The 57,671-nt window shown below is 54.2% G+C and carries 50 protein-coding genes (2 of these 50 cut by a window edge); 24 read left to right on the top strand and 26 right to left on the bottom strand.

Going from position 1 to position 57,671, the window contains the following annotated elements; translation table 11 throughout:
• A protein-coding gene (locus FEAC_RS01750) for an ABC transporter ATP-binding protein (protein WP_052565220.1) crosses the window boundary here: on the top strand, positions 1–1,024 show its 3' portion. Its footprint begins 1,016 nt before the window's first position; 1,024 of the gene's 2,040 nt are visible here — the last part of the coding sequence; its start codon lies off the left edge, out of view; it ends in the stop codon at positions 1,022–1,024.
• A 1,010-nt stretch (positions 1,025–2,034) separates the two neighbouring features.
• Here the strand turns inward: FEAC_RS01750 and FEAC_RS01745 are convergent.
• The 4 genes from FEAC_RS01745 to FEAC_RS01730 all read right to left on the bottom strand — a co-directional run bounded on the left by FEAC_RS01745 (position 2,035) and on the right by FEAC_RS01730 (position 7,565).
• The gene (locus FEAC_RS01745) at positions 2,035–3,627 is read right to left on the bottom strand and encodes an LCP family protein (protein WP_035388412.1); all 1,593 of its coding nucleotides are present in this window, start codon (positions 3,625–3,627) and stop codon (positions 2,035–2,037) included.
• Positions 3,628–3,685: 58 nt separating this feature from the next.
• Positions 3,686–4,636 carry an ABC transporter permease gene (locus tag FEAC_RS01740; RefSeq protein WP_082055609.1) on the bottom strand — a complete coding sequence of 317 codons (951 nt, stop codon included), beginning with the start codon at positions 4,634–4,636 and terminating at the stop codon, positions 3,686–3,688.
• A gap of 21 nt (positions 4,637–4,657) precedes the next feature.
• On the bottom strand, positions 4,658–5,602 hold the full coding sequence (locus tag FEAC_RS01735; RefSeq protein WP_035388409.1) for an ABC transporter permease: 945 nt from the start codon (positions 5,600–5,602) through the stop codon (positions 4,658–4,660).
• Positions 5,603–5,705: 103 nt separating this feature from the next.
• Entirely contained in the window at positions 5,706–7,565 is a 1,860-nt protein-coding gene (locus FEAC_RS01730) for an ABC transporter substrate-binding protein (RefSeq protein WP_081900953.1), read from the bottom strand.
• 255 nt (positions 7,566–7,820) lie between these two features.
• Here FEAC_RS01730 and FEAC_RS01725 point away from each other — a divergent pair, with 255 nt between their 5' ends.
• Positions 7,821–8,999 carry an MFS transporter gene (locus FEAC_RS01725; protein ID WP_052565217.1) on the top strand — a complete coding sequence of 393 codons (1,179 nt, stop codon included), beginning with the start codon at positions 7,821–7,823 and terminating at the stop codon, positions 8,997–8,999.
• Between the two features lie 40 nt (positions 9,000–9,039).
• On the opposite strand, the gene FEAC_RS01720 is transcribed toward FEAC_RS01725, so the two are convergent.
• Complete coding sequence (locus FEAC_RS01720) at positions 9,040–9,666, bottom strand: phosphatase PAP2 family protein (protein WP_152623017.1); 627 nt, start codon at positions 9,664–9,666, stop codon at positions 9,040–9,042.
• Between the two features lie 342 nt (positions 9,667–10,008).
• Entirely contained in the window at positions 10,009–10,785 is a 777-nt protein-coding gene (locus FEAC_RS01715; protein WP_035388405.1) for an enoyl-CoA hydratase-related protein, read from the bottom strand.
• Between the two features lie 154 nt (positions 10,786–10,939).
• On the opposite strand from FEAC_RS01715, the gene FEAC_RS01710 reads away from it, so the two are divergent.
• The 6 genes from FEAC_RS01710 to FEAC_RS01685 are packed head-to-tail and all read left to right on the top strand — an operon-like array spanning position 10,940 to position 17,351.
• A complete protein-coding gene (locus tag FEAC_RS01710; protein ID WP_152623016.1) occupies positions 10,940–11,740 on the top strand; it encodes a TlyA family RNA methyltransferase in 801 nt (266 codons plus the stop codon).
• 12 nt (positions 11,741–11,752) lie between these two features.
• Entirely contained in the window at positions 11,753–12,640 is an 888-nt protein-coding gene (locus FEAC_RS01705; RefSeq protein ID WP_052565213.1) for an NAD(+)/NADH kinase, read from the top strand.
• Positions 12,633–14,216, top strand: a complete 1,584-nt coding sequence (locus FEAC_RS01700; RefSeq protein ID WP_035388403.1) for a DNA repair protein RecN — start codon at positions 12,633–12,635, stop codon at positions 14,214–14,216. Before FEAC_RS01705 ends, FEAC_RS01700 begins: the two co-directional genes overlap by 8 nt.
• 19 nt (positions 14,217–14,235) lie before the next feature.
• Positions 14,236–15,843 (top strand): CTP synthase, encoded by a 1,608-nt coding sequence (locus tag FEAC_RS01695; RefSeq protein WP_035388401.1) that lies wholly within the window; start codon positions 14,236–14,238, stop codon positions 15,841–15,843.
• A 1-nt stretch (position 15,844) separates the two neighbouring features.
• Positions 15,845–16,438, top strand: coding sequence for an NUDIX hydrolase (locus tag FEAC_RS01690; RefSeq protein ID WP_052565210.1), 594 nt, complete (start codon positions 15,845–15,847; stop codon positions 16,436–16,438).
• Entirely contained in the window at positions 16,422–17,351 is a 930-nt protein-coding gene (locus FEAC_RS01685) for a tyrosine recombinase (RefSeq protein ID WP_052565209.1), read from the top strand. Before FEAC_RS01690 ends, FEAC_RS01685 begins: the two co-directional genes overlap by 17 nt.
• Before the next feature lie 40 nt (positions 17,352–17,391).
• Here the strand turns inward: FEAC_RS01685 and FEAC_RS01680 are convergent, their stop codons facing one another.
• Positions 17,392–18,465: a cytochrome c oxidase assembly protein gene (locus tag FEAC_RS01680; protein ID WP_035388399.1), complete on the bottom strand. Its 1,074-nt coding sequence runs from the start codon at positions 18,463–18,465 to the stop codon at positions 17,392–17,394.
• A 169-nt stretch (positions 18,466–18,634) separates the two neighbouring features.
• On the opposite strand from FEAC_RS01680, the gene FEAC_RS01675 reads away from it, so the two are divergent.
• The 3 genes from FEAC_RS01675 (at position 18,635) to FEAC_RS01665 (ending at position 20,376) form a co-directional block, all read left to right on the top strand.
• The gene (locus FEAC_RS01675; RefSeq protein WP_052565207.1) at positions 18,635–19,387 is read left to right on the top strand and encodes a cytochrome c biogenesis CcdA family protein; all 753 of its coding nucleotides are present in this window, start codon (positions 18,635–18,637) and stop codon (positions 19,385–19,387) included.
• Positions 19,388–19,543: 156 nt separating this feature from the next.
• Entirely contained in the window at positions 19,544–20,047 is a 504-nt protein-coding gene (locus tag FEAC_RS01670; protein ID WP_035388484.1) for a bifunctional nuclease family protein, read from the top strand.
• 140 nt (positions 20,048–20,187) lie between these two features.
• Positions 20,188–20,376, top strand: coding sequence for a hypothetical protein (locus FEAC_RS01665; protein WP_152623015.1), 189 nt, complete (start codon positions 20,188–20,190; stop codon positions 20,374–20,376).
• Here the strand turns inward: FEAC_RS01665 and ftsR are convergent.
• The 5 genes from ftsR to FEAC_RS01640 all read right to left on the bottom strand — a co-directional run bounded on the left by ftsR (position 20,361) and on the right by FEAC_RS01640 (position 25,528).
• Positions 20,361–21,059, bottom strand: a complete 699-nt coding sequence (ftsR, locus tag FEAC_RS01660) for a transcriptional regulator FtsR (protein ID WP_052565205.1) — start codon at positions 21,057–21,059, stop codon at positions 20,361–20,363. The two genes, FEAC_RS01665 and ftsR, sit on opposite strands and share 16 nt — an antisense overlap.
• Before the next feature lie 62 nt (positions 21,060–21,121).
• Positions 21,122–21,601 carry an FHA domain-containing protein gene (locus FEAC_RS16165; RefSeq protein ID WP_035388397.1) on the bottom strand — a complete coding sequence of 160 codons (480 nt, stop codon included), beginning with the start codon at positions 21,599–21,601 and terminating at the stop codon, positions 21,122–21,124.
• Between the two features lie 3 nt (positions 21,602–21,604).
• On the bottom strand, positions 21,605–21,985 hold the full coding sequence (gene gcvH, locus FEAC_RS01650) for a glycine cleavage system protein GcvH (protein WP_035388480.1): 381 nt from the start codon (positions 21,983–21,985) through the stop codon (positions 21,605–21,607).
• Between the two features lie 395 nt (positions 21,986–22,380).
• Complete coding sequence (locus FEAC_RS01645) at positions 22,381–24,897, bottom strand: sugar phosphate nucleotidyltransferase (RefSeq protein WP_035388395.1); 2,517 nt, start codon at positions 24,895–24,897, stop codon at positions 22,381–22,383.
• Positions 24,898–24,937: 40 nt separating this feature from the next.
• Positions 24,938–25,528 carry a CDP-alcohol phosphatidyltransferase family protein gene (locus FEAC_RS01640; RefSeq protein ID WP_052565203.1) on the bottom strand — a complete coding sequence of 197 codons (591 nt, stop codon included), beginning with the start codon at positions 25,526–25,528 and terminating at the stop codon, positions 24,938–24,940.
• Positions 25,529–25,590: 62 nt separating this feature from the next.
• On the opposite strand from FEAC_RS01640, the gene FEAC_RS01635 reads away from it, so the two are divergent.
• From FEAC_RS01635 to gcvPB, 4 genes are all read left to right on the top strand, one after another.
• The gene (locus FEAC_RS01635) at positions 25,591–26,043 is read left to right on the top strand and encodes a hypothetical protein (RefSeq protein ID WP_052565200.1); all 453 of its coding nucleotides are present in this window, start codon (positions 25,591–25,593) and stop codon (positions 26,041–26,043) included.
• Positions 26,044–26,072: 29 nt separating this feature from the next.
• Positions 26,073–27,113, top strand: coding sequence for a glycine cleavage system aminomethyltransferase GcvT (gene gcvT / locus FEAC_RS01630; protein ID WP_052565196.1), 1,041 nt, complete (start codon positions 26,073–26,075; stop codon positions 27,111–27,113).
• A 108-nt stretch (positions 27,114–27,221) separates the two neighbouring features.
• Entirely contained in the window at positions 27,222–28,553 is a 1,332-nt protein-coding gene (gene gcvPA, locus FEAC_RS01625; RefSeq protein ID WP_052565194.1) for an aminomethyl-transferring glycine dehydrogenase subunit GcvPA, read from the top strand.
• A 50-nt stretch (positions 28,554–28,603) separates the two neighbouring features.
• A complete protein-coding gene (gcvPB, locus tag FEAC_RS01620) occupies positions 28,604–30,064 on the top strand; it encodes an aminomethyl-transferring glycine dehydrogenase subunit GcvPB (RefSeq protein WP_035388474.1) in 1,461 nt (486 codons plus the stop codon).
• Here gcvPB and FEAC_RS01615 read toward each other — a convergent pair.
• Positions 30,042–30,539, bottom strand: coding sequence for a phosphate-starvation-inducible PsiE family protein (locus FEAC_RS01615; RefSeq protein ID WP_052574646.1), 498 nt, complete (start codon positions 30,537–30,539; stop codon positions 30,042–30,044). The two genes, gcvPB and FEAC_RS01615, sit on opposite strands and share 23 nt — an antisense overlap.
• A 47-nt stretch (positions 30,540–30,586) precedes the next feature.
• Here FEAC_RS01615 and FEAC_RS01610 point away from each other — a divergent pair, with 47 nt between their 5' ends.
• The 3 genes from FEAC_RS01610 (at position 30,587) to pyk (ending at position 33,856) form a co-directional block, all read left to right on the top strand.
• Complete coding sequence (locus tag FEAC_RS01610; protein ID WP_035388389.1) at positions 30,587–31,501, top strand: DMT family transporter; 915 nt, start codon at positions 30,587–30,589, stop codon at positions 31,499–31,501.
• A gap of 83 nt (positions 31,502–31,584) precedes the next feature.
• Positions 31,585–32,103, top strand: a complete 519-nt coding sequence (locus tag FEAC_RS01605; protein WP_035388387.1) for a hypothetical protein — start codon at positions 31,585–31,587, stop codon at positions 32,101–32,103.
• 277 nt (positions 32,104–32,380) lie between these two features.
• A complete protein-coding gene (pyk, locus tag FEAC_RS01600) occupies positions 32,381–33,856 on the top strand; it encodes a pyruvate kinase (RefSeq protein WP_052565187.1) in 1,476 nt (491 codons plus the stop codon).
• A gap of 49 nt (positions 33,857–33,905) precedes the next feature.
• Here pyk and FEAC_RS01595 read toward each other — a convergent pair whose 3' ends face one another.
• From FEAC_RS01595 to FEAC_RS14430, 7 genes are all read right to left on the bottom strand, one after another.
• Positions 33,906–34,409 (bottom strand): hypothetical protein, encoded by a 504-nt coding sequence (locus FEAC_RS01595; RefSeq protein ID WP_035388385.1) that lies wholly within the window; start codon positions 34,407–34,409, stop codon positions 33,906–33,908.
• Positions 34,399–35,667: a DUF58 domain-containing protein gene (locus tag FEAC_RS01590; RefSeq protein ID WP_035388384.1), complete on the bottom strand. Its 1,269-nt coding sequence runs from the start codon at positions 35,665–35,667 to the stop codon at positions 34,399–34,401. Before FEAC_RS01590 ends, FEAC_RS01595 begins: the two co-directional genes overlap by 11 nt.
• Positions 35,667–36,644 carry an AAA family ATPase gene (locus tag FEAC_RS01585; RefSeq protein WP_201773813.1) on the bottom strand — a complete coding sequence of 326 codons (978 nt, stop codon included), beginning with the start codon at positions 36,642–36,644 and terminating at the stop codon, positions 35,667–35,669. The genes FEAC_RS01590 and FEAC_RS01585 overlap by 1 nt, the downstream gene beginning before the upstream one ends.
• Positions 36,629–37,084 carry a hypothetical protein gene (locus FEAC_RS01580; RefSeq protein WP_035388383.1) on the bottom strand — a complete coding sequence of 152 codons (456 nt, stop codon included), beginning with the start codon at positions 37,082–37,084 and terminating at the stop codon, positions 36,629–36,631. The genes FEAC_RS01585 and FEAC_RS01580 overlap by 16 nt, the downstream gene beginning before the upstream one ends.
• Complete coding sequence (locus FEAC_RS01575) at positions 37,077–37,967, bottom strand: DUF4129 domain-containing protein (protein ID WP_052565184.1); 891 nt, start codon at positions 37,965–37,967, stop codon at positions 37,077–37,079. Before FEAC_RS01575 ends, FEAC_RS01580 begins: the two co-directional genes overlap by 8 nt.
• Positions 37,968–37,975: 8 nt before the next feature.
• Entirely contained in the window at positions 37,976–38,182 is a 207-nt protein-coding gene (locus FEAC_RS01570; protein ID WP_035388381.1) for a hypothetical protein, read from the bottom strand.
• A gap of 93 nt (positions 38,183–38,275) precedes the next feature.
• Complete coding sequence (locus FEAC_RS14430) at positions 38,276–38,914, bottom strand: DUF4232 domain-containing protein (protein ID WP_035388380.1); 639 nt, start codon at positions 38,912–38,914, stop codon at positions 38,276–38,278.
• Positions 38,915–39,647: 733 nt separating this feature from the next.
• Between FEAC_RS14430 and FEAC_RS01555 the strand changes: the two genes are divergently transcribed.
• Together FEAC_RS01555 and FEAC_RS01550 are read left to right on the top strand one after the other, a co-directional pair.
• Positions 39,648–40,391, top strand: coding sequence for a YwaF family protein (locus FEAC_RS01555; protein ID WP_035388379.1), 744 nt, complete (start codon positions 39,648–39,650; stop codon positions 40,389–40,391).
• Positions 40,392–40,529: 138 nt separating this feature from the next.
• The gene (locus FEAC_RS01550; RefSeq protein ID WP_035388378.1) at positions 40,530–40,712 is read left to right on the top strand and encodes a hypothetical protein; all 183 of its coding nucleotides are present in this window, start codon (positions 40,530–40,532) and stop codon (positions 40,710–40,712) included.
• Between the two features lie 1,055 nt (positions 40,713–41,767).
• Here the strand turns inward: FEAC_RS01550 and FEAC_RS01540 are convergent.
• The 3 genes from FEAC_RS01540 to FEAC_RS01530 all read right to left on the bottom strand — a co-directional run bounded on the left by FEAC_RS01540 (position 41,768) and on the right by FEAC_RS01530 (position 46,932).
• Positions 41,768–42,760 (bottom strand): COX15/CtaA family protein, encoded by a 993-nt coding sequence (locus tag FEAC_RS01540; RefSeq protein WP_081900943.1) that lies wholly within the window; start codon positions 42,758–42,760, stop codon positions 41,768–41,770.
• Between the two features lie 511 nt (positions 42,761–43,271).
• Positions 43,272–44,591 (bottom strand): M23 family metallopeptidase, encoded by a 1,320-nt coding sequence (locus FEAC_RS01535; protein WP_035388375.1) that lies wholly within the window; start codon positions 44,589–44,591, stop codon positions 43,272–43,274.
• 1,363 nt (positions 44,592–45,954) lie between these two features.
• The gene (locus tag FEAC_RS01530) at positions 45,955–46,932 is read right to left on the bottom strand and encodes a TolB-like translocation protein (protein ID WP_160290305.1); all 978 of its coding nucleotides are present in this window, start codon (positions 46,930–46,932) and stop codon (positions 45,955–45,957) included.
• Positions 46,933–47,277: 345 nt separating this feature from the next.
• Here FEAC_RS01530 and FEAC_RS16235 point away from each other — a divergent pair, with 345 nt between their 5' ends.
• Complete coding sequence (locus tag FEAC_RS16235; RefSeq protein WP_081900952.1) at positions 47,278–47,517, top strand: transposase; 240 nt, start codon at positions 47,278–47,280, stop codon at positions 47,515–47,517.
• 2 nt (positions 47,518–47,519) lie between these two features.
• On the opposite strand, the gene FEAC_RS01525 is transcribed toward FEAC_RS16235, so the two are convergent.
• From FEAC_RS01525 to FEAC_RS01515, 3 genes are all read right to left on the bottom strand, one after another.
• Positions 47,520–48,002, bottom strand: coding sequence for a hypothetical protein (locus tag FEAC_RS01525; RefSeq protein ID WP_035388366.1), 483 nt, complete (start codon positions 48,000–48,002; stop codon positions 47,520–47,522).
• The gene (locus FEAC_RS01520; RefSeq protein ID WP_035388365.1) at positions 48,002–49,372 is read right to left on the bottom strand and encodes a site-specific integrase; all 1,371 of its coding nucleotides are present in this window, start codon (positions 49,370–49,372) and stop codon (positions 48,002–48,004) included. The genes FEAC_RS01525 and FEAC_RS01520 overlap by 1 nt, the downstream gene beginning before the upstream one ends.
• Before the next feature lie 176 nt (positions 49,373–49,548).
• Entirely contained in the window at positions 49,549–52,299 is a 2,751-nt protein-coding gene (locus tag FEAC_RS01515) for a vitamin B12-dependent ribonucleotide reductase (RefSeq protein WP_081900942.1), read from the bottom strand.
• A 334-nt stretch (positions 52,300–52,633) separates the two neighbouring features.
• On the opposite strand from FEAC_RS01515, the gene FEAC_RS01510 reads away from it, so the two are divergent.
• The 3 genes from FEAC_RS01510 to FEAC_RS01500 form a co-directional block, all read left to right on the top strand.
• Positions 52,634–53,437, top strand: a complete 804-nt coding sequence (locus tag FEAC_RS01510; protein WP_035388363.1) for a glycosyltransferase family 2 protein — start codon at positions 52,634–52,636, stop codon at positions 53,435–53,437.
• Entirely contained in the window at positions 53,434–56,058 is a 2,625-nt protein-coding gene (locus FEAC_RS01505) for a glycosyltransferase family protein (protein WP_035388362.1), read from the top strand. Before FEAC_RS01510 ends, FEAC_RS01505 begins: the two co-directional genes overlap by 4 nt.
• A gap of 235 nt (positions 56,059–56,293) precedes the next feature.
• Positions 56,294–57,671, top strand: the 5' portion of a protein-coding gene (locus tag FEAC_RS01500) for a 4Fe-4S dicluster domain-containing protein (protein ID WP_081900951.1). Its footprint extends 155 nt past the window's final position; 1,378 of the gene's 1,533 nt are visible here — the first part of the coding sequence; the start codon lies at positions 56,294–56,296; the stop codon falls past the right edge of the window.

Raw genomic sequence — 57,671 nt, 5'->3', positions numbered from 1 at the left:
TAAGACAGGCCGTGAAGCGATCATCGAACTCGACCATGTTGTCAAGGAGTACCCTGTCACAAAAGGCGCACTGGTGCAACGGAAGATTGGCACGGTAAAAGCGGTGACCGATGTCTCCTTTTCGGTCTACCGAGGCGAGACTTTCGGCATCGTAGGTGAGTCTGGTTGTGGCAAGACAACAACCGGTTCCATGATCGTTGGGCTGGAGGATGTGACTGATGGTGACATCCGTTTCAAGGGCAAGTCGATCATCAAGGACGGAGGCCACTATCTAAAGTCAGTCCGTCGTGATCTCCAACTAATGTTCCAAGACCCGTACGCGTCTTTGGATCCACGAATGCGTGTGAAGGATATCCTCTCAGAGCCACTCACCATTCATCGTATGGGAACTCAGCGCGAACGTGATGTCACCGTAGCTCGCCTGCTTCGAGAGGTTGGACTCTCGCCTACGGCAGCCGACCGCTATCCTCATGAGTTCTCTGGTGGGCAGCGACAGCGCATCGGATTAGCACGAGCGCTCGCGCTCCAACCCGACGTCATCGTCGCCGATGAGCCGGTATCGGCGCTTGACGTGTCGATTCGCTCTCAGGTACTAAATCTGATGAAGGATCTTCAGGCAGAACATGATCTTACCTACATCATTATCTCCCATGATTTGTCTGTCGTTAGATTTATGGCAGACCGCATCGCTGTGATGTATCTCGGAAAGCTTGTCGAGATAGGTACTGAAGCCGATATTTTCCAACGGGCAAAACACCCTTACACGCATATGTTGCTAGATGTCGTGCCCGAGGCTAACCCAGAGGTTGAGCTTGCCAAGGAACATGGTACCGTCCGAGGTGAGATACCTTCTGCGATTACACCACCTTCCGGTTGTCGCTTTCGAACCCGGTGTGCCTATGCGCAGGATCGCTGTGCCGAGGAACTGCCAGATTACACCAAGTTTGGTGACGAGCACTATGCAGCCTGTTTCTTCCCAATGGCAAACGCCCCGCGGTTCGCAGAGGCTGAGGCTGTAAGCTAACGGGCTGCCAGACCGCGTCGCGACCTCCGACGGCAGTCGAATGTGCGTTTTACCTTGCAAATACTCAGATCTAGCTATCGCAGTTGAATGAACATGGACGGCGAGTCGCTCCGATGAGGAGGGCTCAGGTAACCTCGTTATTCTTGGGTCTACTCAGCTTGCCCCCGAGAAGTCTTTGAGATCTTCTACCAGTTCACTATGCCTACCGGCGCGACACCAGGCTCCGGTGATCCTGGCTCGTCCCTTCGCCGCTATTCTGAGTCTTGGCCATGCACTAGACGGTTTGTCAATGGGAAGAGCGTCGAGATCCGGTCTAAGTCACATCGACCGCTGTTATCCCTTCAGGTTGTTCTCGTTCCAGACAGAGACAGGGTAGTGGAGAAGAGAGAGCTCACGAACCATGAACTTGCTTGTCAAGGGATAGATCGAGGGTCTCCGTAACCTTCCCATTGTCACGTTAAGGACGCAGTAAAACGATGAATTGCTAGTGACAGAGTCTGTCCGCAGTGGTCTCCAGCCTCGACTAACAGCCAAGCCAAGTGTCTAACCTGGGAGCTTGCAGAACCCAAGGATTTCACTCCTGACACGGATCTGATACAAACATATCGACATCGCTGATAGAACTCCCTCAAACAAACTCTCGCCGCCAACTTGGGTTGATTCATCGCTAGAGACGTTATTTGCAGCCTAACGTAGTGTCATAGCTGTTATCATCGCACGCCCGACCTATTACCACGGGCCCCCAGAGGCGTTCCGGCGGATCTGAAAGGCAGGGTAATCAAGTAGCCAGCTCGACAATCCCTTCGATTAACCACTCGCAACTAAACTGACAAACCAATACTAGAACAGTTCAAATCTGCGGAGGGTTACGCGCTCACAACCGAATTGGGCGGAAGTTCCCATTAACGATATCCTACAAACACTGCATGCATGGCAGATGATCAAAAGAGCATTGACAACTGTGCGATCCTCTTGTAAATCTCGGGGGGTTCATCTCTGAGTTGGTAACCTCAACTCTTCGCAGGACACGCCTTCGGATCCCACCAGCTCGCAGGCTGTGAGGCATTCCAGAGATTTGTGTTGGCGAGTTGAGTGACACTCTGCAGGTTGCTGCTCCCCGAAGTCGAGGAGGATGAGGAGCTATTACTTGAAGTCGAGGAGGAAGAGGAAGAGGAACTGGAACTCGGTGGGGGCGTGACAGCCACGGTTGAGCCTGTGGTAACTACGACGTCAGCGGATTGGTTGCTTGGGCCCTGTGCCACGATCGCCTGTCCAGTCAACGATGAAAGCACCTTTTCCCCCATCGCTAAGTCACCGGGACGGTAGGAGACCACTGCCTCCGAGTCACTACCCGCATAGGTGGCATTGCCAATGGAGGCGATCTTGTACCCGAGTGTGTGAAGTGCTGAAGCGGTCTGTGCCGCTTCATTGGTTACACCGGAACCGTTCAGCACTGAGACCGTCACAGAGCTCGGCTTGACTGCTTGATAGTTGGTGGCGCTTGACCCCAGGAACTTAGAGATCTGGGTAAGATCGTTGGGCTGATAGGGGAGCACGATAGATCCTGGAGCTTGGTAATTGGAGGGATTGGCAAGGTCGTGGAAGCTTCCATTTGGAATAATTACCGGAAGCGTAGCTGTTGGAATAGCTCCTGGATTGACATGAGAATATGTGAGTGCCAGTGACACTAGGTCGCTCAAAGTAAAACCTTGATCTACCTTAAGGGCCGGGAGAATGGAGCCTAATAGCGCATTGGCGTTGATCGGATTTGAAAGTGCAGATGCCTTGATCTCCGATGCGAGCACGCGTAGAAAGATGTGTGTCCTCTGTATTCGACCGAGGTCACCAGTTCCGTCGTATTGCCACTTCCCGGTTGTCGGATCATAGTAGTAGAGGTGACGAGCGCGTACCAGGGCAAGCGCTTGCGTTCCGTTCAGATGCTGACATCCAGCTTTTGTAATGTTGAGTCCAGAGTAATGGTCTTTGAGAGCAGTTGGAAAATCGATTGTTATACCGCCGAGCGTATTTACCACCTTCTCGAAGGTGTAAAAGTTGAGTTCGACATAGTGGCTAATAGGAATCCCCAAGTCCTGTTGAATAGCCTTTACTAGCATCGTTGGGCCGAACTTGAGGTGCAGATAGGAGTCCTCGGCCGAGTTGAGTGTATCGTCTATACGTAATTCAAGGCCGTTGCCACCTGGCATCGGCAACCAAAGATCGCGTGGTAGCGAGAGCAGGTAGGCCGAATGAGTTGCAGGATCCAGGTGGAGCACCATGGTCACATCGCTACGTCCACCGCCGACCTGTGAACAGGTACCAAAGTGCGAATTTTGCTTCTTATAGAAGCTCGAATACTTCTGGAGAGTACAACGACTATTGTTGCCAACCAAGAGAATGTTCTCCGGCTTGCCACCAGCGGCCTGAACCGTAAGCCCATTGACATTTACACGGCCGATCTGGTTGAAGCGGTAGTGAACGTATAGGTATCCACCAACTCCGAGAATTAGGATCAGAGCCAACAGTCCGGCAAGTACGGTAACGAGTCTACGCCGACGGCGTAACTTGGCAGATCTGACAACCTTCTTTTGATGCTGATGAGTCACAATGCGAACAGGCTAGTAGACATCGTGAGCTTGGACGCAGCGCAGATCTCAGCGCTCCTTAACGCCGTTGCAGACGAACTTCGAGGGCATCACGCATAGCGTCACCGATGAAGTTGAAGGACAACACTGTGAGTACGATCAGGATACCTGCTGGATAGATAAGCCACCAATATCCGTCGTAGATATAGTTAACACCACCAGAGAGCATCGATCCCCAGTCTGCAGCCGGTGGAGCGAGTCCAAAGCCGAGAAATCCCAACGTGGCTAACAAAAGGATGGAGTTGGCGACTGTGAATGTAGCCTGCACCACTACCACGCCAATGGTGTTCGGGATGATATGGCGTACGATGGTTCGAAGTCGCCCACCGCCCATTATCTTCACCGCCCGGACATATTCTCGCGTGCGGAGGCTAAGGGTCTCACCTCGCACCAGGCGCGCTGCTGTTAGCCAGGAGACGATGGATATGGTGATAATAAGCAATAGCACCGTCGGGTGATATATCGTCTCTAGGTACAACAGGATAAAGATCGTAGGGATGGCGAGCATGACGTCGACGATTCGCATGAGAATCGTGTCGACCGCACCGCCGAAGAAGCCAGAGATCGCCCCCCAGAGAGTGCCGATAATGGTAGCGACGAGTGCCGAAATTATACCGATGATCAAGCTATCCTGGCCACCAGTCATTAGCCGGCCAAGTACATCACGACCACTCGGATCGGTTCCAAGCGGATGTCCTGGGCCAGGGGGTAAATTGATGTTATAGGTCGCCACCGTGGTATCGGAATGATAGAACAGTGGCCCTGCGAAGCTGAAGAGCAAGAGGAGCACCAAGATAGTGACCCCCAAGATGCCGAGCTTGTTATCAAAGAAGGAGCGTACAATCAGTCGCCAGGCAGAACCTGATCCACTGACTTCACCTCCCTCTGGCGTAGTTGGCAGATTGGGACCTGCGAAGGGTGCTGCAAATTCGCGCTCGATCTCAGGGTTGAGGTCTTCAGTGATTGACATGTTGCGAAACGTCCTTCCTGTTTAGTAACGTACGCGCGGATCGAGGGCTGCGTATGCGATGTCAGCGAGCAAGTTCCCAAGGACTGTAAAGACCGCGACGATGAGTGTTATCCCCAAAGCTGTTGGATAGTCCTGGCTGGTAAGGGCGGTGATATAGTCCGATCCAATGCCAGGGAAGTTGAAGAGGAACTCGGTGATAAGGCCAGCAGTGAGTACCGCTGGTAGCGTTAACCCAATCAAGGTGACGATTGGGATTAGAGAGTTGCGCAGCATGTGCTTAAAAAGCACCACTCGCTCCGAGAGCCCTTTGGCACGAGCAGTTCTAATGAAATCCTGGGCCAAGGATTCGATGGCAGAAGAACGCATAAACCGCGAGTAACCGGCGAAGTTGACGAGCGCAAGCGTGGCGATCGGCAGTATAAGACCGGTAGGTTGAGCCAAAATCTGTCCAACCGTGGAGCCTTGTGGTGCCTCCGCCGGAAGGAGATGAAAGTACTCGGAGAAGAGAAGGATTAAAAGCTCTCCAAGGAAGAACGTGGGCATTGCATAGAGGACGAACGACAGCCCGGTAACCGCCTGATCAGATGCTTTATTTCGCCGAACTGCCTGGAAAATTCCGATAGGAATTGCGACAACTATAGAGATTAGAAGGGCCACACCAACGAGAAGAAAGGACTTTGGTGCATCGCGCTTCAGGATCGAACCCACGGACTCATTGAGTTTGTAAGAGGTTCCAAGTGTGTGCTGCCAGATGACCTCGTAAAGATAGTGCCATAGTTGGAAGTAGAAAGGTTTGTTCAGATAGTTCTGCACGATAAAAGCATGCACCACCGCCGGCGATGCATGGACGCCAACAATGGCTCGTGCTGGATTCGGCAGTAGCGACTGCAGAATGAACATGATAACCAATACGCCCAACAGGACGATGATCGACTGGATTATTCGACGGATGGTGTAACCAACCATAGCTTCCCCTCTAGCGGCAATTAGTATCGGTAATGCAATGACGACCCTTGTTCCCGGCATAATTGCTGGAGAACAGGGTCGTCATAGTAGATGTTGCAGTTAATTACTTAGTAAAGTACCAGGTCTCAGGTGTGAGATTCAGGTACGGGTTCTGGGTAACTCCACCAAGCTTGCTCGAGATCAACGAGATCGAGTTGTCAGGTGAAGGCTGATAGATAACCGGCAGCTGCTTTACCATGTAGTTCTGGTAAGCATTGAGCGCAGCCTGAGGATTGGAGGACGTATGGGTCGCCGCAATCAAGCTGTTAGCCGTAGAACTCGAGTAGCTTCCGAAGTTCGAACCCGAACCGGCGCCAAAGAGTTCACCACCTGATGGATAGTTGTCCGGGCTGTACTCCCAGCCACCGGCCCAGTTCTCCATCTCCCACTTGCAAGACGCCTGTGAGGATGTACACGGGGCTGCGTTGGTTATCACGGTATTAAAGCTGGCAGAACTCAAGGTGATGTTGATGCCCGCCTGCTTGGCCGCTGAGGCATAGGCATCCATCTCCTGGGTAACCGAGGTATTGCCATTGGCGTACTGAAGGTTGAGGTTGAGCGCCAGACCCCTTGATACACCCGCACCACAGTTAGTTGCACCGGTTCCTGGACTCTCACAGGTCATGACCCCGTTGACCAACTTGAACCCGTGGGAGGTAAGAAGGTTCTTGGCAGCCGTGACCGAGTAGGGGTATGGGTTTGTCTTCGAGTTCGCATCAGCAAACGGGTTCGCTGGTGCCAACGGTACTGGCGAATAACTCGGTACCGCATAACCCTTCAAGAAGCTGGTGATCCAAGCAGGCTGGTCAACGAGGTGCTGGAGAGCCTGGCGGAAGTAGAGTTGCTTGAACAGAGGCCCATAGGTCGGGTTGTTGTAGTTCTCTACCCAGTAGTCAAAGCCAAGGTCGATCCAAGGATTAACCTTGTAGCCAATCGACTCTACGTAGGACTTCTGCGAGAGGTCGGTGACCGGCAGATAGCCATAGGTGATCGCGTTATTGCCAGCGCGAAGGACGTTGAACTCAGCCGAAGTCGAGGTGAACGGCAGCTCAACAAACTGAGAGAGCGATGGCTTGACCGGACCTGAATAGCTGGCATTTGGAACAAAGACAGCTTTACCAGCGGTAGTGAAGCTCTTCAGTTTCCATGGACCATCTACCACCGACCAGATCGGGCTCGTCGCATAGGTTGAGAGGTCACCCGCCTGTGCGTTCAGGAACTTATAGACAGACACGGCACCAGCTGTGGTGGTGTCTGGTAGATTCGCAGCCGTCGGGCTTGGTGCTGGCTGGCTCAGCGAGGTACGATCCCATGCGATTGGCAGAGGGGTGATCTGACTCAACTCGTTATAGGTGAACCAGGTTGGGCTGTAGGACTTATTCAGCTGGAAGACCACAGTCGAGGCGTTCGGTGCCGAATAGGAGACGACGTTGTCCGGGAAGGCACCAGGAACATAGGCTGCCCAGGCGGACTTGTTCGCCTTGAGTAGATTCATCCAGAAGATGACATCGCGCGAGGTTACCGACTCACCATTAGACCACTTGTACTTCTTTAGAGTAATCGTAACCGTCTTGTTGTTATTTGAATAGACCGGAGTATTGGCCAACGACAGGCTCGTGTTGAGCTCAGCCTTGTTGCCAACACCAAAGAAGTAGAGCGGACGATACATCAAGATCTGGAACCGAGCTAGGTTGTCAACCGAAAAGTTGGTGCTTGGTGTCAGCGGGAAGATGTAGTTTGGGCTAGCCCCCGGGCCTTCGGCGAAGTAGGCCGTTCCACCCTTGACCTTAGTGGTCGCGGTCGATGTGCTTGTGCTGCTTGACTTCGTAGTGGACGAACTCGAGCCACAGGCTGCAAGCAACATTGCTGCCGCAGCGGTGGTCCCTATAATTGCGGCGGTCCTCCGCCTTGACGTTTTCTTCATTGGTTCCCCAATTCCTCCCATGTATCTCGTTCCCTTGCACTACTTCGTGCAGGGGTCGAAGTTATGTTACGCTATCTGTGCATGAAATACGCCACTCATACCCGGGGTTCTTTGAGATTTCACACAAAACTTTTGCATTTTGGTCATCCTAAGAGATTGATTATGCAATCTTTCTGCTGATTTTCATACTAATGTATAAATACGGAAGGCATGAACTTAAGCAAATCTTAAGCAATTTTTCAGAAAAGGCAAAGTTTGAGATTCGATCGAAGGGACCGTGGTGCGGTAACGCTCGCACTATCGATAGCCGCAACCACTATCACGACGCTGCCAGTGTTCCTCACTGGCGCACTGGCGGTTGTCATCCGGCGCCATCTTGGATTGAGCTCTAGCGAGCTCGGTCTCTTGGTCGCCGGGTTCTTCGCTGCGGCAGTTCCAAGTTCTTTATTTATCGCACCTAGGGTGGCTGGAATCGGAGCTGAGCGCATTATGCGGCTATCTGGGGTTGCGGCAACGTTAGCACTTGTCGCCATCGCGAGCGTAGGCGGGTCGTTCACGGTAATTCTCGTTGCGCTAATCGTGGGAGGGGTTGCCAATGGAGCAATGCAACCGGCGGTGAATCTCTACTTGACGAGCCGTGTTCACTTGGCGCGCCAAGGGTTCGCCTTTGGTGTGAAGCAGGCGGCTATTCCGGTCTCTACTCTGCTAGCCGGCATGTCGGTTCCACTTGTTGCGCTCGCGTTTGGTTGGAGATACGCATATGTTGGCGCTGCGGGCATCGCCCTTGTAGTCACGCTGTTGCTCCCAAAATACCGGCAAGTAGATGCGACTGCCGGGCCACGATCTGTGAAGACAACCGTGGTACTAAAGCCGCTGATCTTTTTAGCAGTCGGTATTGGGCTCGGGGCCGGAGCCGCAAACGGTCTTGGAGCCTTCTTCATCAGCTCCACCGTTCATATCGGGGTAGCCGCCGGAACGGCGGGCTATATGGCGTCGATTGGTAGTTTGGCCTCCCTTATCACTCGAGTAGCTTCGGGCTATTTTGCCGATCGACGCAGCGGTAACCATTTTGTTGTAGTCGCCATCATGCTATCGCTTGGTGCGCTTGGTTACATTCTTCTAAGCTTCGGGTTTAGGCCACTCATTGTGGTCGCCGCAGTGCTCGCCTACGCCGCAGGATGGGGATGGAACGGTGTCTTCAACTATGCCGTTGCTCTTACTCACCCGGAGGCGACGGGGCACGCCACCGGGATCACACAAGCTGGAGCGTTCGCCGGATCGGTCTTTGGACCTCTGGCATTTGGCCTTATCGTCGATCACCTAGGGTATCCGAGCGCTTGGCGGTTTGCAGCGATCTTGGTCATCTTCGCCGCCTTAGCCGTCATGAGAGGACGATCGTTGCTCCTGCGAGAGATAGCTCAACGTGAAGGCTGACCGGAGTGATCTGCTCTTAGTGAGTCCTTAGTTAAAGGTATCACCGAAGCATCGGCGTGAGGCCAATAATAAGTTCCGTCAGTTGATGCTGCCTCCGACGGAGGATATCGGCCTTGACAACATATCCGATGCCAGCGCCTACGAGGGCGCCAGCTCCTACATCTGTGGGCCAGTGCACGCCCGAATAGATCCTTGAACCCAGGACACCCAAGGTAAGCGGGCGAAATATAGATGACAATCCAGCAGGTTTGGAGCCTAGCCCGACGACAAAGGCGGTAGCGCCTGCGGAGTGAGTAGAGGGGAATGAGTGAGATGGCCGGTGGTCAATTAGACCGGTGATAGACACATCCGAGACCGCGAATGGGCGGGTGCGTGGTACTAGCTGAGAGACAACTCTGGCGGTCAATACAGCCGTGCCTCCAGCGATTACCGAACGCACAATCATAGAGCGACTCTCCACGTCATCTGGATCGAGCGCGTACCATGCTCCGATAAATCCCAACGCGTAGAGATGTGGCGCGTAGTTGGCCAGATAGGTGGCCAACTGATCGAGAGGTGGCCAGCTGTCGTGGCTATTGGCCATCATCGCGATGATTTTTAGGTCTAGATCAGTGAGCCTCTGACGTAGGCTTCGGTATCTGGCTGGGGTGTTCATCACGACAACCACGATAATCAGCTATTAGTCAATACTGAACCTGGACCGCGTCTGAGTCAGGAGCGCCTTCAACTCCAGGAAGATCAGCGATCGATGCACTCAAAAATAGAAGCTCGCCAGGCTTGCGATGCCGTTTTACACACTGTATATTTAGATTTCGACCGATACGGCGTCGATGAACACAGAGGTGCACTCGCCAGGGCTTGACTATAGAGAACGATCGATGAACACGGGACCGGTTGCTATCTACTCGCCGTGGATCGCGACTCGACAATCACACTTATCGTCGCATTCGGTAGTGGGGGCGAGCCTTATAGGTATTACAAGCCAGCAGGCCCAGCGATGTAGAGCCAGCTAGTGGTCTGTCCACTCCGGAGCCCGTTTTTCCAGGAAAGCCGCCATCCCTTCTTGAGCATCGTGGGTCTGCGAGGCACCCGCCATGGCGGCAATCGCAACCGAGTACGCATCGGCAATCGGAAGATCCAACTGGTTATAGAGGGAGTGCTTCCCAAGTGCCTTGGAGTAGCGCGAACCGCGCGTTGCGCGTTCAAGCAGGTCCATAGTCGCCTCATCTAGTTGATCTTGCTCTACCACTCGATTAATCAAACCCCAAGAGAGCGCGGTAAAAGCGTCGATGGTGTCACCCGTCATGGCCATCTCTGCTGCGCGTTTGCGCCCGATTGAATGGCCGATGGCAACCATAGGAGTGTGGCAAAACCATCCACCCTTACCACCTGGTGCTGCAAAGCCTGCGCTGGATGAAGCCACGGCTAAGTCGCAGCTGGCAACTAGCTGAGCCCCAGCCGCGGTCGCGAGCCCATTGACACGGGCTATCACCGGTTGCGCTAGGTCGGCGATCGTGAGCATGAGGCGGGTGCAGGTATGAAGTAGTCGATCCATGTAGGCATAGTCCTGTCCTGCCATCTCGGAGAAGTCGTGGCCCGCGGAGAAAACAGGTCCATTCGCCGCCAGGATTATGCCTCGGACCTCCGACTTGCCGGCCTCAGTGAACGCATCTAACAGCTCCTCCATGTGTGCTAGCGAGAGTGCGTTCCTCTTAGCTGGTCTGTCCATAGTGATGACCGTAAAATCACGGTCGCTATGAACCTGAACGTATCTATATGATGCCATATGAGAGCCCCCCTTTCTGGCTAATCTACTCGATTCGAACGTAGATCTGCGGCTGAATAACTCCACTCGATTGTCGGTTACACTCGGACTATGGACGATCGCCTCAACCAGTCACGAGGGCGTTGTCGGCGACTCATTCCAGGAGCTGAGTCTCGTGGCTAGACAACGCCTAGATATCGCCATGCAAAAGCGGGGCCTAGTGCGATCTCGAGCTCAAGCTGAACTCCTGATTGATGATCAACAAGTGCTCGTAAACGGTTCTTTGGCCGTCAAGCCCGCACGTCTCGTTGCCAACACCGATGCGATCGAGCTCCTAAGAACGCGAGACTGGCGCCCGCGCGGCTATGACAAACTCGATGGAGCGCTGAGCGACTGCGACATCAGACCAGCAGACATGACCTGCCTCGATGTCGGATCCTCCACAGGGGGCTTTGTTAAAGCTCTGCTCGATAGGGGCGCAAGATCCGTGATCGCCGTCGATGTTGGTACTGGACAGCTCGACGCGCAACTACGCAAGGATGCTCGTGTCTCCGTCCACGAGCAGACTGATATTCGAGGGTTCCTATGGCCACTCTCAAATCCACCCGATCTGGTGACGGTCGATGTCTCCTTCATCTCGGTGACTAAAATTGCGACAAGTTTGCGGTTACTTTCAGGGGCGGAGACGCAACTCTTGCTTCTCATCAAGCCGCAGTTCGAGGTGGATCGAGAGGTGGCATCTAGACACAGAGGGGTGATTCGAGACGCTGACCTCCATGCAGGCGTGTTAGAGGCTGTTCTCGACGACCTTGCAGACCATGGACTCTTTCCTCAACAGCTAGTGCGATCGAGGAGAAAGGGGTCGAAGGGCAATCAGGAATTTTTTGTCCATCTTTTCCCAGCTTCTCGATATTCAATCTCTAAACAAGATTCATCTTACAAGCGTCTTATCGCCGATGTGCTGGGAACGAACTAGGCTCTCGTTGTAATGATGACCTTGGGATTTGTGCTACACCCCGCCCATTCCGAGAGTACCACTCTCTTCCTCGAGGCAAAGAGTTATCTGGAGGCCAATGGTTGCCAGAGTGTTCAACTCCTGGCGGAGGAGAAATCGACCTCTATTTGGACTGGCGAGCACCACTGGCAGGCGGGCCCCGACGACCCCGTCGTTGATGCGGTCGTCTGCCTCGGGGGCGACGGAACGATGCTGCGCGCGATGGCATCTGCACATCGCCAAGGCGTTCCTGCACTCGGGGTCAACCTGGGCCAGCTAGGTTACCTTACCGAAGTCGAACCTGCCGATATGATCACAGCTCTTGGTTCCATCCTCGCCGGGGAGTTCAGCGTTGAGGAACGGCTAGCGCTTGTGGCTCGATTTCAGGTGGGAGATGGGATTCAGAGCGTCATCGCATTCAACGAAGTCGTGGTGGAGCGGCAAGTCTCTGGACATGTGATACGTGGAGATGTGAGTCTGGGTGGTCAACGTTTTCTGCGCTACGAGGCTGACGGTCTCATCATCGCAACACCGACGGGGTCTACTGCCTACAATCTGTCGGCACGCGGCCCGATTGTTGCTCCACAATTACAGGCCATCATATTGACTCCACTATCTCCCCACATGCTCTTTGACCGTTCGCTTGTACTTGCTATTGACCAGGAAGTTGGCTTTCATCTTGATCGTGGGCCCAACGCATCTGTGATGGTAGATGGTCAGGTGGTCCATTCATTGATGCCGCCGGACTCAGTCACGATTAGCGCACACCCCAAACCTGTGCGTCTTATCCGAGTTGCTGACGTACCCTTCTACGACATCGTTAAACGAAAGTTCCGACTAAACGAACCTCAGAGTAGCGCTGGAGAGACCTACGGTGCTTGAATCGCTGATCGTCGAGAATCTGGGTGTGATTGAATATGCCGAACTAGAGTTTCAGACTGGATTGGTGGTAATCACGGGCGAGACAGGGGCAGGTAAAACCCTACTGACAACCGCGCTCGGCCTTCTCCTTGGTGCACGCGGCTCCCCGGAACTGATCGGCCCCCACGGCGACAGAGCACGGGTAGCAGCTCAACTTGACCCAGACGGCACACAGGTGCTGCTACGCCGAGAACTTACCAACACAGGCAGAAATCAGGTGCGTATAGACAGAGAGGCGGTAACGCTTGCTGAACTCAGTGAGCGAACCGCCCACGAGGTTGAGATCTTTGGGCAGCATCTTGCGGCCACGCTCACTCAGCCGTCGGCGCAGCTTCTCATCCTAGATAAATTCGGCTCAATCGACGATAGCCTGCTTCGTGAGTTGCGGGCAGAGGCCACAAGGCTTGAGGCGGAGCTCGCCGAGTTACGCACCCGTGGCAACGACCGCATGCGTCGGCTCGAGTTCGTCAACTACGAACTTGGAGTACTCCGCGATGCCAAGCTTGAGGATCCGGAGGAGGATGAGAAAATTGAGGAACGGATTGCACGCCTTGCATTGACGCGTGATCGTCAGCAGTTCTTATCCGCCCTCCACGATCTACTTGTCGGAGAGGCCGGGATTACCGATGAGGTCGGCAAACTCAACTCACAGGCCAAGGAGCTTATGCCAGAGTTCAGCAACCGACTTGTGGCGCTGATGGATGAACTCGATGACCTGGCCCATGACAGTCGGATTGCGTTGGAGAACGAGTTCGAGGATCCGCAAGCGCTGGCTGAACTCGAAGACAGACTTGGTGTATTGGTGGCGATGAAGCGACGTTTTGGTGGCACTCTCCACGACGTGCTACAGACACAGTCCAGCCTTGAGCTAGAACGTTCTGACTTAGAGGATTCCGAAAGTTCCGAGGCCGAAATCATAGCCAAACTCACCTCCTTGGCTCCACAGATTGAGGTGGCGCTTCATGACCTTCGCAGCGCACGCCATCGAGCCGCAGAGGACTTAGTTGGTAAGGTTGAGGCGATGCTGACCGAGGTGGCCCTCGTCGGTGCTCAGTGCAGGATTACTTTTGATGATCCCGACCGTATAGTTCCAACTTTCCTCTTTACCGCGAACCCCGGTATTCCTCCTATGCCGCTTGGGAAGGTGGCATCGGGCGGTGAACTTTCGCGTCTGATGCTTGCTATCGCTAGGGTGGCAGGAGCATCAACTCCGACGCTTATCTTCGACGAGATCGATGCTGGCATCGGCGGTTCCACAGGGCTACGCATAGCTGAGGTTCTCCGCTCTATGGCGGGCCGTCATCAAGTGCTGGTAGTGACACACCTAGCTCAGATTGCCGCAGCTGCAGATCAGCATGTCGTGGTCACAAAATCGACCACAACCGATCAGGTTGCTACATCACTCCAGGTTGTGACCGGGTCCGAACGCGTGCGCGAGATCGCCCGCATGCTCTCGGGCCACGCTGACTCGCCCCAAGCTCAAGAACATGCGAAAGATCTAATCGCACGATTCGCCGACCGAAGTGACGTATACTGAATCGGAAGGGAGCGCGGGGTTGACTAAGCATATTTTTGTCACGGGCGGCGTTGCAAGCTCGTTAGGGAAGGGCATTACTGCATCGTCGATCGGTCGCCTTTTGAAGGCACGGGGACTTCGAGTCACGATGCAAAAGCTTGACCCCTACATCAACGTTGATCCTGGCACTATGAACCCATTCGAGCATGGAGAAGTTTTCGTCACTGCAGACGGAGCGGAGACCGACCTCGATCTAGGTCATTATGAGCGTTTTGTCGATATTCAACTTCGTCGAGGGTCCTCCGTCACAACTGGCGCAATCTACAAAACGGTGATTGAGCGAGAGCGCCACGGTGATTATCTAGGCAAGACGGTACAGGTTATCCCGCACATCACCGACGAGATCAAAACCCGTATCCGAGCACTCGCCACCGACGATACCGATGTGGTGATAACCGAGATCGGTGGCACCGTCGGCGACATAGAAATTTTGCCATTTCTCGAGGCGATTCGACAGCTCCGCAACGAGATCGGACGCGACCATGCTTGTTTCGTTCATCTAACTTTGGTACCGCATATCGGCCCGTCGCAGGAGGAAAAGACAAAGCCGACCCAGCATTCGGTCGCCGAACTACGCTCTCGCGGAATCCAGCCAGACATTATCGTGTGCCGCTCCGATCGACCGATGTCCGCTTCGGTTAGACAGAAGATCTCCATGTTTTGCGATGTTCCCGAGCGCGGCGTCGTAACCGCCATAGATACCGATAACTTGCTCGCCGTCCCCTTAGTCTTGCACGACCAAGAACTCGATGACTATCTTGTCGAGTTACTTCGCCTAGGCGGCCCCGAGGAACCTGAGCTTGGAGAGTGGAGAGATCTCGCGCGCCGGGCGGCGTCCCCACTCCGCGAGGTGCGAATCGGTATCATCGGTAAATACGTTGACCATGCTGACGCCTATCTCTCCGTGGTTGAGGCACTTCGCCACGGTGGTCTTCATCATGACGCGAAAGTGGCAATTGAATGGATCTCAGCCGAAGAGGTAACGCCGATGATGGCGGATTCATTTTTTGATGGTATCGATGGAGTCGTGATTCCCGGTGGCTTTGGTGCTCGTGGCATCGATGGAAAGATCAGCGCAGCGATGGTCACGCGAGAGCGCGGCATTCCCTGCCTCGGTATTTGCCTTGGTCTCCAGGTGATGGTAGTGGACATCGCTCGTCACCTTGGTGATATGACCGATGCCCACTCGACCGAGTTTGACAGTGATACCAGTTTTCCAGTGATTGATCTCATGGACGATCAACGCGAACTCACCGATCTCGGCGGCACTATGCGCCTAGGAACTTATCCAGCAAGGCTGGAGGCGGGCTCGCTAGTGCACGAGCTATACAACTCAGAGGTGGTCTACGAGCGCCATCGTCACCGATTTGAGGTCAACCAACGCTTCCATGGCCGCTTGCGTAACGCTGGTCTAAGCCTCTCTGGCTTCTCACCCGATGGACGTCTGGTGGAGTTCATCGAACTATCGGGACACCCGTTCTGGGTGGGAACCCAAGCACACCCGGAGTTCCAATCCCGGCCCAATCGACCGCACCCATTGTTTCTAGGGCTCGTAGGGTCGGCTCTAGAGTTTGCCAAGGAGCATTGATATGACCTTCGCCAAGATCGGCGAGCGCACCTTGGCGACCAACGGGTTTCTTACCATGCGCGAGAAGTCGTTCCGAGTAAACGGGGTCGACTATCGGAGGACAGTCGTCGAGCACCCTGGTGCAGTTGTCATCGTTCCGCTGCTCACGAATGGCCGTGTAGTGGTGGTCAGGCAGTTTCGACCATCCGTAGAACGGCACCTTATCGAACTGCCAGCTGGCAAGTGTGACGTCCCAGGTGAGGAGCTCCTCACCACCGCTGAACGCGAACTCCAGGAGGAGTGCGGACTCAAGGCCGATAGACTAGAACTTGTCGGTTCTTTTCTGAACTCTCCCGGCTTTACTAATGAGACCACACACGTGGTTATTGCGCTTGGGTTATCAGATGCGCCTCTTGCGCCACAGTCCGTAGAGGAAGAGGACATGCAGATTCGGGCGCTAAGCATCGGTGCCCTCGGTGAGTTCTCAGCACTTCAAGAGCTCGATGATGGCAAATCCATCGTTGGGATCACTTTGAGCAAACTCTATCTGCTCCAGCACGGGCTTGACCCATCGAACTATCCTGAGTCAGCAAACGTCGGTGAACGCTTCAGTTGAGGCAGAGGAAGATCTACCCGGAAGCTCACTGATAGACGAGTACCTGGTTTTTCTCGCCGTAATGCAGGAGCGAAGTGAGCTTACAATCTTGGCCTACCGAGGAGATCTCTTACGACTGCTCGGCTATCTACTCAGCCATGAGACCTCGATCCTTGGCGCTAATCGTCAAGATCTTGCGGCCTTCCTCGCCGACTATAAGTGCACGACCTCAGCCAGGAGTGCCGCCCGGGCAGCCTCAGCTGCTCGTGGGCTCTACAGCTATCTAATAGCCAGCGGTCAGATGGTTTATGATCCGATGGAAGGACTTCGACTCCACACCGAGATCGCATCCCTCCCTAAAGCTCTTTCGGTCGCAGAGACAGTGACACTCCTCGAAGCTACCGTGCCCACGGATCCACTAGCGAGCCGCGACAGGGCGATGTTGGAGCTTCTGTACGCCTCGGGGATGCGGATCTCGGAGTTGGTAGGGCTCGATCTAGAGGATCTCCGCGAGGACTCCTTCTGGCTTACGGTCACCGGAAAGGGTTCGAAGGAACGGTTGGTGCCCGTGCCACCAATTGCGGCCAGCTTCTTGTCTGGTTATCTTAGTGAATCTCGCCGACAGCTGATTAGGAATCACCCTGCAGAGCGGGCCGTCTTTGTTAATCAGACCGGAGCCCGTCTTACTCGCCAGGGAGCCTGGTTCGCGCTAAAGAAACGCGCCCAGGCAGTTGGCCTCGGTAGCCGTTTCTCGCCGCATACACTGCGGCACTCATGTGCCACCCACCTCGTGGAGGCAGGTGCCGATTTGAGAGTTATCCAGGAGCTTCTCGGACACGCATCAATCGCCACCACTGAGATCTATACCAAGGTTTCGGTGGCCCATCTCACAAAGGTCTACAACGAGTTTCACCCTCGCGCATCACGGTCCTAGCTCCACTTGCGAACCTATCGGTTCAACAAATTGACAACTGCTAATCCACCGCACCGCCTGCTGGAGCGGTGCTAATGTTCCCTGCACCGCCTGCTGGAGCGGTGCGTGCGTTCGTCGTAACGGCACTATCGCTATCGTGGGTTTGGCGGTGCCTACTCTGCTCTCGTTCGATCTGTTCGAGTACCGAGAGAGCTTCCTGGTGGACCGGGGAGTCAACAGGGGTACGTGCAATAATCTGCTGAGCCCAGTAGTACTCCTTGGGCATGCCCTCGCCGCGGCTCGAGAGCGGAAACGCTTCAGTGCTAGCGTTCATCCTGCGATGAGCACGATCTTCAGAAGCGATCCAGCTGCCAATCACAATAGCCAAACCAATGGTTGTCATCGCCTCGCCCCCGCCCCATAAAACCTGACCGCCAGCGTGCCAATTGCCAAGCGAATAGACTGATGGTGCCAACGAAACCTTGTTAGAGGTGATGGTAATGCCCAAAAAGGTCTCAAAGGGGATCCCGATGGCAAGCGAGAGAATCCTACCGCCGAATCCTAGCCTCCAGTGAATGATGGTGTCCTTGCCAATGATCGGCCACCAGAACAAGACGCCACCAGCGAAAAACAGTATGTTTAGAATGTCCATTAGCCACATATGCGCCATCGCGAAGCCAACCGCCGTCGAGGTGAAAAACCACCACATGACTCCGTAGTAGAGCACAAAGACGACAAGTGGGAAGGTGACAACATGCAAAAAGCGCGAATGCAAGAAGCTGTCGATGAGTTTGCGGACTCTGGGTCTTGAGGTCTGTAACGCCAAGGTGACCGGCGCAGAGAGTGCCATCAAGCCAGGAGCCACAATCATCAGAAGTAGATGTTGTGCAATGTGAGCAGTGAAGTAGCGCATCACATACACCGATACCGGTCCGCCAAGCGCATACTCGACTGCGAATGCTCCACCAACAAAGGCAACCACTCTCGCATTCGACCACTTGCGTCCCTTTGCGCGCACCTTCAGAACTCCGTCGAGGTACCAAGCAACAAGCGCTACAAGAACAAATAGGATAGCGATCGAAAACGGGCTAATCGACCAAGCCGTCAAGAGCCCGAGATAGTGAAAAGTATCCACCACACCTCCTCTCCACCATGTTAGGGTCTAGCAGGCGCGAGCGCAACATCCGCCTACTCGCTAGATCGGACCACCAGGTGCTCTATGCGAACTCGATTAGACAACTATTCGATGAGACTCATCTTGACCGAGCCAACTTGGTGGGTCGGACGTCTCCTATACTGGCTATGTGGGAATTAGCGGGAGTTACATCATCGCCTTCGGCGGGGGAGTGATCTCGTTTCTGTCTCCGTGCGTCCTTCCTTTGGTCCCTGCGTATCTGTCTGTAGTCTCGGGCCTCGATGCCGATGAGATCGCTAGCGGGAGTGTGCTGCAGCTTCGCAAAGTGACCTCTTCAACGCTGCTGTTTGCAGCTGGTTTTACGGTCGTCTTTACTGCCCTAGGGCTAACTGCGTCAGCCCTAGGGCAACAGCTAGCACGCGACCATGTCGCCATCGAACGTGTTGGAGGCGCCGTTCTCATCCTCATGGCTGTGTTCCTTTTAGTTACGCAGTTCTCGTCGGCCCCCCAATTAGCGATGGAGCGTCGTTTCCATCCGAAGCTGCAGCGCTATGGGAAGTTTGCTGCACCGGTTGCAGGGATGGCGTTTGCCTTCGGCTGGACACCATGTATTGGTCCTATTCTTGGTTCAGTACTCGCAATTGCAGCGACTCAGACGTTAGTCCTCAAGGGGATGCTGTTATTGTTGGCATACTCTGCCGGACTCGCCGTTCCCTTCCTCGTTACTGGGCTTGTTTTTACTCGCGCCATGGGGGCTATTAAGTTTGTCAAACAACACACGCGCGTCCTCACGATAGCGTCGGCCGTCATCTTATTGATCTTTGGAGTGGTGATGATGCTTAACCAGTTCACCTGGATAACCAGCCACCTTGAGAACTTAGCATCCTCGGTAGGACTCTCGGCACTCAATCATCTTGGATAGGAACCGATCGATTACCAACGGCCAGGACGCAACATCGCTGGCGAGAGCTTGGTCGATCGCTACGCCTCGGATCTGCACACAATGCTATTGGCATTATCTGAACAACTGAGGGTCCGAGTCATTACGCAATGCGCGGGTCATGGCTAGAATATGAGTATGGTTGAGGTTGAGGTAGCTGGTGTAAAAGTGGATCTTCGCTCCAACTCGCCTGTACTTCTATTACAGGAGCTATCCACGCCTTACCGAGTGGTGCCCATTTTCATCGGCGTTCCTGAGGCCAACGCTATCGACCTCGCCATCGCCAACGTTGACCCCCCAAGGCCGCTGACTCACGATCTCGCCTGCACCTTTCTTGAGGTGCTTGATGCACAGATATCGCAAGTAGTCGTGACCGAAGTGCGAAATGGAACCTACTATGCCGAAGTTACGCTCGTGGCGAACGGAATTGAGCATCGTATTAGTGCTAGACCGTCGGACTCAGTGGCTCTCGCTATCCGAAGTGGAGCATCCATCTTCATTGATGAAGCAATCATGAACGCAGAGGGTACCGTTTTCGATGAGACTCAGGCCGATTCAGGTCCGCAAGTTCAGCAGGAGGAGATCGTCGGCGAGTTTCGCGACTTTCTCAAGTCAATACGACCAGAGGACTTCTCCGACTAGCTGCACCGCTCGTCCTGTGGTTGCTGAGTTTGACGCCAAGACAACTAGTACATTAGCCCAACAGGTATAAGTTGCAAATCCACACCTTCACCAGCCTTTATCCTAGTGGAGCTACGCTAGACCTAGTTGGCGAGACGGAGGTGAACTTTTCAGTGAAAGCGGTATTGATCGTCGCGGGGATACTCGCATTAGCCATCATTGGTGCCTTTTTCATCTCCGTCTCTCTTGGCGTAGCAGCGATCATCGGAGGAGTCTTTTTCCTAATCGTCTTTGGCGTGGCGCTGGCTAGAGGTTCCTCAGATGACGACGAACTCTACGAAGATGAGTGATCGGTGAGCTTTTTGAGCTGAGACAGCGCGTTTTCGAGCAATAAGCCTCGCAATCCGGAGCTGAGTTCAACAAGCTCAACAAGCTCATCGGCAGCTTTACGACGCCCCTCTGGGCTTCGTTGACGAACGAGTGGCATGAGCAGCTGTTCGATAAGCCCTACCTCTCTATCGGTTGAGGTCCGATAGTGACGCAGGTGCCGTGGTTCGAGACCGAACTTCGCGAACGAGTGGATAGTGCGCACGATCTCAATCTCGGTAGGCGAAAAATGACGTTGGCCGGCGACGGTCACACCGGTAATCAGTCCGTTACGGATCATCTCTTCGATACTTTTAGTGCTAGCCCCGGTAAGGCGAGCAAGCTCATCGATGGGGAAGAGCTCGGGCCGACTGGCCGACGATGGGGACCCAACTACTGGCTCCACCTCCAAGGAGATCTCGGGTTCAGGTTCCTGGGAGAAGAGATCCACTCTGGTATCCGCTTCGAGGTGCTCCTTGATCTTGCGTAACGGCATATAGGTGGATTTTTGCAACCGTAGCACCTCGCAGAGGCGTTCGATATCTTGTTGAAAAAACTTCCTATAGCCAGCAGCATTGCGTTCCGGGGCGATCAGTCCCTGACTCTCCAAAAAACGGATCTTCGAGATCGTTACCTCTGGGAACTCCTCCTGAAGAAGGGTGAGCACCTCTTTTATGGAGAATTCTCGTCCCGAATCGCCTCGCAAGACCTCCCATCTGGGTGTGGTAGTCAGTCGCCCTGCCCCTGTCGCAGGAACAACAGCCGAAACTTCCCGATCTGTATCTCGTTGCCCGGGCACAATCTCTCCTCCTCAACCCGCTCGCGGTTCATATAGGTTCCGTTGAGAGACCCAGCATCCTTAATGTAGTATTCATCATCCCTGAGGGTAATCTCAGCGTGGCGTCGGGAGACGGTAACATCATTGAGAAAGATATCACTGTCTGGATGTCGACCAATACTCATCGTCTGCCGATCCAACTGAAACCAAGAACCTGCCTCTTGTCCAATCTGAATCATCAAAAAGCCATAGCCCCCGGCTGGCGCTTGAGCGATGTGCTCCGTCACATCACCCTGTTGGAGTAGCCCTGGATCCACCACATCGAGCGAACCAGTGGTCTCCTCAGGAAGCTCGAGCAGGCGCGAACCACAGGCGGCGCAAAACCGAGCCGCTGGAGGGTTGACTTCTTGACACTGCGGACAGACTGACACGCCTTACTCGCTGTTGAGGAGTTTACGATATGCAGCGATGTCGAGCAGTTGCTTGGCATCATCACCGGTCATGGTGAGCCGGCAGATCCACCCCTCACCATAGGGGTCACTGTTGAGTAGCTCAGGTGTTGAGCTCAGCTGCTCGTTGACCTCGGCTATCACACCTGCGACTGGGGCAAAGATATCGGAGACAGACTTGGTCGACTCCACCTCGGCGATTGAATCCCCAACCCCGACTGAACGCCCTATCTCAGGAACGCCGACGAAGACGACATCACCGAGGGCGTCTTGGGCGTAATCGGTGATCCCCATAGTGGCTACGCCATCGGCGATAAGGACCCACTCGTGCTCAGCTGTGTACTGAAGATGCTCAGGAAAGTTCATAGTTGCCAAGGCTAACTGGTTAATCTCATCTGTGCTCACTCACAACCAAAAAAATAAGCTTCACTGCAAGATCTTGGCGGTCGCGGGCAAAAACGGTCGCGACTAAGAACGCAGACAGTCCTCACCCTCTAAGGGGGAAATGGTAGGCGTCTGCGCCGTCCATTTTCGTGTCGCTGCCAATGATAAGGCTCTGTAGCATACATGAACACACGTATGCTACAGAGCCGAGGTTACCCCTCCATAGCCAAGAGGATACATTCCGCAGGATTTGTAACCACAGCGGTTGTTGGGAGATCTCGCTCTGGGTCTAGCACGCCTCTACTGGGCACGAGCTACCGATGGCCGAATGAATGATCAAGAAAGTACCGTCGTTCTCGATGGGGAGCGGACTCCCCTCAACCAAGATGAGGCGCAGCGTCACGAATTGACCGTACCTGTTGATGAAGTTTCGCTATAGTTGCGGTCGCGGCCGATTCATCTTCATCAGAAACCCAGACCTTTAGCAGCGGCTCCTGCTGGTCTGGAGCGACGAGCCAAAACCTATCGTGATCACTGAGACGGATGCCATCAATGGCAATGAGGTGCTCGTGAGATTCTGCTTCAGCCTGGGCTCGCAACTCTCGCATCGTGTAACCCATCTGCGCATAACTCACTGGAATCTCATCAACATGGACCTTTGGTACCTTGATCGCCCTACGCAGCCGTGAAAGGGGTTGACGGACGTGCTCGAGCCCAGAAAGGAGGTATCCAAGGCTGACGGCTGCATCTGGAACGGAGGTGAGGTTTGAGAAAAGAAAAAGTCCTCTACCGCCGACTCCGATGGCGGGGACCTCACTCGTGCGGACCCGAGTGCTGATGTCATTGAGGTCCAGCCCTGCCCATGTAAAGCGAATCTCAGCTTCATTTGCGAGATTTTCGAGTGTGTTTGGCATATTTACCGGGGCAATCACCTCTTGGATCCCGTCGCTCTGGATCACCAGCTTGGTAAGGAGTGCTGCTAACTCAGCATCGTTAAACGCTATTCCCTCGTCGTCTACAACCGTAATGCGTTCGGCACCTGGATCAACAAGCAGGCCAAGCTGTGCAGAGGATGCAACAACAAGCCTGGCAAGTGCCTGCAGTTGATTGTGTGGATCGTGAGTTATCGAACGAATCGTTGACGGGTATGAGTTGACGGCAAGGATGTCCATGCCAAGAGATGCGAGTACCTGAGGTAACGAGAGATTCCCACTACCATAAGAAAAGTCAATAACAATCTTGGCACCTAGTCTGCGAATGCGCCGCATTGGGAGTCGGTCATTGAGTTCGGCCTTCCAACTCTCAAAGGAGCGGGGATAGGCACGTAGATCTCCAACTTCCGAACCCGAGACTCGTCGAAAATCTTCGCGTTCGAGAGCTCTCTCGACCTTGCGCCTATCACCAGGGGAGAGATCGCATCCGGTTTCATCGATGAGGTGTATCAGTAGTCCCTGTGGGTCCTGAGGGTCGAGCGCGACTCGCACACCAGCACGACTGTCAGATCTGGCCACTAGGTGACGCATAACGGGCAATGTCGAGACCTCGAGATCCTCTACATCCATCCCCACTGAGTTAAACCCAACCATCATCGCCCGCTTGATAGCTCGAGCTGATCGTGAGGTGTCCCTGGCGGCCATGACCACGGAGTGGAGGGGTAGCATCGACCCATAGGCCATGGCGATGCGACATGCTAGCTCTGGCGTGATGTCAATGTTAGCAAGACCCGATATGCCTATCGGACCAAAGACGGTCCGAGGCGATCCAGCCTCCCACACGATGGAGTTCGTGACCGTAGATAGAGGTTCGATCTTCTTGGCAGGGTAGATCTTGATGTCTGGCGCTAATACCGCTTCGCGGCCGACGTAGACGCCGTCTGCGATGATGACCCCATCGTTAACCACGGATCGAGAACGAATCTCCGCTCCTCGTCCAAGTATCGCACCTCTAATCCGGCAGGATTCACCTACGAAGACATGATCAAAGACGATTGCACCCGACAGCACTGAACCTGTCTCTATGCGAGCGTTGTCTCCTAATACGGTGTAAGGTCGAATTTCGGTCCCGGGTCCAAGGTAGACATAGTTCCCGATAAGTGCGGGTCCCTCGATCTTTGCGGTGGGATCAACGTCACAGTCCTTGCCAATCATGACGCCACCCTGGAAGCTGAAACCCTCTAATTGAGTGTGGGTTCGACCATCGAGGATGTCCCTCCCGGTCTGGAAAAACCCTCCAAAAGTGCCGACATCAGCCCAGTAGCCTTCGGAGATAAAGCCGAAAAGCTCCTCTCCATCGGCCAACAGGCGGGGGAATACCTCACTTGAGAAGTCGACTGGGCGATCAGTTGGTATCGTATCTAGGACCTCTGGTTCGAGTACGTAAATTCCGGTGTTGACCGTATCAGTGAACACCTCACCCCAGGTTGGTTTTTCGATGAGTTGCTCTACTCGTCCAGTCTCGTCGGTTGCAACGATACCGAACTCGGTGGGCGCGTCTACCGCAGTCAAGACCATGGTCGCCTTAGCGTTATGATACTGGTGAAACTGTATCGCCTCGCCTAAGTTGATATCGGTCAACACATCTCCGCTAAGCACCAGGAACGTGCCCCGTACGAGATGACGCGCGTGGGCTACAGCCCCTGCGGTGCCTAACGGAGTCTCCTCCTGGAGGTAGCGCACCGACACGCCAAACTCGGCTCCATCACCGAGGTAGTTCCTTATAGCATTCCCAAGATATGCAACGGTCACGATGATGTCGGTTACCCCATGGGCAGCCAGGAGCTCGACCACATGTCCAATCATTGGCTTGTTCGCGATTGGTAGCATCGGCTTGGGTGTTGTGCTCGTGAGAGGGCGTAACCGGGTTCCCTCTCCTCCAGCGATAATAACTGCCTGCATGACAACCTCCCATTCGACCGTTGTGGCCGCAACGGTCTTGCTAGGGTAGTTCCTCTGGGTGAGCTATTCTCACAAAGTTTAGGGCGTAGAGAGCGAGCGCGACGTACAAAAGAACGACCGCCACCGACATTACAACGATGGCTATAATTCTTACGATCGGCTGACTCAATCCGTCGCCAAGAACTACCAACGGAAATCCTAGTAGCAAACCAAAGGTACCGGCTTTCCCGATCCAGACAACGTCGTTACGATGACGATGAATTAGCAGGTCAGCAAGGACGGTAATCCCAACAAGTATCTCGCGTGCGAGCACAAGGACGAGTAGCCATACGGGGACCAGGTGATCGACGAGCGCAGCTACTGCAATCACGATGAGCACAACACGATCGGAGAGAGGGTCAAAAATCTTGCCGAAGGTAGTGACTGCTCCGGTACGACGCGCGACATAGCCGTCGAGAAAATCGGTGATCCCCATCACCGCAAGGAGAATTGCGGCGGCGACATCCTGGTGGCCGTGGCGCAGCAATATCCATACCGGTATGAGTAGAACCAACCTGATCGCGGTGATGATCGATGGCACAGCGGCACGAATAATAGATGGCAGCCGATGGGTGTTCACGGTTCCCAGCATAGGCTGGCAATCCAATCGATGGAATTCCCGAATAACTATAGCGGCTGCTATAGAATGAGGGAGTGCCACAGGGATCCATGCTTTCACTCGTCGTGTTCCCATCTACCATCGTGTTGATGGGAATCATCGCATTCCTGGTGGGGTGGAGGCGTCACACACGATTCATGGACTCCATACGGGCCAGAAGAGCTGCAGAGTTCAACGCCAGTCATCTCACCTCTACGATGGCCTATGAACCTGAAGTGCTGATCACTAATGTCATGCGAGCCGACGAATCTATCCTCATCGGTTATCAGCCCTACACCCAGCCGGAGCAAAGGGTGTCGAGGGCACAAGCTACCTTCGTCGCCTTTGGTTCGGATAGCGATGTCTTTGAACGCCTGGAGGGCTGGTGTGAACAGCAGGCTTGTATCCGAGTCGAACTCGATCACCTCGACAGTCGCCTCCGCCTCTGCCGCTTATATACAACTGAACAGATAGAACTTTCTATGGTCCCTAAAAAGAATGTTGGGTAACCCTAACAACGGCAGTTAACATGTGAGAAGTGACCAAGACCACTGCTCTCCATGCCACCCACCTTCGGCTTGGTGCCAAGATGACTGAATTTGGTGGCTATGAGATGCCGCTAGCCTATTCAGAGGGGACGATTGCGGAACACCTCGCTGTTCGTACCGGCGCTGGCGTCTTCGATGTCAGCCACCTCGGCAGCGTAGAGGTGTCGGGTCCGGAGGCTTTTGCACGGCTGCAAGCAGTCTTCACCAACGATCTTGCTCGAATTTCGGCTGGCAGAGCTCAGTACACCCACCTGCTTGACGAGAACGGTTCAGTGCTCGATGATATCATCGTATGGTGGCTCGAGGATACTCGTTTTCACGTCATGCCCAACGCCGCCAACACTGAGAACGTTCTAGCCAACGTTGGCGGTGATGACATAACTGACTCAAGAACCATACTTGCAGTGCAGGGACCAGCGGCCAGGGCATACGTAGCTGACCTGATCTCCACCGCCGAACTTCCGAGCAAAAATCGGCTTATTCATGGAAGCTATCAAGGTGCCCCGGTAATCGTCTCTGGCACTGGCTATACCGGCAGCGATGGGGTGGAGCTTTCGTTGCCAAATGAGGTGGCAGAAGAGTGTTTTCTTGCCCTAATTGAGGCGGGGGTAAAACCATGTGGGCTCGGCTCTCGGGATACGTTACGTCTTGAGGCAGGCTTGCCGCTGCACGGTCATGAGCTCGGCAATGGCTTGACCCCGCTTAATGCGCGACTGGACTGGGTTGTTAAGTTTGACAAGGGTGAATTTCCGGGCAAGGTGGCACTTCTTCAGCAGAAGATTGACGGAGTCTCACCGCTGATCACCGGTCTTACTACAGGCACGCGGGCTCCGCTTCGGACAGGTGAACGCATCTATTCGAATCAAGTTGAGGTTGGTTGGGTCTCAAGTGGCGGCTATTCACCGTTGCGCAAACAAGGCATCGGTTTAGGGTTCCTGAAGGCCGACAGCCCAGAACCGATCTACCTGGAGCGCAATGGCTCGATGCTCGCTATCGAACGTTGTGCGTACCCATTCGCCGCTATGAACTGATGTTCACGCACCAGGTGTTCGTCCGCGTCAATGCTACGATCACTACCATGAGGGCCTCCTGCGTCGAGGTCACATACCCGATTTAAATAGTAGATAAAGGAGGATCGGTTGCCGTCTTTTGCGCCTCATACCGAGGAGGAGATCGAGCAGATGTTGACAGACTTAGGGATGAGCTCACTCGAGGAGTTATATGCCTCGATTCCGTCGGCGTTGGTGCGAACTGAACCTCTTTCCTTACCAAGTGATCTGTCAGAGATCGAGGTTCTAGAACAATTCTCACGTTTTGGAAGAGATAACTCCGCCGTCAGGAGCTCGCTGGTGAGTTTCGCTGGCGCAGGCGCCTACGATCACGACCTATCCGCTGCCGCTCGCCATCTTGGAAGCCAATCGGCGTTCGTGACCGCCTACACGCCCTATCAACCAGAGGTTGCTCAAGGGGTACTGCAAGCACTATTTGAGTTTCAAACCATGGTTGCACGTCTCTTCGGGCTACCGATCGCGAATGCGTCGCTATACGATGGGGCTGCCAGCTTGGTTGAGGCTGTCAACATGGCGGTTGGCTTCACCAAACAACGGCGTGTTATCGTCTCAAACGGCGTGAATCCTAGCTATCGTGAGGCTCTCGCCACCTTTGGAACAGGGACTCACCTCGAGATCGAGCACCTTGACTTGGAGGCTGATGACAGCACCAACTTCGGATCTGGCAGTGCTGATCACGCTGGGGCAGCAGCGGTCATAGTCGCTTACCCTAACTACTTCGGGGCCATCGAACATCTCGAGGAAGCACGCGCCCTAGCTGATAGCGAACGGGCGCTTCTAATCGTCGTAGCAGACCCAATTGCGCTTGGTCTGTTGCGCTCTCCGGGCACTCTCGGTGCCGATATTGTAGTTGGCGAGGGCCAGTCGCTTGGCATACCATTGTCCTTCGGCGGTCCATATTTGGGACTATTCGCCGCACGAGCCGAGTACGTTCGCCTTATGCCTGGGCGCCTCGTTGGAGAGACACGAGACCTCGAGGGACGAAGATCGTTTGTGACCACACTTCGAACTCGAGAGCAGGATATACGCCGAGAGAAGGCGACCTCAAATGTGTGCACCAACCAGACCTTGATGGCCATCCAAGCAGCTATCCACATGGCATGGCTCGGCAAGCGAGGCTTCCAACTCTTGGCTCGGCGCAACTACGACGGCGCCCATTATCTGGCATCGCGACTTAGCGAGATCGGTCTAGTGCCCAGTACTCGTAACTTCTTCCGTGAGTTCACGGTGCGCACCTTTGGAAGTGCTACTGACTTGCAACACCGCATGCTTCAACATGGTTTCCTGGCCGGAGTTGTTCCACCAGGTCTTGATGATCGTCTAGTGCTAGCCGTGACCGAGGCTCGCACCCGAACAGAGATTGATAGCTTTGTCGATTCGCTGGCGAAGGAGTTGAGATGAGATTTTCTATGACGAGTGCACCTGGTGGCCGCGCGGCCTCCTCGCCGCTTATGGGTGACGCCGAAGAGCCCACGATTTTTGAGCTATCGGTCCCAACCCGTCGCTCCTTCTCGCTTCGCAACTCCGAAGTGCCGTCGATGGATCTAAGCGAGATTCAGTCTTGGGTGCGAGAGGAGGCGGTTGAGCTCCCAGAGGTATCGGAGAGAGACCTGGTAGCGCACTATACCCGTCTCGCGAGCCGCAACTACTCAGTCGACCTTGGGGCCTACCCCCTGGGCTCGTGTACGATGAAGTACAACCCCAAGTTCGCCGATCAAGTTGCGGCCATAGACGGCCTCACCAACGTTCATCCACTAACGCCACCGGAGGCGATCCAGGGTTGGCTGCGGCTCCTAAACGAACTCGAGCACTACGTCTGCGAGATCACTGGGATGGCACAGGCTACTTTGCAGCCGCCGGCAGGGGCCAGTGGTGAACTTACTGGCCTCCTGATCATGAGGGCATACCACACGTCTCGCGGTCGCAAGCCCACCAAGGTCGTAATTCCTGACTCAGCGCATGGAACTAACCCGGCATCAGTCTCATTAGCGGGATACGAAGCCATCACCGTACCGAGTGGACCTGACGGCCTCGTCGATCTTGCCAAACTCCGCGAACTCGTCGATGAAGACACAGCCGGGATCATGCTTACTAACCCGAACACGCTTGGACTCTTTGAGCGTGAGATTCGTGAGATCTTAGATGTGATTCACTCCGTCGACGGTCTCGCCTACTACGACGGCGCGAACTTGAACGCTATCGTAGGGGTTGCACGCCCTGGTGACATGGGTTTTGACATTGTTCACTCCAATCTCCACAAGACCTTTGCCACCCCCCACGGAGGTGGAGGGCCAGGAGCTGGGCCGGTGGCCGTCGTGGAGCATCTAGCCGACTTTCTACCCGGTCCACTACCACGTTCGTTAGATGGTGGATCCTCTTATACCTGGGTGGCACCCAGACGTTCCATCGGTAGAGTTCATGCCTTCTACGGGAACGCGGTTGTACTTGCAAGGGCATTGGCCTTCATGCAGTACCTAGGCAGCGATGGGTTACGAACGATGTCCGAGCTCGCGGTGCTCAACGCCAACTGGCTCAAGGCTCGCATAGCCGACACCTTCGAGGTCGCGTTTCAGCAACCGTGCATGCACGAATTTGTGGTCTCTGCTGAGCGGTTGAAGGCCGAGACTGGCGTGCGAGCACTCGATGTCGCCAAAGCCCTCCTCGACGCCGGGTTCCACTCACCGACCGTCTATTTTCCTCTAGTTGTGCACGAGGCGCTTATGATTGAACCAACCGAAACCGAGTCGCCGCAGACGCTAGAGGCTATCGCGCAGGCGCTAGAGGAGATAGTGGCCTCCGCCCGAACGGATGCAGAGGCGGTCCTCGCTATGCCGCGCAATACCCCTGTTAGGCGTCTCGATGAGGCGATGGCAGCTAGGAAACCTATCCTTACTGAGGATCAACGTCAGTAGTCTGTTTGGAGTTCTTCTTGCGCTTAGCTAGCGCATGGAGGTAGAGGGCGACGGTAAGCGCAAGCACCACCAACGTCTCCACCAGAAGCTCCATGACGGCGGAGTGGAACTCAGTCGAGCTGACCGATTTATGTATCGTCGATAGTTGTGCCCCAAGGACAAGAATTCGACGTACGGAAGAGACTATGCCAATGATGAGGAACGGCCGTAGCTGAAACCCACCGTTCTTCAGATGATTGTAGACCGTGCTCATCAGCTCTAACAAGATGATGACAAAGAGAACCTCGTTCAGTGTCGAGACCAGCGATCTCGTAACGTCACCGTTCAGGTCGACACTAAAGAGACTATGGACAGCTTGGTAGAGGACGGCGGCAGCCATCAACGCCAAAAACAGGGCTACGATGATGTAAAATACGGTTTCGGTTACCGAGATATAATCCGCTAATTTTGAGGTCTTAATAGGGGAGTTGCTCATGTGCAGGGTAGCATATCTGCTCGGCTGGCGATGATGGGCCACCTGTGATGGATTATCGCCATCGAAGTGCACGCATCGCTCTTCTTGGGGTTACCGCTATATGGGGTGTTACCTTTTCGCTGAACCAGGTAGCCCTCCACTCTATCGGAGCGGTAACGCTAACGTTCTTACGGTTTCTCGTCGCCTCCGTACTCCTATGTGTCGTGTTTGGCCTGCGTCGATCGTTCTGGCGAGGCTTAGGTCGTGGTGAACTCACGGGTGGCCTGGTCACAGGTGCCTTGCTCTTCGGCGCCTACTTGACTCAGACCGAGGGTCAACGCTACATCTCGGCGTCATTGGCTGGATTCCTGACTGGTCTTTCGGTCGTCCTGGTGCCGATCATCTTTCTTGCCCTCGGGCGCAGGCCTGCTAAACTCCAACTCGCAGCAACCATCATTGCAGTATTTGGACTTTATCTGCTCGCTAGTCCGCAAGCTCACGGGCGTCTACTCGGCGTTGCGCTCGTCGTCGGCTGTGCAATCTTGTTTGCGTTACAGCTCGTAGTCGTAGAGCACTACAGCAACACAATGGTGGCCATCATCCGCTTCACAATACTCCAGATGGCGACGGTCACTGTGCTCGCCGGAGTCGTCGCCCTGCGACCCGGCGGGAGCGGACTGATCCCGCTACATGCCTCCAGCGAGGCATGGGCAACCGTGGTCATCAACGGGATCGGAGCATCAGCTCTAGGTTTTCTCATACAGACCTGGTCGCTTCGTTGGTTGAGTTCCATCGAGGTTTCGGTTCTCTACTCTTTTGAGCCCGTCTTCGCCGCTGTCATTGCCTTCGTAGCCCTTCATCAGAGCGAGAGTATCCGAGTCTGGATTGGTGGTATGGTTGTGGTTGCAGCCATGGTGTTGGTCTCAATAGCGACACCAAGCGGGAAGCCTGGGCTCTTTGATCCCCAAGAGTCCTCTACCTAAAGGACTAAAGTCACTCGTTGCTGGCCAGCATCCATGGTTCTAGATTGTTTTCTCTACGATGAAAGGCGAGATGAAGTACGATCGTGGTTGAGTATGCAGAAGACGGCGCCGCAGTAGATGGAGAAGAACCTCCTGTTCGATTTGTTCGGGACTTCGTGGACCTGGATTTGAACTGGGAGTCAGCTGCGCTACAGATCACCCAGCATCCGAGCAGCTGGCTTGGAGAACTGCTCACAGGAACACAGCTAAGCGAAAGTGCTGTGCAAGCTCGCATGGACCTTAAGGCGGCCAGGATCTTCGGTGCCTCTGTACTCATAACTCTCGCCTCTCCGTCACGCTCAAGAGATAGTGTGCTTTTCCCTATTACCTGGTCTCCTGTATCCGGGTCGCGACTCTTACCCACCTTCGAAGGCACACTAGGCATATCGCAGATGGGATCCGAGATCAGCCAGCTGTGGATCGAAGGGACATATCGTGCACCATTGGGCAGGACGGGGCAGCTAATGGATCAGGCGGTATTCCATCGTTTTGCAGACTCGAGCATCCGTGGCTTCCTGCTTCGGCTGGCGCGATCGCTCACCACTCCAGCCAAGGATAACTAACACCGCGCTCGGATGGCAGTGCTGCGATGAACTGATTCGGTGTCCACAACTTGACCGAGGGCACGATCTTCTACAGTGGCCATTTTGTTCGCAGTTCTCACTTTTTGGTACTTTGTACATAGTTTGCAACTCCAGCTCTGGTATTGCGAAATGAGGAATCACTGTAACCTGCCAAGAAGACACTTGTCCATGAAAACTCGCCTTCGACACCCACCGTACGCATCGAGTTCCTCTATCCGGCAAAGTAAGGTGTTAGGAAGATCTAACTGGAGTCAACATGAACGCACCCCGGCGAACGAAAATCGTCTGCAGTATTGGACCCGCCTCTCAGGAGGTCGATAGCCTCGTTGCGCTTATAGAGGCGGGAATGAATGTAGCGCGTGTAAACATGTCGCACGGAACGTTTGCTGAACACAGCACCACGATCGACAACGTACGTGAAGCAGCCAGACGTACCGGCCAAATCATCGGAATTCTCGGTGACCTATGTGGTCCAAAGCTCCGCATTACCGGGCTTCCAGCACGTATCCATCTGGTTAAGCCGGGCGATCAATTTATGCTATCAGAGGGCGACCCGGAGGAAGATGTTGATGCCATCACCATCACTCCATTGGGTGTACTTACAGAGGTCGCCCGCGGTGACAGTATCGCCTTCGCCGATGGTGCCGTAAGGGGACTAGTTCAAGAACGTAACGAGCACGGCGTATCGGTGTTGGTGACCCAAGGAGGATCGCTCTCCATCCGCAAAGGCGTTAACCTGCCTGATTCGCATCTCTCCATCCCCGCGATGACGGATAAGGATTTTCACGATGCCAGCTTTCTCCTCGAACATAACGTCGATTTTCTTGCACTATCGTTCGTGGGGAGCGCCTCGGACCTGACTATAGCTCGTGAATTCATGCTGGAGAACGCCCATGGACCGAATATTCCAAGGTTGGTGGCCAAAATAGAACGCCGCGACGCACTTGGTCGCATCGCAGAGATCATGGATGTGGCCGATGCAGTGATGGTTGCACGCGGTGACCTCGGGGTCGAGATTCCCGTTGAGGAGGTGCCGATCGAGCAGAAACGGATTATCCACCTGGCAAACGCCCGGGGGAAGATGGTGATTACCGCTACCCAGATGCTTGAATCTATGATCAGTGCCCCAACACCGACCAGAGCTGAAGCCTCCGATGTTGCCAATGCGATCCTTGACGGTACCGACGCTATCATGCTCTCTGCCGAGACTGCAGTCGGCTCCTATCCAGTCGATGCAGTTGGACAGATGGATCGAATAGCCCGGGCTACCGAACAGATTGTCACCGACCAGAGCCTAACCCTGCTTACACATCCGGTCCGCGCTATCCATTCGACTGCCGATGCTATCGGTTTCGCCGCCGCCGACCTCAGTCGCAATCTCGCTCTCAAGGTAGTTATCGCCGTAACAGAGTCCGGACACTCCGCCCGCACGATCTCTCGCTACCGCCCGAATGTACCCGTCGTTGGCGCCACCCCAGACGAGTTTGCAGCGAGATCACTTACACTCAGCTATGGTGTGATTCCAGCAGTGATACCACGCTCACCAAGCACTGAGGTCATGATTCAAGAGGCCATCGATGCTGCAATAGATTTGGACCTATGCGAGACTGGTGACCTGTGCGCACTCGCGGCTGGGATTCCCTTCGGGGTTCGAGGGACCACAAACCTGGTAAAGATCCAGGTAGTGGGGGAGGGGTTCCTGTCGATTGGAGATCGATATCAGACCGATTAAGTAGTCATCTCCGTCAGCGATCTGCCAAACTTAGGGGCGACAAATACCCTTATTGGCGTCTCGCATCTCGCGAACTCCTCACAAGCTGATTGAGTACACCAATAGCGATGACGACCAAGACCCCTGAGATAAGTTGACCGGATAACCCGGCCAGGGGGGTCACCATAGCGATCACTACCACGAGAACTGAGATAACACCAGTCGCAAGGAGAATCGACCACTCTGCAAGATTAAAGCAGTCGACTATTGAGGTTTTTGACGTGATCAGCAGGCTACCCAGCACAGTTACTACGCCAAGTGGGGCTAGCAGGAGAAGGCCAACGTCACTCGTTGGAGGTTTGGTGGCAACCATCGCGGCAAGACAAACAATGGCAGCCCCGACGCAGAGAAAGGCGATCCTCTCCGGACTCACGACAGCGGTTATGGCAGCGACTACCGTTAGCAGTGCAAACAGCGTGATAACCAGTGATTCATTTGCGGTTGCAAGAAAGCCAAGAACGACCCCAAGCAAGAGCAGGAGGCTGCCTGCAACCCTAACTGAGCTAATCGACATGGCTCAAGCTTCTCTGACTTAGAGTCGACTTGAGGTCCGTATCGATGACCGTGACATTGAGCCCAGCTAGATCATCCAGGAGCTGGCGACGTATAAGCGTATTCAAGCGTTTGACACGGCTGCTCACGCTGGGAACCCGATAAACAGATTCGTTATGGCCAGAGTCGTCATTGTCAGAGTCGTCATTGTCAGAGTCACTCAGATGAGTGGCATCGAATCCGTTGAAGGCAACTGGGCCGACAACAACCACCTGGTGGCCCGCAAACCTCAAGTCTTTGATCGCCTGAATGATTCGACGATCATAAAGCGCGCTAACCACCATGACCGTAGCAGTTCGAGGGAGCGCACGCTGTGGTATGAGGTCGATGCGCTTGTCAGCTGCCGTTGTGTAGGACCTGATCAAAAGTAGGCGCTCAGAGATCAGGCGCTCCTGGAAGTGCCCGGAGGCCGGGGGTATCCAGCCGATGGTGCCGCCAAACACTACCAGCCCAACTCGATCGAAATTTCGTAGATGAGCGCGTGCGAGATTCGAGGCTAACTTCACCAAGGTAGTGAGGGCAGCGGAAGGGAAGGTGTCCAGCAGGATAACGAGATCCAACGGCAGGTCGCTGCTGCGCTGGTTGAGCCAGATGTTCCCTGTACGTGCTGTTGTCTTCCAGTTGACATCTGTCAACGGATCACCCGGGCCAGCTTCGCGCACATCGATGAACTCAAGACCAGCATGGCTTTGTTGTGTAGACCGATGACGCCCGAGCGCAAATTGAGCTTTGACTAACCGCGCTAGCGGAGTGACATCTTCGATCATCGGAAAGACCTTTATTGGTTCGGATAGCTCAAGCGGAAGATAGTCCTCGTAGAGTCCGAAGTATCCTTCACGGATTAGGGTACTTCCAGCTAGCCGGTAGCTGCCAAAGAGCGGGAGCGACGCCTCGACCACCTCATCGCTCGATCGTAAGTTGTAGATTCCCACCACCATCTGCTCGTTACGGATCTCGAGGCGATGACGCTCGGAATTCAGGTGTTCAAAGTGCAGATGAAGTCGTACAACATCCCCCTCGAAACAGACAGACGAGTCATCTGTCGCAGACAGACTCGTCGACCCGAATGGAGTACGCGGCCGTAGAAGTGCGAAAGCCACCAGTATTATCATCGGAGTACCTACGGCAATCACTGCTGGACCGCTGAAGGCTCCCAACACTAACGTAGTCCATGCCCCAAGCAGTAGAAGCTGAAATCGTACCGTGTAGCGGCGTTGCATCAGCGGTGATCGTCGGCAACATCGATAGAGACTGGTGCAGGGACGGCTTGGATCGCCTCGTTGATCACACTCTCGCGCCTCACTCCCCGAATCCAAGCCTCTGGACTCAGACGTATCCGATGAGCAAGAGCCGGGACCGCCATCGCCTTCACATCCTCTGGGGTGACGAAGTCCCGACCGGCAATTGCTGCCGATGCACGCGACAGGAGGGCTAGGGCAATCGATCCACGAGGGCTCGCGCCCAATGATACCGAAGGGCGGCTCCGCGTGAAACGGGTGAGCGCAACCAAGTACTCGACGATCGGCTCCGAGACGAATATCTTCTGAAGGACACCACGTACTTCGATCAACTTATGGACGTCCAAAATCTCTGTCACGGTGCGGTTAGCGGTTCCGGTCACGAGATGATCGGTCACTATGTAGCGCTCATCAACTTCGCCAGGGTAGCCGACGCTGGTAGAGGTTAGGAAGCGGTCTACCTGTGCCTCAGGCAGCGGGTAGGTACCTTCGAACTCGATTGGATTCTGAGTAGCTATAACAACAAACGGATCTGGGAGCCGATAAGTCACACCGTCAACCGTCACTTGCGACTCCGCCATCGCCTCCAACAACGCAGACTGAGTCTTTGGCGATGCCCGGTTCAGCTCGTCGGCGAGCAGGATATTGGCGAATATCGGACCGCGTTTGAATTCCATTCTTCGAGTCTCGGGTTCCCAGATGCTCATCCCTATGATGTCGCTCGGCAGAAGATCAGGCGTGAACTGTATTCGGGCAAAGTCGAGTCCCAACACGGTAGCGAGACTACGGGCGAGCAGCGTCTTTGCAACTCCAGGCACATCCTCGAGTAGGACATGGCCACCTGCAATGACCGATGAGACCACGAGCGAGATTACCTCATCCTTCCCGTGGATCACGTTATTCATCTCGCCGAGTACGGAGATGATGGCATCGTGGTAGTCCCTTATTCGAGCTTCCAACTTTCCTCCAGTAATTTAAGTGAGTGCTCGAGTAGATCGTCGTCCAGGATGGATGGGGTAGCGATATCGATGGATCGCGGATTGCGAAGTCGCATCTGGATTGCGGGGATTTGATCGCCACCCCTCCGCCGGGCAGCGTCAAGAAGATCATCGAGAAGCGCGCATAACTGTCGTTCGGCACTCTTGTCCGAGCTGTAGGTCAACAGCAGTGCATCGAGCGGGTCGGGTTCGATAGCCTGCTCAAAGCTCTGTAGCGAACGCGAATTTCTAAACCTTAACCAGGCACGGGCCTGGTCGGGTATTGACGAAATTACCAATATCAAACTTATGACCACAACCACCACTTTGGTCGCGACTTGTAGATTGACAATGTGGAAAAAGGCGAGCGCCACACCCACGACTATGGTCACCAAAACAGTGATAAAGATAGATTTACGCATATGAGCGCTGGCGTTCGCACGCCGAATCGAAGAGGGTCACGACCGCATAAGCAAGTTCGCTGTCCTTTTGTCCGATGCCGTGGTCTGAGTACCGGGCCTCGACGAACAGATTCGCCAGAGTCTCTAACTCAAGACTCGGGAAAGGCAGGCTCGATCGAACCCGACTGACAAACTCAGTCGGGGACTCATAGGTTAAACGACGGATACCGAGCTGGAACAGACGTGTCTCAGCGTAGTCCCAGCATGCATAGACCTTTTCTCGTGGGTCGATCAACCCCTCGACTTGCGCAAGCGATGGGATTCTGGAGTCGAAGCTCGCGCGACTATGAAGGTGATGAGGTCGCTCTTGACTACGTCGACGCTGTGATCGTTGGCGTAGCTTGGCAATTACGCCGAGCCCGATCAGAACCGCCACTCCGACAACTAGGGGTACGAGATAGTCAAAATGGGTGAGTCCTGATTGCGCCACCTTCGGGACAGGACTCCTGGTAACACCGTGGCGCTGGATAGATCTTGCCTGGTGCCTGCGTCGTGGAGCGAGTTCACTAAAGAGAAAGCCGATAAAAACCAGGAAAAAGATAGCTCCGGCTGAGACCAGTAGCTTGAGCCACCACGGGAAAGCAAAAGGATCATCTTGGTTAACCAGCCAACGAGAACCCCTGTGACTCGCACGCCTCAAAACAGTGGCTGCTAACAGGCCAAAACCAACTACCAAGAGCGCCACGACTCCACTCATAGCAGACCTCACCAAGGCGGTGAGTAGTGCTCGATGAGCAATCCCAGCTGACGCCGCTGTCGTCCCATTGCCAACGCCCTCAAGCCCAATCCCAGCAATGAGAACAACAACCCCGCCAAGTGCAAGCCAACGACTTCGCTGAGTCACGGGTGATCTCACCGTCCTCCGTCGTGATGTTCGACTCGACGAACCGCCTCCTCGAGTTCGCGGAGGATAGCACGCGAATGGGCCCCTACTTGGCGTAGTGGTTGCGCCGGCGACTCAAGTTTGCGTTCGAGGAGTGCACGTTCGATCCTCTCGACCCTAGCGGCAAGTTCTTGATACGTCGAGGCCAGTGACCGCAACTCATTAGCATCAGACATCAGATCTCCCTCAGTGGCACTAAACGACCTATAGTAAGGATATCACAGTCGTAGCGATCATCCCACTCTCCCATGAGATGCTCGAGCGGCCCTCTAGCCTTGGTCGGCGGCTACAGGTTCAACGTTGAGAATCCCGCATTTAAGCGCCTGAGTAGTACCTCCGAAAGCGTCTATGACGCCAGCAGCTCCCGTTACGGTGAGAGAGTGATAGGCGTTCGGAGGCGTAATCTCCAAACTGGCGGAGCTAGGACAGGACTCGCTGCCATAGCCAGTCGAGTCAGCATACTTCAGTGAAAACGCCGCACTGGCGTCATGAGCCAGTTTAACTGTAGCCTCTGCGGCTGGTGTACGAAGCACTTCAGTGGGCAACTTTTGGCCACTCGCCCCAAGCAGTTGGAGCCCTGGGTAACCGTACAGAGTACAGCTCGTTGAGCCGGTGTTTACCAGTGTATAAGTCCTAATAATGCTTCCAGCAGCACCCTGTGTAGATACCATGTGCGCAACAAGGTTTGCAGATCGGCAACGACTAACCTGGCCAACGGTCGAAGCAGCCGATGACTTTGTCTTCTTCGAACTCGACTTCAAGCTGCTGGTCTGTTTGCTAGAAGAGGTAGACGACGGCGAACTAGAAGACCCACAGGCCGCCAAAGCAAGCCCGGCCACGAGAATCACAGACGTCGCTGTAAATATTCGCTTCCGGTCATTGACATGATCCTCTCGAAAATGTCTCATCACCTGTGCTCCTCTCGAATTGACATCAGGACACCCCTCAGGCTAGTTCGAACCCAACCGAGCCTAGGGTTCCTTGCAGAGAATCGGACTATACGACACAAAACCTAACCTCGCGACGCGAGTTATCACAGCGGATAGCAAATACTCAACATTTTCACCACCAATCCCCTGACCCCTGGTGTCCCGATCTCCGAACTTTAAACTGCGAGCGTCTCTCAGCAATCAGTGCATCGCTGCGGACCAGAAGATGGCGCGTTGGAGGTAGGACTTATCTGGATGCACCGCCCAGCATATGCACAATAATGGCAGTACACAGGGTGGATGGTCTACTGATGCGTAACCACCATGGAGGATTGCGATGGCAGCTTCTCCGGACAGATTGGCTCATCTGCTATATGAACGATGGAAAGGCCTGTGTGGGAGGCTCAAGCCCAAAGAACCATGCCATGGCACCCTTGATGCCCACTCTGCTGGACGTGGCCACAAGAAGTGGGGTAGAGGGGTATGCAGGCTCTTCCGTTCACCAGTTAATGGTCACATTCAATCCCCGGAGATCAGCTCCGATCAATGGACACAGTCTGTTACAGACACCAGACCTTTAATTATCCGCATCCGAATTCCCAACAGTGCAGGCATGGGTTTGACCTAAGGTAACTAATCTGAGATCTGAAGGGTGGTAAAGAACTGCGGGAATAGATAGTGCAACTGCTGCCTAGGGAGACCTACCACACGGATGACACCAACAACACTCCATTACTACATCGGCGGAATCGTGGTAGCTATAGTGGCCACCGTGGTATTTTGCCGTATTGCGCGCGTCGACCATGATGGGAAAGGCGTCACAATTGCTCGTTTTCTCTCGATCCTTCTGTTAGCAAAAGGACTGCTCTGGTTCTACACCATATTTACTGATGGTCCATGGAGACCCAGTTATGGATTGCCGCTATATCTCTGCGATATAGCAGTATTCGTTGCAGCTGCTGCCTGTTGGTGGCGAACCCAACTCCTTGTTGAAGTACTCTATTTTTGGGCACTAGCTGGCGTGATTGAGGGAATAATTACCCCAGATCTACCTCGAACCTTACCAAACCTTCTTGTATTTCAATATACTCTGGGCCATCTAGCCGTAGTAGTAGCTGCCATCTATTTGGTGGTTGGTCTTCAAATTGTTCCAAACAGGTTTGCGGTGGTGAAAGTCTACATTATTACCGTTTTCTATACCGCATTTACCGCTTTTGTCGACTGGAGCACCGGTGGAAACTATATGTTTCTCAGAAGGCGACCACACTCCTGGAGCATTCTGAACCTATTTGGACCATGGCCTTGGTACATAGCTATTGCCGGCCTAGTTGCCCTAGTGTTCTTCTTGGCTCTAAATCTACCGTTCTGGTTCATACGTGCGCACGAACGGCAGACTATACCGAGCGCTTCGACAACAGAAGTGGGCAGAGGTTATCCTCTTGATGAATACCAGTAAACCTAGGCAATGCCCGTACTACCTTGATGAACGGACCTACGGAACAATTAATTTGTCGGCCTCCACCGCACGGGCGTGTCTCGGATTAGTTCAACCTTAGGTCAGTTCCGAGCTAGACTGACAGCGTTAGGAGGTAGGGTGGAACCGAATCAGCCAACAAAGACCTGGAATGGGCGGTGGGTTGGTATAGCCCTACTTGTGGCGCTCCTGCTTGTGACGCTACCGATCATCGTGCTAGCTGTCTCTTCCAAGCCGGGCCACGCCACCGGCTCCACTAATACCGTCACCAGAGTGTCCATGAGGCTGGATTTGGGATCATAGACAACCCGCGAAAGCATAAGAACGCACCTTGGTTGCGCAATATTATTGAGGGTATCGTTTCCTGCGATTCCCAAGGAGAACCTGGGAATATTCACAACATAGTTATGACGAGACGGTGAGATCCCTAACCATTAAACCCCTTGCTGGTAGTTCGCTGGGGCATCACTCGTGTTTAATACGGAGCAAATGGCGCCAGGAGGTTGCCGCAATGCGACGTAGGTAGGTGGTTGGCCCAGCAATGGCGGCGACAGCTTTGCCTACGGCATGTGTGTCCACATCCACACAATCGTTGAAGGCCACACCTACGGCTAAGGTGTCTGCCGGATCTGAGTAGCGGAACATCTCTAAAGGGGTCCTCTATAGACTTGTAACATCGAATGTTTACCCATTCTCTGTGCCTGACAGCATTAGAATCTTGGCGCCATCGATCCCCATCAACGTTCAATTCGCCTGGCCGTACATGCGCAAACAAGAGCTGGGCAACTTCATGGAACAGCTTGAACGCAAATGAATCCATGTGATATGGCAACTCTAAGACGAATGCTATCTCGCGGTCGGCGAGCCAGTCCCAAGAATGAAGAGTCGTTGCTGGAGTTTCAAGTCTCCGGACGAGGCTAGGGGTCAGGTCCTTGGGTCCGTTTCGGCGTATGTGGCACAAGTCCGCTCCTAAGCCGGTTGGCACGCGCCTCCTCTGCAGGCGCTAAGAGAGCACTGACATTAGAGAGGTGCGAACTTGAACTTCAGCGTCTGGCAGATATTGGCAGTCGCCAGGAAGGAGCGGTCCTATTTGAGACAAGACAGCAAATTAGTGCTGATCTACGCCGACACTTGACATAATATCTCTTCTCGGCTATTTGTATGAAGTAATCCAGCTGCCAGCGGCCGTCCATGCCGGCTGCATCAGGGTTGGTGATCGTACGCCACGGGGTACGGGGCATCCGTTGAACAAGAGGACCTTGGCCTCACTTTGGCACAGTACGCTGTGGCAGAATACAGAAGTGTTGTTATAAAGTTGCGGCGTATCCTGCCAAGTGCACCTTATACAGTCCGCGCTGTCATCGAACCTGTTGGTCTAGCTGAGACTGCAACTGCTCCTCGTGAAAGGACATCCGATCCCATGCCATAGTCGCGAAGGTGATGATTCCAACCCAAAACAGCGCGGCTGTGGCCAGGTGAAGATCCTGAATATAAGCGGGAGCTCGCAATATCGCTGAGAACGCTCCAATCACGATTTGTACCGCCAAAATTACAGCGTCGATCACGATAATCGCACCGACTCCTAGCCCTCTCCACTTTCCCCATGCCCTGTGGAGTGCCAAGCCAATTAGCACAACGCCTACTAGCACTACCCCCCTATGAAGGTATTGGGCAGCAACCAAGTGCAACGGACCGGCGCAGAATGGCCATTGGGGACAGGACTTGGACGCATGGGTATTAACAACTACCGAACCTGTGATAATAATAGCGAGCGTCGACATGACCGCGACAAGACCCCATCGGAGTACATTCTGCTTAGTTAGACCCGTCGGCAGAGCCACTCGTTCAGTTGGCAAAGACGAGCCACTGCGAGTAGTTACCGCCACCACTGTAACGATAGCAAGTTCAATGAGTCCTGTAACCAGATGCATCCCCACAGTAATCGGCGCGTTGTGAGTGAGCACCGTCAACGCACCGAGGGCAACCTGGAGTAGGATAACCCCACAAGACAACAAAGCTGGAACGAACACGCGAGGCAGGCGCCGACAGTGTCTCCAGGCCAGAAAACCAGTATAAAAGACGAGTACGCTAACAATTGCTGCACCATAGCGATGGTACTGCTCTATGGCAGAATGAAAATTATCCAAAGGTGCAATATGCCCATTACAGAGCGGCCAGCTGCGGCACCCCATTCCCGAATGAGTCACCCGAACGGTACTGCCAAGCACAATCAGGCAATATGTAGCAATGAGAGCCAACAAGGAGATCCATCGCAAGAGTTTTGGGCTGTCGGACCTGGGAGGCGCTCCCGAAACATACCCCATGTCGAAATCCCCACCACTATCGTTCAAACTTCACCCCTTCACTGAATCCTAACTTGGGAAGCCAATAGCCGGATTCTAGGCACACACGCGCAATGGTTCCAAATTTTGGGGACCCAATTTGAACTAACGCTTATTCAGTCAGCGAAAGAGTTGATAGGCTCACCAATCATGGCAAGATATTGCCACAGCAAACATTAGTTCATTACAGCAAAACAAGTAGAACCACACACTTCGTTCCGAAGGTTTGACTAGTGATCCAAAACACCGCGGCCTTCCAAACCTACCTGGAATGGATGATCGTCTGCTAACCCAACTACTACTAAGCAAACCCAGCCACAAGCACTCGGCTCTTTATCGTATAGTCGTCCCGATGTGCGAAGAACAGCTCTTGTTTGATGATGCTGCCCCAACCGGAAACGGTATCACCGGTAAGCTAAACCCTAATACCCAGTACTACCGTCTCTGCAGATCGGTATCCAGATTCACTCCAAAGCTCGTTGAATCGGCATGTGCAGCTAATCAACACGCCAAGAGTAGATCACCACTGCGGCCAGTTTCCTGGAACCGAGCCAGTCGGGCTATTTTGTACAACTCCACCAGGAGCACCAAGTGACGAAAGCAGTTGTGAGAAGTTGTAGCCAAATCCCGTAGTGTTGGATCCATAGAACTGGCCATAGCTCATTGCCATCGTCTCACCGAGGGCTCCACCGTCGGCCCAGCCAGTCTCTATACCATCAGGCCCGTTGTAAAGCGTCCCGATGACGGTATTAGGGGTTACTGCTTGCCCGACGCTGACATCCGGGTTGATGTCTTCAGCGGCGTAAACTACTAGTCCTGCCGCGGGACCATTGGTAAGTCGATAGGTTATGAACGTACCTCCGGGCCACCCTCCGTTAAACGTAGACAAGACTACCCCATCGCCAATCGCATAGATCGGGCCGTAGCCGTTGTAGTCGACACCTTGATCAACTCGCCAGGACTGTAGGCCGCCTATCGAGCGAAGCGGGTTTGCATAACCACTAGGCGCCACCGCGGCTGGCGACGGATTCACCACGACGGGCGCTTGCGGACTAGGGCTTGTGGCTTGCCCTTGGCTGGCACTGGCGGCCGCTGCCTGTTGTGCTGCCTGTTGTGCTGCCGCTGCCTGTTGTGCTGCTGCAATGCGCTCTGCTGCAAGCTGTTGCTGCACAAGCAGAGCTTGTCGAGCCCGCTGTTGGGCGGCCAGTTGAGCAGTGACCATCTGCTGGATCTGCGAGTTTACACTCGCCAACTCCGTCGATACCTGTTGCTGCGCGGTTTGTGCCTTTGCCTCCTGTGTGCTCAACAATGACAATAACGACGTCTGTTGCGCCTTATCAGCCTGCAGCTGCGACTTTTGGATAGCGAGTTGTTGTTGGACCGCCTGATAGGCGTTAACCGCCTGCTCCTGCGTCGACGACGCTGTCGATATATCCACCTGGGCCACCGCAGATGAGTTTGGGTTGTCCTGTAGGACGCTCAACACCTGAGAATCAGTACCAGCCTGTGCGAAAAGCGACACCGCCTCACTGACTATCTCTCCGTGGAGTTTCTTCAACTCCCGCTGCTTTTGAGCGATAGTAGCTTCGACGCCACTCTCCTTCCCTTGCAGCTGGCGAATTTGACCCTGAACCGACGCATAATGCGAACTGATCGACTGAACCTGTGCGTTCAGGGCCGCTATCTTCTGCGTCAATACGCTGGCCTGTTGCCGCATTGATTGGACGGAACTCGCTAACTCAGGAGTAGCTCCCGAGGAACTTGCTGCCGAAAGCACCACTGCAGCCAGTGCCGCACCGCCGATAGCCTGCCAGGCATTACGCCTGAACTGCTTCTTCATCTGCAAACCCTCCAGATACTCGGTTGTGATCCACGCATGGACTCGTCCGAAATCGTCTTGCAACAGACTAACACACGAACGGCCAAGCCACACCCCGCTTTGGGGGTATCGGCAGAAGTTTCTTAAAGCTCAAGCTCCAGCAGACCTTCACTCTTACTCTAAAGACGAGGTTGACGGTCACGGCGTCACACTATTGGTCGACCAAAGCGTACCAATCCGTCACATATGTGCAAAAACGCCGAGCGCAACGAGGTGTATCGGCTGGACCGAGGATGACCAGATCGCGATGTGACACAGGCATCGATCTCTGCAAAACCACTAGCTGCGGCAATTCTGCTCGCCACAGGTGTTTAATCGGGCCCACCGTCCTATGTGAACACGAGCTCCTTAGTCCTTCTAGACAGAAGAAATCATCGTCACGTCGTCGGCGCACCAACCGCTTAGTTGCCATCAATTGCCAATGCGGCTTGGCAGCTTCACAACGCAGTGACACAAACAACAAGCGACATCCTCGTCGCCCTTATGGACATGGCTTCCTAAGCTGCTCACACAGCTTTGGGCGCGGTTACGCTTCGCTGGGTCCGCTGTGCCGAGTCCTGGCAGACTTCAAGCGCGCGAAGTCCTCCATTCACGCCCTATGAATGTCGGTTCAACGTCCAATGAAGCCGGTCTTCGCGAATTAATCACAGAGACCGGCTTCGAGTTAACAGCTCAATTATGAAGCCTCTAAATCACCTATAGGTATAACTATCATCAGGAAGACAGTAAAAGAGTTGCTCTTTTTACGAAGTCTTTCGAACTCTAGGGGTGTCTTCCACATTAAAGTGTCTTCCAGGCACCGTGTAGTGTCCTCCCCACAGGTTGCCACTTGTTCAACCCGCCAAGGGCGCCTCACTCAAAAAGTGTCTTCTGCTAGGTCGTTGCCAGAGGAAAGGCCATGGCATGTTGAATTAACCAATCCGCTATCGTCACTGCGATGCGCCCGTCCGCAGGACACTCAGATATTCCAACACAGTATCCCGATTCATCATCCCCGCACGCGAAGCTACCACATCCCACTGGACAGCCCCTTGTGCACGCCTCTACTTGCATTCTGAACTAAAGTAGCGTGGGATCAATTCGGTGGAGTGAAGATACGTTGACAAGTCTCCCCACCTACAGCGCCCGTCCCCAAACCCCAACGGCTGAAAACAAGCGGCCACTTCGGACCAAACGGTGCAACTTCATCTACTGCATCAAGCGTATTGAGAGGCCCATCGTGATCTAAGCGCGTGCCGACTCGCCTAGTTCGAGTGATCAAGTGGAAGTAGCAAATACTCAGTCCGCAACTGTCACCACCACAATGAACTGCTTGCTCACGTTGCTACCATGACTCCTCGTACAGCGTCGCTATGCGAACCAGCCCATGACCTGCCTTCCAAAAGTATGACCGCCTACCAATGCTCAACACTGCTTCGTTGCCGGATGGCGAGACGGCCAGATAGGTCTGGAAACTCGGAGCGACGACAGAGGCGACCTGGATCGCCTTGTGCTGATGCATACGCACGAGTATGAACCTCTGTGTTGCACATCCACCATAGTAACAGTTTACGTCATGGGGTCCGATAGATGCGATATAGAAGAGCTCGCCGTTCTGGGTAAAGGCAGGTGATGTCTGAGTACATTCAGAGTCGCCCTTGGGACATGGCAAGACATTCGCTGGACTCGCCTCCGGTGTGGCGCTCGCCCATGCATAGAGGTAGATCTTCTCACGTGATTGACTGGCAGGGACTGCTATCGCTCCCTGTTCGAGCGCAAGTTCCGATCCGTTGGCCGTTACGGCCATGGAATCGACGAAAGTACGGTAGTTCTGCACTTGCGTCTGGCCGGTCTTCACATTCATCTTGTGCAGCGCATACGGAGGTCTGGGGTTACAACCCGCACTTGAAGAGAGCCAGAGTGCCCAGTGTCGGTTCCGGGTCATGGTAAAGGAGTTGATGTTGATATGTTGGCCCTGGACAATCGGATGGCTCTTGCCATCGATCAGCTTTTTCTCAATGTCAGATTCGCAGGTCTCCTCGCTACCTGGTGTTGAAGTGGTGAAGTATACTGAACTCCCGTTGGGGCTGAGAAAAGGGAAATGTCCAAACGGGGGTGCGGTAAGTTCCCTGAGTGGCCGTCCGGACAGCGGACTGTAGATAGATATTCCACCTAGTGATGGTCCAACCCCAACAAGTAATCCACCACCTACAGCATTCGGGGCTGTTGCGCCAGGTCTGGTCGTGTTACCGTTGATCCTACCGAAGATGACTATTCCCATGACGAGAACAACTACTAGCACAGCGGCTGATACTACCGACACTTTAGTCTTGCTCATCATCCCCAGGAGACCTCCACGACCACAATTCTGACCAAAACATGCTCCATGCTGACCTACATGGTGAGACTACAAACAAATCTATAAGGCAAAGTGAACCACCAGAACCTCACTATTTTACAACTTGGGCTAGTTACCGTTCCGCTTTAATGCAGCAGTTCATGGTTCCCTTCTGGCTTCCCTGTTGAGCATCAAGCACGCGAACAGCTTCCCACTCGGACAACACCACCATCTAGTCGACATATTGCGCCACAAGCAATCCACCCAACCTAAGCAGTCCAGGTCCTCGCCGTGCATCGCACCTCGTGAGGAAGCTGAACGAGATGCTCGATCACTGGTGAAAGCGAGCCTCTGAGTTCAAGACCACCGAGTTTCATCCGACTCTCAAAGACCATCCGTACTCATAGAGAAGGTATCCTCGCCTCCATCAGACTTGGGGTATCCAACGGGAGGGTCGAGGGACTTAACACCAAGGCTCGCTCCATCATTGCCCGCTCGTATAGGTTTCACTCCGCCAAGGCTACCCTGGCCCTGGTGTGCAAGCTTCTCGGACCCATTGACCTAAAGTGACCCTATGAAAGGGCGAGTTTATCCACATGAATGTCAGGAGAGCCTCTTAGTGCTTTCGCTAATACCTGACCATTGGGGTGACAAGTCTGCAACACTCTCCCCATTAGCTTGTTGAGGCTACGCTTGCTACCAGAATCAAATTTCTCGATGGCATTCCGTAGCTCTGTCAGTCCGACCGAGGTGCTACTAAAATCGTCGATTCCGTCAGCATGAAAGACCTCCACGAGCTTAGCCAACACGCCCATTCGTGGCCCTAAGGTATAGCTTGATTCCCATTGGCCATCACCAACCAGCGCCAAGCTATCCACAATCCCTTGAAAGACCTGCCGTGCTGCCGCCGTCTGATCGTCAATCCGGAATTGGACTCGTTGCGGTAAGGCGTGCGCCGCATCGCGGTAGACCAACGCTAAATTCGCATAGTCAATATTTACGACCTCGACGATATCATATGTATGGCTAGTCTGCCCACGAGTTGGATGCGCCACTACTTCCCTCCTAAGAATTCGTCAATGCTAATATCGAGAAACTTGGGCGCATGCTGAATATAAAGATTGGTCGATGCTTCACTTGCATGGCCGAGGGATAGCTTGGCAATACTAACAGCATCTGCAATACGGCCCGGTCGATATGCATCAGCCGCGCTTTCATGAATATATTGGGCCACGGCCTGCTTGTAGATGCACACTACCAAATGTGTCGCGTAAGTGTGTCGAAGATCATGCGTACGAAAACTCGCAGGAAAATTCGGCTCAAGATGAGCTCTAGTCCAATCCCGTGCCATTGCCGTTATCGTGGCTGCCTGAGCGTAGGATATGGGCTTAGCCTTATACCCGCCGTACCACAGTAATGGTGATGTACCGTCTGGCAAGACCAGGCGTCTACGAGTCATCATGTCGGTCTCCACCCAGGTAAATCTCCTAACTTTCCCGTCCACGGTTGTCTCCCACGCATCAGAATCTGCACCAACGAGTTCGATCGCATCGATTGGTGAATATGGCGCGCGCATCATCCCTATCAGCTCGTCTCTAGCTCCATGAATATACTGATGAACTGGCACCAACCGGTGAGCGAAGACAAGAGCATCTCCGCCTGCATCACCCTTCGTGATAAAATCAGGTACTCTGATGGTGGTTAGTGGACCGGCACCGAGAGGTGGTAGTTCATAGGCAGTAATACTGGCGAGCGTTGCCGATCGCATTCCTGTTGCCAACCCTAAACTAATGAAGGCGGCATCACGCTCTACCGTGAGCGAGTCGGTCTGCCGCAATTGACCGTCGATGCGGAGAGCTCCTTGAATCAACAGGTCCGAAAATTCTGGAGTGATTGGCGTACCGCGACTCCCGTCTCTCATGCGAGGTCGCAGCTCAGTCGCACTAGTAACTCGCATGCCCACGGGATTCAGAAAGGACTCAATATGAAAGGGAAGCGGAACCCGGTAGGTATCTCGCAGAAACTCATGAAACTGCTTGATGGTAGAAAGTTGAGCTTGCCATGCAGAAGAACTCACTCTAGTTTTAGGATCGAATTGGCGTAGTCGGTAGTAACGACGGACTTGCTCCTCCGAGACCACAAATACGTCAGCGTACCACTGGTCATTCCCGGCTAAGCCGCAGTCGTTGCGCAACCACGCAATATACAGCGCTAAACGTGCCGCATGGCTTTTAATGGTAGCTTCAACAGGGCGCAACCTATATTTGCGGAGTAGCCACCGGCTAGCAGCAACATGGAACTCCCCATCCACCAAAATGGAGGGAGCATCCACATGTTCGACCTCATGAGGGGTTACACCAAGAACTCGCTCAATGACCTCAGGATCGACCGCGACCGGACGTATTACCCGAACAGATGACACCATTAAGGAGCGCTCCACAACATATGGGGATTATATGTTGAGGCTCTGACACGCTTCGCCCCCATCCCATATACAGGGTGAGGGCGGAAGACATGCAAACAAACAGAAGATTAACCGCAGAGACGACTTTAGGCGTTTCCTTAGTTAAGCAATGGGAGACACTCCAAGAACCCTAAAAATTACGAACACCCTGACGTGGTCCCACAACTCGCACATACAAAGCACGAACCAGACCGCTGCATCACGTTGCCGCAGGAATAACAGTACGGGGCGTCTGATTGCACGAATGGCGTCGCATCGTCAAGCGGAGGCAATGGCGTCACCGAAGCACCGTAACTCTCATCAATCTCCTTGTTCGAAGGAAGATGTGAATCCTCTGTTGGGAACAGCAAGCTACGAGTCCGCTCGCCAGTAGTGTGGATTCCCAAATCGTCGCGAGAATCAGTGTCAAGGTAATCAATCGCTAGCCTACGGAAGATGTAATCCACCAGGCTCGAGGCGATACGAATGTCTTGATCGTCTGTGATACCAGCAGGCTCAAACCGCATATTCACGTACTTGCGGACGAAGGTCTCCATTGGTACTCCATGTTGGAGGCCCAGGCTGACGGCAATCGAGAATGCGTCCATAACTCCAGCAAGCGTCGATCCCTGCTTCGATACCTTTATGAAAACCTCGCCCGGACGTCCATCAGGATACTCCCCGACGGTGGCATAGCCCTCAGCATCGGCGACCTGGAATGCGTATGTTCTCGACTGTCGATGCCTCGGCAATCTCTCTCGCTTGGAACGTGAACCAAGATCCGCGATCTCACGCCGCAACTCGGCAACCTCTGCGGTCACTACGGGCTTCTCTTCCTTGCGCATCGTCTGGAGAGGTTGACCGACTTTGCAGTTATCGCGATAGATCGCAACAGCCTTCAAGCCGAGCCGCCAACTCTCTATATAGGCCTCTTCGATATCCTCCACCGTCGCAGACTCAGGAAGATTGACGGTCTTGGAGATGGCGCCTGACAAGAATGGCTGTACTGCCGACATCATCGCAATGTGACCACGGTAGCTAATGACATTGTCACCCATGGCACAAGCAAAGACCGGCAGGTGTTCTTCCTTCAGTTGCGGTGCACCCAGTATTGTCTTGTGCTCATCTATATATGCCACTATAGAGTCGATCGCTGTCTGGTCATAGCCAAGCGATCGCAACGCCCGAGGAACAGTCTGATTGACAAAAGTCATCGTTCCGCCGCCTACGAGTGTCTTGAACTTGACAAGACCAAGGTCAGGTTCGATCCCAGTGGTATCACAGTCCATGAGCAGGCCAATAGTCCCAGTAGGGGCCAGTAACGACACTTGAGCGTTCCGGATCCCTTGCTCCTGGGCGAGCGTCTCCGTCTCTTGCCAAATCTCTTGAGCCGCCGTTATCAACTCTGGAGGCACAAAGTAAGAGTTAATTTTCGATACGTGCTCATGGTGCATGCCAATAACGCGTAGCATCCCCTCACGATCAGCGTCGTAACCATCGAAGGCACCTACCCTAGCCGCCAAGCATGCAGAGGTGTCATAGGCATAGCCCGTCATAATCGCGGTGATAGCAGCTCCATAGGCACGCCCTGCCTCTGAATCATAGGGTAAGCCGAGTGCCATCAGTAGCGCACCAAGATTAGCGTAACCAATGCCGAGCTGACGAAATGCACGTGAGGTCTTGGCAATCTTATCAGTCGGATAGTCGGCGTTGCCAACAAGAATGTCCTGCGCCACAATCAGGAGGGAGACCGCATGAGTGAAGCCATCAACGTCAAAGCTGCCATCATCATTGAGATACTTCAAAAGATTAATCGAGGCTAAGTTACACGACGAGTTATCAAGGTGCATGTACTCGCTACACGGATTGGATCCATTGATTCTGCCCGCATTAGGGGTTGTGTGCCAGCGGTTGATGGTTGAGTCATACTGAACACCCGGGTCCGCACACTCCCAAGCGGCCTGTGCAATTTGGCGCATAAGTTCACGAGCTGGCAGCCGCCGCAGTACCTCGCCGGTGGTGACAGCCCTTAGCTCCCAGTCGCGGCCCTCAAGAACCGCCTGCATGAACTCATCGCTCACTCTGACCGAGTTGTTCGCGTTCTGGTACTGCACAGAGAAGGCATCCTTGCCGTCCACACCCATATCGAAGCCTGCCGCCTCGAGGGTGCGAGCCTTTCGTTCCTCGATCGCCTTCGTCCAGATGAACTCCTCAACATCCGGGTGGCTTACATCGAGAATGACCATCTTGGCCGCCCGGCGTGTCTTGCCTCCCGACTTGATGGTCCCAGCCGAAGCGTCAGCGCCACGCATAAACGAGACTGGTCCCGAGGCCGTCCCGCCGCCATTGAGATGCTCCATCGATGATCGAATTCGAGAGAGATTGACTCCAGAGCCAGAGCCGCCCTTGAAAATGACACCCTCCTCACGATACCAATTCAAAATGGCATCCATAGTGTCATCAACGGAGAGGATGAAGCACGCAGAACCCTGCTGTGGCACGCCCTTCACTCCTATGTTGAACCACACGGGCGAGTTAAATGCAGCCCGCTGGTGGATCAAGAGATACTTCAATTCATCGGCGAAGGTAGCCGCCTCGTCAGGTCCGGTGAAATAGCCATCTTTTTGACCCCAACTAGCCAATGTATCGACGATACGGTCCGCTACCGTCTTAAGCGATCCCTCACGATCAGGAGAGTCGAGCGCACCTCGGAAGTACTTCTGCGAGAGAATATTGGTGGCATTCATGCTCCAGGTGCTCGGCACCTCTACCCCATCCTGTTCGAAGGCCACCTCTCCTGTCCGGTAATTAGAGATCTTCGCATCACGGCGCTCCCACACTACCGATGCAAACGGATCAACCCCTTGGGATGTGAAATGCCGTTCTAACCCCTTCAGCTGCTTTTTCATACTCTCTCCCTCCAACTTCGTCACCTCTTAGAACCCCACAATTAGCGTTGTAGTTAAAGTGCAAACGCTATATCTAGTGTATTCAATACTATACCAGTTCAATCGCCCACGGTGAGAGAAAATCACAAAATCCTTTGCAAGCTAGCTCAGGGCCCAACAATCTCCACGTGTTGCCAACACACAACCTAGGCTCACACTCAGACACCGGAGCACCAGCCGTCGTCGCCACTAGAGTATGGGTCTGGGTCCGCCAACTGCTTTGGCAGCGTGTCGACCTTAGTATTGACTGTCGTTGCAAACCGCAACGCTATGAGGTAAGGAGTTCGAACACACCATGCGCGTGACTCGACCGCTCGCGATCGACGCTCGCGATCCACTTGATCCCATCGACCGGGCAACCCTGGACACGTTCCTGTCCACAGTTGATGCAGAAGACGTCCGTGTGGTGGTAGTGATACCGGCCTACAATGAGGCCGACGCCATCGCTTCTGTTCTCACAGCCATGCCAGATAAACTCGACGGGGTCAAGCCCACGGTTTTAGTGATCTCAGATGGATCGACAGACCAGACCAGAGCAGTGGCCACGGCAAACGGCGCCCTCTGCTGCGAGACACCAATTAACCGCGGTCAAGGGGCCGCGCTTCGTCTTGGCTATCTCGCAGCCATTCGGCTGGGCGCCTCCTATATCGGCGTTATTGACGCCGATGGCCAGTGGTCGCCTGACGGACTAGTGACTGGCCTTGCATATCTAACCTCAGGCGACGCCGACTTTGTCCAGGGATCGAGGGTGCTTGGTTCAACCGTAGTTGGTGACCCGGTTCGCGACCTTGGCGTGAAGGTATTTGCAACCTTGATATCGCGCCTTACTAGAGTTTCAGTTACAGATACCTCGTCAGGACTCCGACTCTTTACTACATCATTAGCGGGCAAGCTTCGCCTCGATCAGCCTCAATATCAATCTTCAGAGCTCCTAATAGCCGCGGCCTTTGCAGGTGCGCGTATCCAAGAGTTCCCAGATCATATGACCAAGAGGATCGCAGGGCAATCAAAGAAAGCAACCAACATCCTCTATGGCTGGTACTACACCCGAGCAGCACTTCGAACATATCTCCGCGAACGCTGGATCGCTCCCTCGTGAACGCCGAGGCGAGCCGAGGAAACCACCTCACCTATCGCAACTGGCTCATCGTAGCTCTACTTCCTGTACTCACGCTAATCCTGCCGGCCCTCCTCGGCCACCCTCCAGTCATAGGTGACAATGCCACTCAGAACATCTCGCTGCGGTGGCTAGTCGCCCAGGACTACCGTGCTGGGCATCTACCAACTTGGGATCCCTTCAATTGGGATGGTACTCCACTGTTGGCTGGGTTCAATGCCGGTGCCCTCTACCCACTCATGGTGTTGTTCATTCTCCTGCCAGCCAATGTCGCTATGACTCTGACTCTGGCCTTGTGTTGGCTCCTCGCTGAGGTCGCAGTTGCGAAAATAGCAGAGACTATCGGGATTAGCCGATGGTTTGCGGTAGCTGCAGGAGTCGTATTCGTCGGTACCGGAGCCTTTACCGCTCAAGTTGTTCATATCGACATGATCGAGGGTGATCTCGCCTCTCTGTTTGCCCTCCTCTTCCTTCTTCGCCTCATAGACGCCTCCTCTAGTCACGCCCGGATCGCAAACGCAGTAGGGCTAGCCATATCCTTTGCCTGTGCCATCTTTGCAGGTGCACCAGAAGCAATGCTCGCTAGCCTGGTCGCTCTTGGCGTCTTGTTCGTGGTAAGAATCGGTTATCGAAGCCTTGGCCTTGGCGCCCTCTTAGCCACCGTGGTAGCCGCTGTCGTCGCACTCGGGCTCTCGACACCTCAGTGGTTGACCGGACTCGCCTACACCGCTCTGTCAAACCGTGCACATCTGCCAGCTAACTACGCAGGTATCGGTCCATTTGGTTATCGTTTCCTGCCGCTCATCCTCTTCCCATTCGCCTACGGCGGCTACAGCGGAGGTTATCTTCCCAACTACTTCGGCAACTACAACCCAACAGAGATCACGATCGCAATCACGGCTGTTGGTCTGGCGTTTGCCATCGTTGCTATCGCCACCCGACACCTAACCACCATCAAGCCGTGGGCAAAGACCTTCCTTGTCACGCTGATGATCGTCGCCGCCCTACTTGCATTGGGCTCAAACACCCCGGTAGCAACGCTTATCTACCATCTCCCACTATTCAACCTACAGCGACTGGCTGCACGCTATATCATCGATATCGACCTTGCCGGCGTGTTGCTAGCGGCGGCTGGTGCAGAGTATTTTTGGGACAATGGACGTATACGACCACTCAACAATCTGGTAACCTGCCTACTCGCTCTTTTGGGTCTAGTCACGCTAATCGTCGGATTAACCATAGAGATTGCACCGCAGTTCGCATTTCGACTGGTCTCGACCAACAGCGTCCCTTCCGGAAGAGGATTATTGGAGGTTCGACTGTATGTAATCATCGAAATCCTGGTTACCATCGGTGTAATTGCCGTTCTCCTTTGGCCCAAACTGGCTCCTCGCATCTCATCCTCCGGTGATCGATCACTCAAGGTCCATACGGTCCGCAAACTGTTATTAGCCGCACTCGCCTTCCAGATGTTTGGCATGGCGATCCAGTTTGTTGTATTACCCTCATTTTTCGAACCCGAGGGGAACGCAACCGCACCGGCGGCAAGTCAGCTCATTAGTGGATCCGAGCGCTACGGACTCTATGATCCACGGCTCTATCTATATAGTCGCGCGATCGATGCGAACGAACAGCTAGACCGTAACGTCTTCACCCATACCAACTCGATACAAGGATATGCGTCCCTCTCGTTGGCGACCTATAACAATCTAACCCAGACCAAAATCCAATCAACCCTGGATCCCTCTCTGATCTCCCTCTACCACAAACGGCTCAATCTCGACTTACTCATCACCTCGCGCCGATACTTGCGCGTACCGGTTGCCCATCTATCACCAACCGCATTAGCGCACCATACACATCGCCCCATCTTGCAGCCTCGAGGGGCGAGTGCATTCTTTGTAGGCGACATAAGCGGAGCCAAATCGATCCTTATCCGCCCAGGGGCTGGGGTCTCCTCAATACAGGTCACCGTCAAGACTCTCGCTGGATCGCCCTTTGTAGTTTCCAACGCCAACGTAAACACCAACGGTTGGGTGCCGATTAATCTCCCGAAGTCAGTGACCGCAAATGTGCTTACTTCTGTAACAGTGCGTACACACTCTCGGTTGGCTCATGCACGGCGTTTCGATATAGTTGTGAACGCTGGCACCCAGAAGCTCGATGTCACTGGTCCACTCGTCAACCATTTAAATCCGCTACAGTGGCGTTCCTTCCAGGGAAAATACAGCTCCATCGACTTTGCGAGTCTGCATCCAACCTCTGGCTTCCTGCGCTCCAACCCAACGGTAACAATACTGTCTCAGCATCAAGCCACCAACGGCACCCTTACCGCGAAGTTAGACGTCCAACGCCCCTCGACAGTCACCACAACGCTTGCCTATGCTCCCGGCTGGCGAGCCAGCGCCAATACCGGTCAACAGCTTCGCATCATCAACCACGATGGCCTAATCGCCCTACGAGTGCCGGCGGGGATCAGCTCCTTGACCATGGCTTACTCTGCACCTCGCCTGCGCATATCGCTTATCCTGGGTGCGCTATCAGCGCTCACTCTCGTCGGCCTTGGCGGCTACACTTGGGTAGACCGAAAGCGCACGATATAACTCAATTAATAGTTATGATTGCGAGAGCCTATGCCATATAAACAGATCTCCTCTCACTCATCCGCAACTCAACTAACAGCAATCCACGCAGAGTCCCAGTTCAGATAGACCTTTCTCCTTTTTTTATTAGCGCCACACTAATCTATACCCAAAAATATTGGCCCCACAGCCGCTTATAGTTGTAATAGGCTAACAGCATGCTGTTAGTGCATGGCTGTTAAAAGGGGACCAGTTGTTGACCGAACCGAAGAAGCTAACGGAGACCTGGGTTAAGGTACTCGACCAAACCAAGTGCATCGGTTGTCATGCTTGCACCACCGCATGTAAATCGGAAAATCAAGTTCCTCTCGGTGTCACTCGAACCTACGTCAAGGCGGTCGAAGTCGGGGTGTTCCCGGAGGTTCGTCGCAACTTTCAGGTCACTCGTTGCAACCAATGCGCCAATCCGCCCTGCGTAACCGCCTGTCCTACAGGAGCTATGTATCAGCGCGACGACGGTATTGTTGACTTCGACAAGTCCATCTGCATCGGCTGCAAGGCGTGCATGGCGGCTTGTCCATACGACGCCATCTTCATCAACCCCGAAGACCACTCAGCAGAGAAGTGCAACTTCTGTGCACATCGACTCGAGGTGGGTCTGGAGCCGGCCTGTGTGGTCGTCTGTCCAACCGAGGCCATTCTCATTGGTCGCCTCGAAGACGCCACGGCACCCACGACAAAAATAATTCACCGCGAGAGCGTAGCGGTTCGCTCACCTGAGAAGGGGACGCGGCCAAAACTCTATTATAAAGGAGCCCACCAGGCGACCCTAGATCCTATCGCCGCCCGACGGCCGAGCGGAGACACCTTCATGTGGTCTGAGATTCAGCGCGGAGCTGATGTGGCGGTTTCAGGTCACCCGGCCGGATTCCACGACTCCAACTTATCGGCGGAGGCAAAGCTTGGCTACGATGTTGCGCATTCTGCCCCGTGGGGTTCGAAGGTAAGCCTCTATACCTGGACAAAAGGCATTGCCGCCGGTGCATATCTTGTCCCGATTTTACTCGCCGTCCTCGGGCGCCTTCCATGGGGATCGCCGGTAGTGCGCCTCATTGGCCCAATTACCTCGCTAGTTTTTCTGGCCGTCACCGGTTTTCTGCTCATAATAGATTTGAAGCACCCAGAGCGATTTCATCTGATCCTGCTCAAAGGTCGGCTACAAAGCTGGCTGGTACGCGGCGCCTGGGGGTTGATGCTGTTCGGCGCCGTCGTCACCCTTGACCTAATTGCGGGGATTACCCACTTCAGAGTGCTCGAGGAGGTGTTGGCTATCCCTGGAATCCCACTCGCCTGTCTTGCTGCTCTTTACACCGCCTTTCTCTTCGCGCAAGCGAAGGCACGCGATCTCTGGCAGAGCCCTCTCCTGCCTCCACATTTGGTCGTTCAAGCGCTACTCCTAGGCGCTGTAGTCACCCTCTTTGGTGTCGCAGCAGCCAACCCTCTCCACGTTGCCTATGTCGATCGTATCCTGAGCATACTTGCGCTGATCAACCTACTGATGGTCGTCGGCGAGGCCACCATAACCCATCCCACCGCCAAAGCTCATCTGGCCTCTTATGAGATGACTCGCGGTC

It is taken from the genome of Ferrimicrobium acidiphilum DSM 19497 (assembly GCF_000949255.1).
GTDB lineage: Bacteria > Actinomycetota > Acidimicrobiia > Acidimicrobiales > Acidimicrobiaceae > Ferrimicrobium > Ferrimicrobium acidiphilum.
The sequence above is the reverse complement of the archived record's forward strand: the minus strand, read 5'-3'. Positions and strand labels throughout refer to the sequence as shown.

Bases quoted from the DNA above. Each gene is read 5' to 3' on its own strand.
- FEAC_RS01740 (WP_082055609.1), bottom strand. From the start codon at position 4,636: ATGTCAATCACTGAAGACCTCAACCCTGAGATCGAGCGCGAATTTGCA.
- FEAC_RS01735 (WP_035388409.1), bottom strand. From the start codon at position 5,602: ATGGTTGGTTACACCATCCGTCGAATAATCCAGTCGATCATCGTCCTG.
- FEAC_RS01730 (WP_081900953.1), bottom strand. From the start codon at position 7,565: ATGAAGAAAACGTCAAGGCGGAGGACCGCCGCAATTATAGGGACCACC.
- FEAC_RS01715 (WP_035388405.1), bottom strand. From the start codon at position 10,785: ATGGCATCATATAGATACGTTCAGGTTCATAGCGACCGTGATTTTACG.
- FEAC_RS01705 (WP_052565213.1), top strand. From the start codon at position 11,753: ATGATGACCTTGGGATTTGTGCTACACCCCGCCCATTCCGAGAGTACC.
- FEAC_RS01690 (WP_052565210.1), top strand. From the start codon at position 15,845: ATGACCTTCGCCAAGATCGGCGAGCGCACCTTGGCGACCAACGGGTTT.
- FEAC_RS01670 (WP_035388484.1), top strand. From the start codon at position 19,544: ATGGTTGAGGTTGAGGTAGCTGGTGTAAAAGTGGATCTTCGCTCCAAC.
- gcvH (WP_035388480.1), bottom strand. From the start codon at position 21,985: ATGAACTTTCCTGAGCATCTTCAGTACACAGCTGAGCACGAGTGGGTC.
- FEAC_RS01645 (WP_035388395.1), bottom strand. From the start codon at position 24,897: ATGCAGGCAGTTATTATCGCTGGAGGAGAGGGAACCCGGTTACGCCCT.
- FEAC_RS01640 (WP_052565203.1), bottom strand. From the start codon at position 25,528: ATGCTGGGAACCGTGAACACCCATCGGCTGCCATCTATTATTCGTGCC.
- gcvPB (WP_035388474.1), top strand. From the start codon at position 28,604: ATGGGTGACGCCGAAGAGCCCACGATTTTTGAGCTATCGGTCCCAACC.
- FEAC_RS01615 (WP_052574646.1), bottom strand. From the start codon at position 30,539: ATGAGCAACTCCCCTATTAAGACCTCAAAATTAGCGGATTATATCTCG.
- FEAC_RS01610 (WP_035388389.1), top strand. From the start codon at position 30,587: ATGGATTATCGCCATCGAAGTGCACGCATCGCTCTTCTTGGGGTTACC.
- pyk (WP_052565187.1), top strand. From the start codon at position 32,381: ATGAACGCACCCCGGCGAACGAAAATCGTCTGCAGTATTGGACCCGCC.
- FEAC_RS01595 (WP_035388385.1), bottom strand. From the start codon at position 34,409: ATGTCGATTAGCTCAGTTAGGGTTGCAGGCAGCCTCCTGCTCTTGCTT.
- FEAC_RS01590 (WP_035388384.1), bottom strand. From the start codon at position 35,667: ATGCAACGCCGCTACACGGTACGATTTCAGCTTCTACTGCTTGGGGCA.
- FEAC_RS01580 (WP_035388383.1), bottom strand. From the start codon at position 37,084: ATGCGTAAATCTATCTTTATCACTGTTTTGGTGACCATAGTCGTGGGT.
- FEAC_RS01570 (WP_035388381.1), bottom strand. From the start codon at position 38,182: ATGTCTGATGCTAATGAGTTGCGGTCACTGGCCTCGACGTATCAAGAA.
- FEAC_RS14430 (WP_035388380.1), bottom strand. From the start codon at position 38,914: ATGAGACATTTTCGAGAGGATCATGTCAATGACCGGAAGCGAATATTT.
- FEAC_RS01555 (WP_035388379.1), top strand. From the start codon at position 39,648: ATGACACCAACAACACTCCATTACTACATCGGCGGAATCGTGGTAGCT.
- FEAC_RS01535 (WP_035388375.1), bottom strand. From the start codon at position 44,591: ATGAAGAAGCAGTTCAGGCGTAATGCCTGGCAGGCTATCGGCGGTGCG.
- FEAC_RS01520 (WP_035388365.1), bottom strand. From the start codon at position 49,372: ATGGTGTCATCTGTTCGGGTAATACGTCCGGTCGCGGTCGATCCTGAG.
- FEAC_RS01515 (WP_081900942.1), bottom strand. From the start codon at position 52,299: ATGAAAAAGCAGCTGAAGGGGTTAGAACGGCATTTCACATCCCAAGGG.
- FEAC_RS01510 (WP_035388363.1), top strand. From the start codon at position 52,634: ATGCGCGTGACTCGACCGCTCGCGATCGACGCTCGCGATCCACTTGAT.